57 protein-coding genes and 5 tRNA genes (2 of these 62 running past the window's edge) are annotated in these 57,671 nt (G+C 35.1%); 44 read left to right on the top strand and 18 right to left on the bottom strand.

Annotated elements, in window-relative coordinates; genetic code table 11:
* The 6 genes from isdE to HCJ45_RS07180 form a co-directional block, all read left to right on the top strand.
* Positions 1–85, top strand: the 3' end of a protein-coding gene (isdE, locus tag HCJ45_RS07155; RefSeq protein WP_187124345.1) for a heme ABC transporter substrate-binding protein IsdE. It extends 785 nt beyond the left edge of the window; the window shows 85 of its 870 coding nt (coding positions 786–870); its start codon lies beyond the left edge, outside the window; it ends in the stop codon at positions 83–85.
* Entirely contained in the window at positions 75–1,064 is a 990-nt protein-coding gene (locus tag HCJ45_RS07160; RefSeq protein WP_187124346.1) for a FecCD family ABC transporter permease, read from the top strand. The genes isdE and HCJ45_RS07160 overlap by 11 nt, the downstream gene beginning before the upstream one ends.
* Positions 1,045–1,824, top strand: coding sequence for an ABC transporter ATP-binding protein (locus HCJ45_RS07165; RefSeq protein ID WP_187124347.1), 780 nt, complete (start codon positions 1,045–1,047; stop codon positions 1,822–1,824). Before HCJ45_RS07160 ends, HCJ45_RS07165 begins: the two co-directional genes overlap by 20 nt.
* Positions 1,825–1,829: 5 nt before the next feature.
* A complete protein-coding gene (srtB, locus tag HCJ45_RS07170) occupies positions 1,830–2,570 on the top strand; it encodes a class B sortase (RefSeq protein WP_185381063.1) in 741 nt (246 codons plus the stop codon).
* A 64-nt stretch (positions 2,571–2,634) separates the two neighbouring features.
* The gene (locus HCJ45_RS07175; protein WP_185349423.1) at positions 2,635–3,111 is read left to right on the top strand and encodes a siphovirus Gp157 family protein; all 477 of its coding nucleotides are present in this window, start codon (positions 2,635–2,637) and stop codon (positions 3,109–3,111) included.
* A 394-nt stretch (positions 3,112–3,505) separates the two neighbouring features.
* The gene (locus tag HCJ45_RS07180) at positions 3,506–8,656 is read left to right on the top strand and encodes a SpaA isopeptide-forming pilin-related protein (RefSeq protein WP_187124348.1); all 5,151 of its coding nucleotides are present in this window, start codon (positions 3,506–3,508) and stop codon (positions 8,654–8,656) included.
* A 41-nt stretch (positions 8,657–8,697) separates the two neighbouring features.
* On the opposite strand, the gene HCJ45_RS07185 is transcribed toward HCJ45_RS07180, so the two are convergent.
* Positions 8,698–9,045 (bottom strand): magnetosome magnetite crystal formation protein family, encoded by a 348-nt coding sequence (locus tag HCJ45_RS07185; RefSeq protein WP_187124349.1) that lies wholly within the window; start codon positions 9,043–9,045, stop codon positions 8,698–8,700.
* Positions 9,046–9,150: 105 nt separating this feature from the next.
* Entirely contained in the window at positions 9,151–9,714 is a 564-nt protein-coding gene (locus HCJ45_RS07190) for a TetR/AcrR family transcriptional regulator (RefSeq protein ID WP_187124350.1), read from the bottom strand.
* Between the two features lie 183 nt (positions 9,715–9,897).
* Between HCJ45_RS07190 and HCJ45_RS07195 the strand changes: the two genes are divergently transcribed.
* From HCJ45_RS07195 to HCJ45_RS07215, 5 genes are all read left to right on the top strand, one after another.
* A complete protein-coding gene (locus tag HCJ45_RS07195; RefSeq protein WP_187124351.1) occupies positions 9,898–10,659 on the top strand; it encodes an SDR family oxidoreductase in 762 nt (253 codons plus the stop codon).
* Positions 10,660–10,965: 306 nt separating this feature from the next.
* Complete coding sequence (locus HCJ45_RS07200; RefSeq protein WP_187124352.1) at positions 10,966–12,336, top strand: sigma-54 interaction domain-containing protein; 1,371 nt, start codon at positions 10,966–10,968, stop codon at positions 12,334–12,336.
* 224 nt (positions 12,337–12,560) lie between these two features.
* On the top strand, positions 12,561–14,144 hold the full coding sequence (locus HCJ45_RS07205) for an acyl CoA:acetate/3-ketoacid CoA transferase (protein ID WP_187124353.1): 1,584 nt from the start codon (positions 12,561–12,563) through the stop codon (positions 14,142–14,144).
* Positions 14,141–15,364 carry an L-lactate MFS transporter gene (locus tag HCJ45_RS07210; protein WP_185381060.1) on the top strand — a complete coding sequence of 408 codons (1,224 nt, stop codon included), beginning with the start codon at positions 14,141–14,143 and terminating at the stop codon, positions 15,362–15,364. The genes HCJ45_RS07205 and HCJ45_RS07210 overlap by 4 nt, the downstream gene beginning before the upstream one ends.
* A gap of 21 nt (positions 15,365–15,385) precedes the next feature.
* On the top strand, positions 15,386–16,315 hold the full coding sequence (locus HCJ45_RS07215; RefSeq protein WP_187124354.1) for a DUF561 domain-containing protein: 930 nt from the start codon (positions 15,386–15,388) through the stop codon (positions 16,313–16,315).
* A 44-nt stretch (positions 16,316–16,359) separates the two neighbouring features.
* Here HCJ45_RS07215 and HCJ45_RS07220 read toward each other — a convergent pair whose 3' ends face one another.
* Positions 16,360–16,518 (bottom strand): hypothetical protein, encoded by a 159-nt coding sequence (locus HCJ45_RS07220; RefSeq protein ID WP_187124355.1) that lies wholly within the window; start codon positions 16,516–16,518, stop codon positions 16,360–16,362.
* A 15-nt stretch (positions 16,519–16,533) separates the two neighbouring features.
* Positions 16,534–16,923 carry a lactoylglutathione lyase gene (gloA, locus tag HCJ45_RS07225; protein WP_187124356.1) on the bottom strand — a complete coding sequence of 130 codons (390 nt, stop codon included), beginning with the start codon at positions 16,921–16,923 and terminating at the stop codon, positions 16,534–16,536.
* Positions 16,924–17,049: 126 nt separating this feature from the next.
* Between gloA and HCJ45_RS07230 the strand changes: the two genes are divergently transcribed.
* From HCJ45_RS07230 to HCJ45_RS07275, 10 genes are all read left to right on the top strand, one after another.
* The gene (locus tag HCJ45_RS07230; protein ID WP_187124357.1) at positions 17,050–17,667 is read left to right on the top strand and encodes an MBL fold metallo-hydrolase; all 618 of its coding nucleotides are present in this window, start codon (positions 17,050–17,052) and stop codon (positions 17,665–17,667) included.
* A 57-nt stretch (positions 17,668–17,724) separates the two neighbouring features.
* The gene (locus HCJ45_RS07235) at positions 17,725–18,396 is read left to right on the top strand and encodes a cyclic nucleotide-binding domain-containing protein (RefSeq protein ID WP_187124358.1); all 672 of its coding nucleotides are present in this window, start codon (positions 17,725–17,727) and stop codon (positions 18,394–18,396) included.
* Positions 18,397–18,608: 212 nt separating this feature from the next.
* Positions 18,609–19,304 (top strand): cyclic nucleotide-binding domain-containing protein, encoded by a 696-nt coding sequence (locus HCJ45_RS07240; RefSeq protein ID WP_187124359.1) that lies wholly within the window; start codon positions 18,609–18,611, stop codon positions 19,302–19,304.
* 70 nt (positions 19,305–19,374) lie between these two features.
* Positions 19,375–20,253, top strand: a complete 879-nt coding sequence (gene gadR / locus HCJ45_RS07245) for an acid resistance transcriptional regulator GadR (protein ID WP_187124360.1) — start codon at positions 19,375–19,377, stop codon at positions 20,251–20,253.
* Positions 20,254–20,326: 73 nt separating this feature from the next.
* Entirely contained in the window at positions 20,327–21,403 is a 1,077-nt protein-coding gene (locus tag HCJ45_RS07250) for a Gfo/Idh/MocA family protein (RefSeq protein WP_187124361.1), read from the top strand.
* Positions 21,404–21,418: 15 nt separating this feature from the next.
* Complete coding sequence (locus HCJ45_RS07255; protein WP_187124362.1) at positions 21,419–22,159, top strand: sugar phosphate isomerase/epimerase family protein; 741 nt, start codon at positions 21,419–21,421, stop codon at positions 22,157–22,159.
* Between the two features lies 1 nt (position 22,160).
* Complete coding sequence (locus tag HCJ45_RS07260; RefSeq protein ID WP_185348985.1) at positions 22,161–22,883, top strand: ThuA domain-containing protein; 723 nt, start codon at positions 22,161–22,163, stop codon at positions 22,881–22,883.
* A 2-nt stretch (positions 22,884–22,885) separates the two neighbouring features.
* The gene (locus tag HCJ45_RS07265) at positions 22,886–23,854 is read left to right on the top strand and encodes a sugar phosphate isomerase/epimerase family protein (RefSeq protein ID WP_185381056.1); all 969 of its coding nucleotides are present in this window, start codon (positions 22,886–22,888) and stop codon (positions 23,852–23,854) included.
* 22 nt (positions 23,855–23,876) lie between these two features.
* Entirely contained in the window at positions 23,877–24,926 is a 1,050-nt protein-coding gene (locus HCJ45_RS07270) for a Gfo/Idh/MocA family protein (RefSeq protein ID WP_187124363.1), read from the top strand.
* A gap of 89 nt (positions 24,927–25,015) precedes the next feature.
* Positions 25,016–25,201, top strand: coding sequence for a CsbD family protein (locus HCJ45_RS07275; protein WP_187124364.1), 186 nt, complete (start codon positions 25,016–25,018; stop codon positions 25,199–25,201).
* Positions 25,202–25,306: 105 nt separating this feature from the next.
* On the opposite strand, the gene HCJ45_RS07280 is transcribed toward HCJ45_RS07275, so the two are convergent.
* Complete coding sequence (locus HCJ45_RS07280) at positions 25,307–25,648, bottom strand: YxeA family protein (RefSeq protein WP_185349035.1); 342 nt, start codon at positions 25,646–25,648, stop codon at positions 25,307–25,309.
* A gap of 530 nt (positions 25,649–26,178) precedes the next feature.
* On the opposite strand from HCJ45_RS07280, the gene HCJ45_RS07285 reads away from it, so the two are divergent.
* The 5 genes from HCJ45_RS07285 (at position 26,179) to HCJ45_RS07305 (ending at position 30,732) form a co-directional block, all read left to right on the top strand.
* Complete coding sequence (locus tag HCJ45_RS07285) at positions 26,179–28,473, top strand: ribonucleoside-diphosphate reductase subunit alpha (protein ID WP_185348992.1); 2,295 nt, start codon at positions 26,179–26,181, stop codon at positions 28,471–28,473.
* A 54-nt stretch (positions 28,474–28,527) separates the two neighbouring features.
* Positions 28,528–29,577 (top strand): ribonucleotide-diphosphate reductase subunit beta, encoded by a 1,050-nt coding sequence (locus HCJ45_RS07290; protein WP_187124365.1) that lies wholly within the window; start codon positions 28,528–28,530, stop codon positions 29,575–29,577.
* The gene (locus HCJ45_RS07295) at positions 29,574–30,011 is read left to right on the top strand and encodes a flavodoxin (RefSeq protein ID WP_185348996.1); all 438 of its coding nucleotides are present in this window, start codon (positions 29,574–29,576) and stop codon (positions 30,009–30,011) included. The genes HCJ45_RS07290 and HCJ45_RS07295 overlap by 4 nt, the downstream gene beginning before the upstream one ends.
* On the top strand, positions 30,008–30,334 hold the full coding sequence (locus HCJ45_RS07300) for a thioredoxin family protein (RefSeq protein WP_185381391.1): 327 nt from the start codon (positions 30,008–30,010) through the stop codon (positions 30,332–30,334). Before HCJ45_RS07295 ends, HCJ45_RS07300 begins: the two co-directional genes overlap by 4 nt.
* A 101-nt stretch (positions 30,335–30,435) precedes the next feature.
* A complete protein-coding gene (locus HCJ45_RS07305) occupies positions 30,436–30,732 on the top strand; it encodes a nucleotide pyrophosphohydrolase (RefSeq protein ID WP_185349000.1) in 297 nt (98 codons plus the stop codon).
* Between the two features lie 55 nt (positions 30,733–30,787).
* Here the strand turns inward: HCJ45_RS07305 and HCJ45_RS07310 are convergent, their stop codons facing one another.
* The gene (locus HCJ45_RS07310; protein ID WP_187124366.1) at positions 30,788–30,964 is read right to left on the bottom strand and encodes a hypothetical protein; all 177 of its coding nucleotides are present in this window, start codon (positions 30,962–30,964) and stop codon (positions 30,788–30,790) included.
* 198 nt (positions 30,965–31,162) lie between these two features.
* On the opposite strand from HCJ45_RS07310, the gene HCJ45_RS07315 reads away from it, so the two are divergent.
* Positions 31,163–31,480, top strand: coding sequence for a nucleoside triphosphate pyrophosphohydrolase family protein (locus HCJ45_RS07315; protein WP_185349003.1), 318 nt, complete (start codon positions 31,163–31,165; stop codon positions 31,478–31,480).
* A gap of 47 nt (positions 31,481–31,527) precedes the next feature.
* On the opposite strand, the gene HCJ45_RS07320 is transcribed toward HCJ45_RS07315, so the two are convergent.
* A complete protein-coding gene (locus HCJ45_RS07320) occupies positions 31,528–32,169 on the bottom strand; it encodes a DUF1361 domain-containing protein (protein WP_187124367.1) in 642 nt (213 codons plus the stop codon).
* Between the two features lie 54 nt (positions 32,170–32,223).
* Complete coding sequence (locus HCJ45_RS07325; protein WP_185349007.1) at positions 32,224–33,231, bottom strand: YeiH family protein; 1,008 nt, start codon at positions 33,229–33,231, stop codon at positions 32,224–32,226.
* Between the two features lie 106 nt (positions 33,232–33,337).
* Between HCJ45_RS07325 and HCJ45_RS07330 the strand changes: the two genes are divergently transcribed.
* The 3 genes from HCJ45_RS07330 to HCJ45_RS07340 all read left to right on the top strand — a co-directional run bounded on the left by HCJ45_RS07330 (position 33,338) and on the right by HCJ45_RS07340 (position 36,111).
* The gene (locus HCJ45_RS07330; protein WP_187124368.1) at positions 33,338–34,192 is read left to right on the top strand and encodes a LysR substrate-binding domain-containing protein; all 855 of its coding nucleotides are present in this window, start codon (positions 33,338–33,340) and stop codon (positions 34,190–34,192) included.
* Positions 34,193–34,260: 68 nt separating this feature from the next.
* Positions 34,261–35,277 carry a PTS sugar transporter subunit IIC gene (locus tag HCJ45_RS07335; RefSeq protein WP_187124369.1) on the top strand — a complete coding sequence of 339 codons (1,017 nt, stop codon included), beginning with the start codon at positions 34,261–34,263 and terminating at the stop codon, positions 35,275–35,277.
* A 186-nt stretch (positions 35,278–35,463) separates the two neighbouring features.
* The gene (locus HCJ45_RS07340; protein WP_187124370.1) at positions 35,464–36,111 is read left to right on the top strand and encodes a GntR family transcriptional regulator; all 648 of its coding nucleotides are present in this window, start codon (positions 35,464–35,466) and stop codon (positions 36,109–36,111) included.
* Between the two features lie 597 nt (positions 36,112–36,708).
* Here the strand turns inward: HCJ45_RS07340 and HCJ45_RS07345 are convergent.
* The 3 genes from HCJ45_RS07345 to HCJ45_RS07355 are packed head-to-tail and all read right to left on the bottom strand — an operon-like array spanning position 36,709 to position 39,332.
* A complete protein-coding gene (locus HCJ45_RS07345; RefSeq protein ID WP_185349015.1) occupies positions 36,709–37,182 on the bottom strand; it encodes a GNAT family N-acetyltransferase in 474 nt (157 codons plus the stop codon).
* A gap of 18 nt (positions 37,183–37,200) precedes the next feature.
* The gene (locus HCJ45_RS07350; RefSeq protein ID WP_187124371.1) at positions 37,201–38,436 is read right to left on the bottom strand and encodes an ABC transporter permease; all 1,236 of its coding nucleotides are present in this window, start codon (positions 38,434–38,436) and stop codon (positions 37,201–37,203) included.
* The gene (locus HCJ45_RS07355; RefSeq protein WP_187124372.1) at positions 38,433–39,332 is read right to left on the bottom strand and encodes an ATP-binding cassette domain-containing protein; all 900 of its coding nucleotides are present in this window, start codon (positions 39,330–39,332) and stop codon (positions 38,433–38,435) included. The genes HCJ45_RS07350 and HCJ45_RS07355 overlap by 4 nt, the downstream gene beginning before the upstream one ends.
* A 205-nt stretch (positions 39,333–39,537) precedes the next feature.
* On the opposite strand from HCJ45_RS07355, the gene HCJ45_RS07360 reads away from it, so the two are divergent.
* From HCJ45_RS07360 to HCJ45_RS07385, 6 genes are read left to right on the top strand one after another with little or no spacing between them, the layout of a single operon-like run.
* A complete protein-coding gene (locus tag HCJ45_RS07360; protein WP_187124373.1) occupies positions 39,538–41,001 on the top strand; it encodes a BglG family transcription antiterminator in 1,464 nt (487 codons plus the stop codon).
* Between the two features lie 11 nt (positions 41,002–41,012).
* A complete protein-coding gene (locus HCJ45_RS07365; protein WP_187124374.1) occupies positions 41,013–41,486 on the top strand; it encodes a PTS sugar transporter subunit IIA in 474 nt (157 codons plus the stop codon).
* A 12-nt stretch (positions 41,487–41,498) separates the two neighbouring features.
* Positions 41,499–41,810, top strand: a complete 312-nt coding sequence (locus HCJ45_RS07370) for a PTS fructose transporter subunit IIB (protein ID WP_185349025.1) — start codon at positions 41,499–41,501, stop codon at positions 41,808–41,810.
* Positions 41,811–41,826: 16 nt separating this feature from the next.
* On the top strand, positions 41,827–42,921 hold the full coding sequence (locus tag HCJ45_RS07375) for a PTS fructose transporter subunit IIC (RefSeq protein WP_185349037.1): 1,095 nt from the start codon (positions 41,827–41,829) through the stop codon (positions 42,919–42,921).
* A 22-nt stretch (positions 42,922–42,943) separates the two neighbouring features.
* A complete protein-coding gene (locus HCJ45_RS07380) occupies positions 42,944–43,798 on the top strand; it encodes a ketose-bisphosphate aldolase (RefSeq protein ID WP_187124375.1) in 855 nt (284 codons plus the stop codon).
* Positions 43,799–43,812: 14 nt separating this feature from the next.
* A complete protein-coding gene (locus HCJ45_RS07385; RefSeq protein WP_187124376.1) occupies positions 43,813–44,712 on the top strand; it encodes a ketose-bisphosphate aldolase in 900 nt (299 codons plus the stop codon).
* Positions 44,713–44,753: 41 nt separating this feature from the next.
* On the opposite strand, the gene HCJ45_RS07390 is transcribed toward HCJ45_RS07385, so the two are convergent.
* Positions 44,754–45,455 carry a Crp/Fnr family transcriptional regulator gene (locus HCJ45_RS07390; protein WP_187124377.1) on the bottom strand — a complete coding sequence of 234 codons (702 nt, stop codon included), beginning with the start codon at positions 45,453–45,455 and terminating at the stop codon, positions 44,754–44,756.
* Positions 45,456–45,950: 495 nt separating this feature from the next.
* Here HCJ45_RS07390 and HCJ45_RS07395 point away from each other — a divergent pair, with 495 nt between their 5' ends.
* The gene (locus HCJ45_RS07395) at positions 45,951–46,637 is read left to right on the top strand and encodes a Crp/Fnr family transcriptional regulator (protein ID WP_187124378.1); all 687 of its coding nucleotides are present in this window, start codon (positions 45,951–45,953) and stop codon (positions 46,635–46,637) included.
* A 110-nt stretch (positions 46,638–46,747) separates the two neighbouring features.
* Here the strand turns inward: HCJ45_RS07395 and HCJ45_RS07400 are convergent.
* The 5 genes from HCJ45_RS07400 to HCJ45_RS07420 form a co-directional block, all read right to left on the bottom strand.
* Positions 46,748–46,820, bottom strand: a tRNA-Lys gene (locus HCJ45_RS07400).
* Positions 46,821–46,829: 9 nt separating this feature from the next.
* Positions 46,830–46,901, bottom strand: a tRNA-Gln gene (locus tag HCJ45_RS07405).
* A gap of 9 nt (positions 46,902–46,910) precedes the next feature.
* Positions 46,911–46,994: transfer RNA gene (locus HCJ45_RS07410), tRNA-Tyr, on the bottom strand.
* Between the two features lie 11 nt (positions 46,995–47,005).
* Positions 47,006–47,079 (bottom strand) — tRNA-Thr (locus HCJ45_RS07415).
* Positions 47,080–47,228: 149 nt separating this feature from the next.
* Positions 47,229–47,300 (bottom strand) — tRNA-Glu (locus HCJ45_RS07420).
* Positions 47,301–47,626: 326 nt separating this feature from the next.
* Here HCJ45_RS07420 and HCJ45_RS07425 point away from each other — a divergent pair.
* The 3 genes from HCJ45_RS07425 to HCJ45_RS07435 all read left to right on the top strand — a co-directional run bounded on the left by HCJ45_RS07425 (position 47,627) and on the right by HCJ45_RS07435 (position 51,383).
* Positions 47,627–49,450, top strand: a complete 1,824-nt coding sequence (locus HCJ45_RS07425) for an APC family permease (RefSeq protein ID WP_187124379.1) — start codon at positions 47,627–47,629, stop codon at positions 49,448–49,450.
* Between the two features lie 593 nt (positions 49,451–50,043).
* Positions 50,044–50,280, top strand: coding sequence for a hypothetical protein (locus HCJ45_RS07430; protein ID WP_185346057.1), 237 nt, complete (start codon positions 50,044–50,046; stop codon positions 50,278–50,280).
* 137 nt (positions 50,281–50,417) lie between these two features.
* Positions 50,418–51,383: a LacI family DNA-binding transcriptional regulator gene (locus tag HCJ45_RS07435; RefSeq protein ID WP_187124380.1), complete on the top strand. Its 966-nt coding sequence runs from the start codon at positions 50,418–50,420 to the stop codon at positions 51,381–51,383.
* 36 nt (positions 51,384–51,419) lie between these two features.
* On the opposite strand, the gene HCJ45_RS07440 is transcribed toward HCJ45_RS07435, so the two are convergent.
* Positions 51,420–52,055 (bottom strand): CPBP family intramembrane glutamic endopeptidase, encoded by a 636-nt coding sequence (locus tag HCJ45_RS07440; protein WP_187124381.1) that lies wholly within the window; start codon positions 52,053–52,055, stop codon positions 51,420–51,422.
* Between the two features lie 245 nt (positions 52,056–52,300).
* Here HCJ45_RS07440 and HCJ45_RS07445 point away from each other — a divergent pair, with 245 nt between their 5' ends.
* From HCJ45_RS07445 to HCJ45_RS07460, 4 genes are all read left to right on the top strand, one after another.
* Complete coding sequence (locus HCJ45_RS07445; RefSeq protein WP_187124382.1) at positions 52,301–54,076, top strand: glycoside hydrolase family 13 protein; 1,776 nt, start codon at positions 52,301–52,303, stop codon at positions 54,074–54,076.
* 212 nt (positions 54,077–54,288) lie between these two features.
* Positions 54,289–55,551 carry an extracellular solute-binding protein gene (locus tag HCJ45_RS07450; RefSeq protein WP_187124383.1) on the top strand — a complete coding sequence of 421 codons (1,263 nt, stop codon included), beginning with the start codon at positions 54,289–54,291 and terminating at the stop codon, positions 55,549–55,551.
* An 86-nt stretch (positions 55,552–55,637) separates the two neighbouring features.
* Positions 55,638–56,945 (top strand): sugar ABC transporter permease, encoded by a 1,308-nt coding sequence (locus HCJ45_RS07455; protein WP_187124384.1) that lies wholly within the window; start codon positions 55,638–55,640, stop codon positions 56,943–56,945.
* Positions 56,946–57,671: the 5' portion of a sugar ABC transporter permease gene (locus HCJ45_RS07460; protein WP_003722383.1), read on the top strand. 126 nt of this gene lie beyond the right edge of the window; 726 of the gene's 852 nt are visible here — the first part of the coding sequence; the start codon lies at positions 56,946–56,948; its stop codon lies beyond the right edge, outside the window. It begins immediately after the preceding gene.

The following is a 57,671-nucleotide window of genomic DNA, read 5'->3' on the forward strand; positions in this document are numbered from 1 at the left end:
AGATGAAAATTTATTTGGGATGACTGCTAGTTTGAATGCACCAGCTGCACTTCAAGAAATGGAAAAAATGCTATATGACAATTAAACAAAAAAGTTATTTTGGAATAGTGACTGTACTATTAATTGTGACGTTACTTTGGGCCATTCAAGCTGGAAGTTTATCTATGACTCTTCCAGTGTTTGTAAAAGGAATATTTACTGGTGGGAATGAGGCAATAGATGTAATTATTGATTTGCGATTTCCGCGAATTATTATCGCCTTACTTGCAGGAGCTGCTTTATCAGTTTCAGGGTTGTTGCTTCAAGCTGTGATGCGTAATCCGCTTGCTGATGCGGGAGTAATTGGGATTTCTGCAGGAGCAAAATTTTTTAGCTTTGTAGTTATTTTATTTTTACCGGAATTATATTTTTGGCTACCACTTTTTTCTTTTATTGGTGGAGCGTTTGCTTGTTTTTTAGTATTTTTATTTAGTTATCGTTCTGATTTTAATCCGCTTCGGTTTATTATTATTGGGATTGCGATTAATGCAGTATTTACAGGCTTGAGTGATGCACTTTCTTCGCAGGTGGCACTTATTTCTAGTAATTCCGCTAGTAGTGCAGCAAGTTTGGCAATGAAAAAATGGTCAGATGTAGAAACATTACTTATTTATGTGGCAGTTGGCCTTATTTGCGCATGGGTGCTTGCTAAATGGTGCAATGTTTTAGGACTTGAAAATAAGATGGCTCGAGGATTTGGCGTATCAGTAAATCGGACGAGAATCTTCCTTGCGCTTATTGCTGTTTTACTTGCTTCGATTACAACCGCAGTCGTGGGTGTTATTGCATTTGTTGGTTTACTCGTGCCACATATTGCTAGAAAGCTAGTTGGTGGGAATTATCAAATATTAGTTCCGTTTTCGATTTTATTCGGAGCGCTATTACTTTTGGTAGCTGATACAATGGGTAGAACATTATTTGAACAAATGGAAATTCCTGCTTCGGTAATTATGCTCATCATTGGCGGACCATTCTTAATCTTTTTAATGAGAAAGGGTGATTTTTATGGAAGTAAAGGGCGTTAGTTTTAGCTATAACTCTGCAGAACCTATTTTAAAAGATGTCTCATTTACTATCCAGAAAAATAAAATTAACACTATTGTTGGTCCAAATGGTAGCGGGAAATCGACCTTGTTAGAAATTCTCGCACGCCTACTTTCACCAGATGTGGGAGAAGTTTTATTAGAAGGAAAATCAATTTTTCAATGGAAAGCTAAAGACTTTGCGCAAAATGTTGCCATTGTACATCAAAATAATATTTTGCCAAGTGAAATAACAGTAAAAGAACTGCTTTATTTTGGAAGGCTTCCCTATAAAAATTGGCGAATGACTAGAAATGAGCAAGATGATTTAGCTGTTCAATCTGCATTAATTCAGACAGAGTTAATTAATAAGGCGGATAAATTTGTTGATAGTCTTTCAGGAGGTGAACGGCAACGAGTTTTTATTGCTACTGCATTAGTTCAGGAAACGCCCATTTTGTTATTAGATGAACCAACGACATTTCTTGATATGTACTACCAACTTGAAATTTTGGAGTTAATTCAACGTTTAAATAAAGAGGCGGGTTTGACCATTGTGATGGTGTTACATGATTTGAATCAAGCGTTAACTTATAGCGACCAATTAATTGTTATGAAAGATGGTGAGGTTATTGCAAAGGGACAACCAACAGCACTTTTAACAACAGAATTAATTGCGGAAACTTATGGTGTTTATGCTACTATTTTAAACGATGTAGAAACTGGTAAGTATATTGTTCCGAAAAGACGAAGGGAGTTTTAGTTTATATGAAAGCGAAATCGTTTTTAAGGAAAGGCATAACACTATTTGTTTTAGCAATTTTTCTTTTTTCAGGATGGAAAATTGGTTTAGAAATATATGAAAATAAACATAATCGTACTATTTTAGACGATGCAAAGGCGGTTTATACTTCACCGTTTACAACTACAACTGTAAACGGTGAAGTAAGAGAAGAGCTTAAGTCATTGCAAAAACTTAATAAAGATATGACTGGCTGGCTTACTTTAGCGGGAACAGAAATAGATTATCCGATTTTACAAAGTACCAATAATGAATATTATTTACAGCATAATTATAAAAATGAACAAGCAAGAGCAGGAAGTATTTTTAAAGACTATCGAAATACCAATGAATTTTTAGATAAAAATACGATCATTTATGGTCATAATATGAAAGATGGCTCGATGTTTGCTGATTTAAGAAAATACTTGGATAAAGAATTTTTAGCGAAACATCCAACTTTTTCTTATGAATCTGCACTGCAAAATTATCAAGTAGAAATTTTTGCAGTATATGAAACGACAACGGATTTTTATTATATCGAAACAGAATTTCCAAACAAACTTGATTTTGATCAATATTTGCAAAAAATAAAACAACAATCGCTCTATCAATTGAATGTGGAAGTAACGGAAAATGACCGAATTATTACACTTTCTACTTGTGATACTGCGAAAGATTATGAAAAAGGACGAATGGTTATTCAAGGGAAATTAATAGCAAAATGAGAAAGTGCCACAGCCTAACACGCTTTTTTTGGTGCTTTTTCTTCTTTTAGAAAGGAAGGATTTTATGAAATTATATGAGCTAGCAGAGAATTATATACGTGTGCAAGAACTTTTAGAAGAAAATAAAACCAAGGCGCTTGAGGATACACTTGATGCGATTACTGATGGTTTTCATGATAAAGCAGAAAATATTGCTAAAATAATTAAGGAACTGATGGCGGATGCTGAAATAGTCGGCATAGAAAGCAAACGATTACTAAAACGAAAACAAGCCTTGGAAAATAATGCTGTAAAGTTAAAAAACTATCTGCAAACAGAAATGGAACGATTAGAAATAAGAAAATTGAAAAGTTCGCTCTTTACAATCCAAATTCAAAAAAATCCAGCAAGTGTAGAGGTCACTAATAAAACTTTATTAGAACCATACTTTTTACTTCAAGAGCCAAAAATTGATAAAAAACGGATAGCCGAATTATTAAAAGCTGGAAATGAAGTGGATGGTGCTGTATTAATCGAAAGTGAATCCCTTCGAATACGTTAAAAATGGATGATATTTCATTCTAAAAGCTAATTTCGTCCACTAAATTGTCAAAAACAGCCTTATTTTGAGTAATTTACCTCCTTAGAGACAAAAAATGTTTATTTTAAACATATTTATTCAAACTAATATTTCATGCTTTTAACAATAATAATAATGAAGTGTTTATTAGTTTGATGGTTGGTATATAGCCGTTTTTATATATTTAAAAATGAATGGATCAAGTAAATAACCTGTTTAAATAGCTTATTTCTCTATATTAAAAACGATTTTTTGTTCACTGAAATGTCACAAACGACCGGTTTTTTGGTTCTTAAAGAACATTTTCGGCGATTGTCGCTTGATATAATTCAGTATGTTATATGAGGAAAAGTTTGTATTTAAGGAGGAAAGCACTGTGAAAAAAATTACTCAATGGAAAAAAATACTTATCGCAACAGTTATTGGATTACTTGTGTTTCAAAATGTTTCACCTGTTCTGGCAACGATGACAGAAGATGACGCAGCCCAAGCAAGTGTGAAAATAACTAAAGAAGATAAAGATACAAATGAAAAAGTGAATGGTTCCACTTTCGAAATTAAAAATAAAGCTACGGGAGAAACCAAAACACTTTCTATACAGACAGACGGGGTCGGTACAGAAGAATCACTTTCAGCTGGGGATTATGTTGTAAAGGAAAAAACAGCAGCGCCAGGTTATACGTTAGATGAAAAGGAGTATAACGTAACCCTAACTGATAAAGAAGAAGTAGTAACATCTATTTCTGCCAAAGAAACAACAGCAACAAAAGAAGAACAGACAACAACAAAAGAAGAACAAATGACTGCACCAGAGAAGAAAGCAGTTGCAAACAATAATTTAAAAGCAGCGATAACAGATAATATTTTTGAAGAAGTAACGCTAAAAGATGGAAATGGAGCTGAAATTAAAACTTCTGATCGAATACAAAATGGTAGTGGTGTTGTTTTAGACATGCATTTTGGATTTACCGGGAAAAATTATAAAGCGGGGGATACATATACTACTGTATTACCAGATGCCTTTAACTTTGGGAGTAAAAATCTAAGTGGAGACTTTTTACCATCGACAGAAGCGGAGTGGACATTGGATGTAACTACACGTGAATTAACGATTACCTTTTTAAAAGATGGTATTCAAGAAGGGAATTATGATATTAGTATTAGTACTGCTTTTAAAGTATTTACGGCATCAGAAGAAACTGTACAAGATGTTGTCTTTAAAACAGCAGGAAAAGATACTGTTTACCAAATTGAGGTAGTTCCTGTAGTTACGTATCCAACAACGGTTAGTCTGAATGCAAGTCCGGGAGTAGTTAACCCAACTAAAATAAGCGTTGATGCAAAATTTAATTTAACTAAAGAAGTAGACGCAAAAGGTGAGTTAAAACTAACTGATTTCTCATCTGGCGGAACAACGACAATCGATCAAACTAGCATAAAGGTGTATTCTAGTGATGTTAGTGCTGGTGGAACGTTTATTGGAACGAAAAAGCAACTAACAGAAGGTACCGATTATACATTAACTTATGCATCAACCGGATTAACTATCACTCTAAATGGTGGGCTTGCCGGTAAAGGGTATCAAGTAACTTATGATCGCACAATTAACCAACCAAATTCGTCACTATCTTATGTTTCCACACAAGCGCAAACTATTGGAGATTCTGGTGTTCTCTCTACTCGTTCTGCTTATGTATACTTAACAATGACCAACTATAAGCACATAGAGAAAAGAGCAACGTACAACGGTTCTACTCAAAGTATTGACTGGTCAATCAATTTTAACTACGACCAAGATGAAATCTCTCCTTCCACAGTACTTACAGATGTTTTAGCAGATAACGATGTAGAGTATGTGGCTGATTCACTTAAAATAAAAAAAGTGACATTTAACACAAGCACGGGGGCACCTATTATAGGGACGGCTGATGCGTCATCAGATTGGACAACATCAGCAATTTCGGCAAATGGTAACTTTAATTTAACCTATAAAGACACAAATACAAATGCGTATCAAATTACCTATTCTACTAAAATAAAAGACTTTAGTGATCGTAAAATTAAAAATGAAATAACAGACGAAAATGGTGTATCTGCGGATGCTACTATTGCTATTCAACCTGATTTACTGAAAAAAGAAGCGGGAAGTATTGATTACTTTAATAATACGATGTCATGGAAAATCACCGCTAATGCAGATAGAATCAATATGTCTAATCTAAATATTACAGATGAATTTTCGACAGGTGTAAAAAGCTTAGCAAGTTATAACGTATTTGCCTATACAGATAATACTGACCGTGTACTACTAACGGAAGGTGTAGATTATACAATTAATAAAGACACCACACCAAAAGGTTTTTATATTCAACTTATTGGAGATTATAAAGTAACTAATAAAAAAATTGTTGTGGACTTCGTAACAAATATAGATTTAAATGATGTAACTAAAACTATCGATAATAAGGCATCTATTTCTTACTATGATGGAGGTATTATCAAGTATGTAGATGAAGTTAGTGCATCCATGGTTCCAGACTCAAGTATCATGAAAAATGGTGAAAAATATGGGTCTTATAATTCAACAACCGGAAATATTGATTGGATTGTTTCTCTAAACACAATGTCAAAAGCATATGATAATTTGATTTTTGATGATGATATACCAACAGGATTATCTTATGTGGAAGGATCATTGCAATATCGTAATGTCGCTTCAAATTCGGAACTATTAAATATAGCTATTCCTTTAAAGTCAACAGGAACGCTAGCTGTATCTGGAGACAAAAACTATCCAACTAAAGTAGAAACAACAAGTAAAAAACTGCATTTAGAGTTCGATAATTTGGATACATCACGTGTATTTGTTAAATATAGTACTAAACCAGATGATAATTGGTATTTCTATAAATATGTAACAAATACAGCAAAAGTTTCCGATAACGGTACAGATGAGAAAACTTACTCTTACCAAACCTATGCAAGTCATGTGTATAGCGCTATTTTAAAGTCTGGGAGTATTGATCCTGCTTTTGAAAATAAAGTTAACTGGACTGTAGAGCTTACAAATATTGATCCAAGTCGTCCGGTAGAAAACCCAACTATTATCGACACGCTAACAACTGGAGCTACAGGCGCACAAATTTTGAAAAGTAGTTTTAAAGTAGTAAATAGTACAACAGGTGACACTATTGATCCTAAATATTATGATATTACCTACACAGATGCTAATTTCACGATCCAATTTAAGGATTATAAAGCAACAGCGCCAATTAAAGTAACGTATAGCACAGTTAGTTTAATGTCAGGAATCATTACCAATCAGGCAACTGCTGCAGCAAATGATTATGGTTCGCTACCAGCCATGTATAAATCAGCAACTAAATCTGTTGCTCCTGCATTTACGATTGGTAGCGGTAGTGGAATGGCAACAGTTGGTTCACTAGAAGTTACAAAAGTAGACCAAGCGGATAACACGAAAAAATTAGCAGGTGCCAAATTCCAATTGTATACACTTGATGGTGAAACAGCGGGACAAGAAGGAACAACTAATTCAGAAGGGAAAATTTTGTTTGATGGACTTCAATCTGGAAAGTATAAATTAGTTGAAACGGAAGCGCCAGTTGGCTACATCATTAGTGATGAATATAAAAACGGAAAAGAAGTAACGGTTGGAGCAGATGGTTCAGTCACAAGTTATGTAGTCGAAAATGCTCAAACAACAGGAAGCGTCGTTTTAACGAAAGAAGATAGCGTTTCAGAAGCTAAATTAGCGGGAGCGGAATTTGAGCTACAACAGGCGGACGGAACAAAAGTGAAAGATGGTCTAATTTCTGACGCAGATGGTAAAATCGAAGTAGCTGACCTTGCCCCTGGTGATTATCAATTTGTAGAAACAAAAGCACCAACTGGCTACAAACTAGACGCGACACCAGTTACCTTTACAATTGAATTTAATCAAACCACACCTGTAAATGTAACAAAAGAAAATACCGCAAAAACAGGAAGTGTCGTTTTAACGAAAGAAGATAGTGTTTCAGAAGCTAAATTAGCCGGAGCAGAATTTGAGCTACAACAGGCGGATGGAACAAAAGTGAAAGATGGTCTAATTTCTGACGCAGATGGTAAAATCGAAGTAGCTGACCTTGCCCCTGGTGATTATCAATTTGTTGAAACAAAAGCACCAACTGGTTATAAACTAGACGCGACACCAGTTACCTTTACAATTGAGTTTAATCAAACCACACCTGTAAATGTAACAAAAGAAAATACCGCAAAAACAGGAAGTGTCATTTTAACGAAAGAAGATAGTGTTTCAGAAGCTAAATTAGCCGGAGCGGAATTTGAATTACAACAAGCGGATGGAACAAAAGTGAAAGATGGTCTAATTTCAGACGCAGATGGCAAAATCGAAGTAGCTGACCTTGCCCCTGGTGATTATCAATTTGTAGAAACAAAAGCACCAACTGGTTACAAACTAGACACGACACCAGTTACCTTTACAATTGAATTTAATCAAACCACACCTGTAAATGTAACAAAAGAAAATACCGCAAAAACAGGAAGTGTGGTTTTAACAAAAGAAGATAGCGTTTCAGAAGCTAAATTAGCCGGAGCGGAATTTGAATTACAACAGGCGGATGGGACAAAAGTGAAAGATGGTCTAATTTCAGACGCAGATGGCAAAATCGAAGTAGCTGACCTTGCCCCTGGCGACTATCAATTTGTAGAAACAAAAGCACCAACTGGCTACAAACTAGACGCGACACCAGTTACCTTCACAATTGAATTTAATCAACAGGAAGCAGTACAAGTAACGAAAACAAATACAATGACTACTGGTACGGTTATTTTAACTAAAACAGATAGTCAAATAAAAGCCCCACTTGCTGATGCAACATTTAAATTAGTAGCTGGAGACAATACAGTTCTAGAAAATCTAACAACTGATAAAGATGGTAAAATCGAAGTAGCAGATTTAGCTCCTGGAGATTACCAATTAATCGAGACAAAAGCACCAAAAGGCTATGAACTCGATACTGTTCCAGTCAATGTTTCTATCGCCTTTAATCAACAAGTTCCATTGCAAGTAACGAAAACAAATACGAAAAAAATAGTTAGTGGAACAATCACTGTGGAATTTATTGATACCAAAGGAAATAAATTGGCAGAACAAGAAATTCATACAGGTGTTATTGGAAAGAAATATCAAATAGAGGCAAAAGTAATTAAGAATTACAAACTTGTAAAAGATGCTGCCAATAAAATAGGTGCATACAAAGAAACACCGCAAAAAATCACGTTCGTTTATGATATTGAGAAACAACCAATCAAAGTAGACCCAGTTGATCCAGCTAAACCAGTAAACCCAGAAAAACCAATGAATAAACCTACTGCGAAAGTGGAAAAAACTGAGAATCTTCCTTCCACAGGAGATGAATTTCCTTATGAAATCATTTTCACTGGATTGGTTGTAAGTGTACTCGCATTATTCTTACTAAGAAGAACAAACAAAACGTATAGATAAAATGGAAAAGCTATCCTAAATTTTTTAGGATAGCTTTTTTATTAGATCCAAACATCTTCTTCTGTTTTTGTTACCAACATCTGGATGCCGCGAACAATATTAAAAATAAATAAACCAAGTGTTGCGATTATTGTTATAAAGAATAAGCCAGCAGTAACCATCAAGGATAGATTGGTTAAAATGCCTATGTTAGTAAATGAAGTAATAAAAATACTAGAGAAACATATTACCGCTGCAATAGTTGGGATAATATGTGTTAATAAAGCAACTTTGGCATGGTGAGCTACTTCATCCGTTTTAGTAAAAATCCAAATTAATGCAGGGACAATAATGGGAGCAAAAAAGATACTAAAATAACTTAATGCATTTAAAATTCGATGATCATTCATAATTAACACACCTTTCTTTGATGTTTTTATTGTAACAAGTGGTAAGGTTTATAGCCCTCGATTCAAGTGACAAAGCTAAAAGAGAATATAACAATTATGTAAGGATCAAATAATTTGCTCTTTAGCTTGGATGATGAGGAGCAGTTGTTCAGACATGTATTTAGGTGAATGCTTAAAACCTTCTTCTGCCCAAAAAACAATCATTCCAAAAATTGCATGTGCTTGGTACGTTGCCAGAAGTAAAGGCTCGGCGTTAGTAGTAGTTATAAAACTGTTAGACTCATCTAAAACTAATTCGCGAATTACTTCGCAAATTTGATTTTGAAAACGATAGCTGATAGAAGAATTAATAACTTGTTTATAAAAAGCTTGATGATTATAAACATGATCAAAGATTTTTATCATTGATGGGGTAAGCGTTTGGATAGAGAAATGGTTGGTTTGCAAATAGGGATCACGATAAGCATTTTTTAAATCAGCTAAGACATCTTGAATAATATTATCCAGTAAATCCTCTTTTTCATGGTAATGCTTGTAAAAAGTACCTCGATTAACATCTGCTTCTTGAACAATATCTGTAATAGTAATTTGTTTAAAAGTCTTATGATTGAGAAGGGTGAGGAGAGCTTGGTTGAGTGCTTGTTTCGTTTTTTTTACGCGTCTATCCATACATTTTGAACCCCCAACGTAAGATTTTTTTCTATTACTATACATATAACGTAAAAGTGTTGTTTAATCAACAAAAGTGGCTTCTTTTACATATTGAAAGCGTTTAACTTCGGGATTATAATGAAAGCGAGAAGGATGCTAGTTTTCCTTTTTAGCGCAATAAAAATGAAGGAGGAAATAACAATGGGGAAATTGAATGGGAAAGTCGCAGTAGTAACAGGGGCAGCTTCAGGAATGGGGCAACAGATTGCACTCCTTTTTGCAAAAGAAGGTGCGAAAGTGGTTGTTGCAGATTTAAACTTAGAAGCAGCCCAAAAAACAGTGGATTTAATTGAAAATGAGAAAAGTTCTGCGTTGGCAGTTGTAGCCAATGTAACAAGCGAAGAAGATGTACAAAATATGATTAATCAAGCTGTTGAGAAATATGGAACATTAGATATTTTGGTTAATAATGCTGGGATTATGGATAATTTTGTTCCAGCTGGAGAATTAACAGATGAACTTTGGGATAAAGTTTTTGCAATTAATACTACTGGTGTAATGCGTGCAACTCGTAAAGCATTACACATCTTTGAAGAGAAAGGGCAAGGGATTATCGTAAATATTGCATCAGCAGGAGGTCTATTTGGCTCACGAGCTGGTGCTGCATATACTGCTTCTAAACATGCTGTAGTTGGTTTTACAAAAAATGTAGGGTTCCAATATGCAAATAAAAATATTCGTTGTAATGCTATTGCGCCAGGAGCAGTCAATACTAATATCGGAACTACTATCTATGCACCAGACCAATTTGGACAAGAGCGAGCAATGATTGGAATGGGGACAAATCCGCGTGCTGGTGATGCATCTGAAATTGCCAAAGTTGCTTTATTTTTAGCTTCCGATGATTCAAGTTTTGTGAATGGGACAGTTATTACTGCGGACGCTGGTTGGACTGCTTACTAAAAAGTAGAAATCCACACTAGAAACTATTTTCTAGTGTGGATTTTTTGATAAATGATATAACTTGTTTTTGCAACGTCTATTTTAGAGGTTGCTTTTTTATGAAGTTAGTTATAAACAAACTATAAAAAAGTTTGGCTGTTTTTGAATTAAAAGAGGTCTAATTGTGTCGATAGCTGTCATAAAACAGTGCTACTAACTAACTTTGTCGCAAAAAAACGAGTACATCAAATAAGCTAGTTATGTTATAATAGATTGTGTAATGATGAGCAAATAACTAGGAAACTAGTCCAAAAGGATGAGCTATTAATGTTTGACTTAATGGATAACTTGCTGGGAGTACAGTCATTTGGAGAATTAAATAGAGATATGCCAACAACGCTTTTTGTAACAGATGCAGATGGAAATATTTTAATTTCTAATAAGTTCACTGCGCTTACTGTTGGAATGTCATTGGAAGAATTACTTCGTTGCAATGTAAAAGACCTAGTACAAGACGGTGTATATAATGATTCCGTCACACTTGAAGCAATTCGCACGAAGCAAAAGAAAACCAAAGTAATTAATACTAACAAAGGCTTTAGCATCCGTTCTACCTCGACACCGATTCTCTACCCAGATGGGACGGTGCATTTAGTTGTAACAATGTCAGATGAAACACAACCAGATAGTTTTAAAACATGGCGTGGTGAAGCGCTCTCGGATAATGAAGAATCCCTTCTTTTGGAAGAATATAAAGAGCAAGAAGGAACAGTTGTGGTAGCAGAAAGTGTTGCGATGAAACAAATTGTTCGTGTTTGCAATCAAATAGCCCCATTTGATAGTAAGATACTATTATATGGTGAATCTGGTACTGGTAAGGAAGTCTTGTCACGCTATATTCATGAGAAAAGCGAACAATCAGCTGGTCCGTTTATTTCTATTAACTGTGCGGCGATTCCGGAAGCGTTATTTGAGTCTGAATTATTTGGTCACGAAAAAGGTTCATTTACAGGAGCGGATATTGAAAAACCCGGAATGCTTGAACTTGCAGATGGAGGTACGCTATTTTTAGATGAAATTTCAGAGATGCCATTAGAACTCCAAGCAAAAATGTTACGAGTTCTTGAAACCGGAGAAGTGAGAAGGCTTGGTTCTACCAAAGAAACTAAGCGCCATTTCCGTCTTATCTCAGCTACAAACCGTAATTTAGGTGAAATGGTAGAGAATGGAACTTTTCGGCGGGACTTATATTATCGGATTAATGTCGTACCTGTCCACATTCCAGCTCTTAGAGAACGACCACAAGATATTATTGGATTAGCACGACAGTTTATTCTAAAATTCAATCAAAAATATCAAAAAGACTTTCAATTAAGTGGTGATAAAACAAAAGAGCTATTATCTTACGAATGGCCGGGTAATGTTCGAGAACTTAGGAATCAAATTGAACGATTAGTCGTTATGTCTGGTGCAAAAGAAGTTGAAATAGAGTCAATGGACGATTTTGCTCTGGATTTATATTTTAAAGAGCAAACGAAGAACGAATCGCTATCCTTAAAAGATTATTTGCAAGATGTTGAAAAGCACTTTATTATGCGAGTATTGGAAGAAAGTGATGGAAATGTCACAAAAGCAGCTAATGTATTAGGCATTCACCGTTCTGTATTATATCGGAAACTAAAATTTCTTGATCAATAGGAAAGTTTCATCTGTAAAAGGATGGGACTTTTTTTGTTGTTATTTAACGACGATTCATTTTATATCAATTAAAACTTTGTCGCTTTTTTGCGACGACGAGATAAACAGATAAATTAAAATGCTGTTAACTAGCCATTTATCATTTTGGCATGAAAGTTGCTTTATAAGAAAATGTGATTCATTACAAATTTATGTGAATACTTGAACAAGAAGGAGTGAAGAATTTGTCAAAAGTAATAAAAGCAAGTGAAGCAGCAAAATTAATAAAAGATGGGGATACAGTAGCATTAAGCGGTTTCGGTTTATCTTGTGTCAATGAAGAAATGGCTATTGCAGTCGAAAAACGCTTTTTAGAAGAAGGGGCACCGCGCAATTTAACCGTAATGCATGCAAGTGCCTTAGGAGATCGCCGGGAAAAAGGCATGAGCCACTGGGGTCATGAAGGATTGATTAAACGCTGGATTGGTGGTATTGCGCTTGCTTCTCCAAAAATGGCAAAATTAATTGAGGAAGACAAATGTGAAGCTTACAATTTACCTCAAGGGGTTATCACGCAGCTTTATCGTGAAATCGCAGCAAAACGACCAGGTGTTATTACAAAAATCGGAATGGGGACATTTGTGGATCCGCGCATTGAAGGAGCGAAAATGTCAGCAAGTTCCAAAGATGATTTAGTTGAGGTACTTACTATTCACGGAGAAGAATGGTTATACTATCCAAGTTTCCCTATTCAAGTTGCGCTTATTCGTGGAACAGTTGCAGACGAATTTGGTAATTTAACATTGGAAAAAGAAGGGTTACATATGGAAGTGCTACCAATTGCTCAGGCAGTTCGAAACTCTGGCGGAATTGTAATCGCACAAGTGGAATCAGTTGCTAAAAAAGGTTCCTTAAATCCAAAAGATGTTCGTGTACCGGGTATTTTAGTGGATCATGTGATTATTTCCAAACCGGAAAATCATTTCCAGACTGAAAATACACAATATAATCCAGCTTTTTCTGGTCATATTAAAGTGCCACTTGGAGATATTGCACCACTGGAACTGGATGATCGTAAAGTAATTGCTAGACGTTCTGCGGCAGAACTTGAACCACAAACTATTCTTAATTTAGGTGTAGGGATTCCAGTAAATGTATCTACAGTAGCAGCTGAAGAAGGTGTTAGTGATCAATTGATATTAACTACTGAAGCAGGATCTGTTGGTGGAGTTCCAGCTGGACTAGCAGATTTTGGACATGCATACAATAGTGAAGCAATAGTCGATCATCACTCCCAATTTGATTTCTATGATGGTGGAGGGCTTGATTTATCAGTGCTTGGATTAGCTCAAACGGATGAATCTGGGAATGTTAATGTAAGTAAATTTGGCACGAGAGTAGCTGGCTGTGGTGGTTTTATTAATATCTCCCAATCAGCGAAGAAACTAATTTTTGCTGGGACATTTACAGCTGGAGGACTAAAAACTCGTGTGAGTGACGGGAAATTAGAGATTTTACAAGAAGGTAAGGCTAAAAAGTTTATTAAACAAGTTCAGCAAATCACATTTAGTGGGGAATATGCTTCAACGACAGGTCAAACAATTTTGTATGTAACAGAAAGAGCTGTATTCCGCTTAGAAAATGGCAAAATGGTTCTAATTGAAATTGCGCCAGGTATTGACTTAGAAAAAGATGTTCTTGGACAAATGGAGTTTGAACCGATTATTGCAACGGACTTAAAAATAATGGATAGTGGTATTTTTAACGAAAAATGGGGCGGTTTAAAAACAATCATTGAAAAACAAACAGGAGAGGAAGTAAAAGTATGACAAAAGAAATAAATCGTTGGGGAGTTTTAATTGGTTCTGTTGGGGTGCTTCTATGTACAGGCGCTGTATATGCTTTTAGTGTATTTGCAGGTCCGCTTAGTGCAGCTCATGGATGGACGATACCACAAGTGATGATGGCATTTACGATTAATGCAGCAATTGGTCCGATACCTACTATATTAGGTGGTATTTTAACAGATAAAGGAAAAGCAAAATGGGCTATTTTGATAGGTGGAATATTATTTGGATTAGGTTTTGCTTTAACTGGTTTTGCAACTTCTACCACGATGCTTTATTTATCTTATGGTGTACTAGCAGGATTGGGACAGGGATTTGCATATTCTGGATGTCTTAGTAATACCATTCGTCTTTTCCCGGATAAGCGTGGTCTTGCTTCTGGACTTATTACTGCCGGCATGGGTGGGGCAACTATTATCGCAGCGCCAATTGCTAACCATTTAATTGAAACATATAGTGTAATGACAGCATTCAAAATTATGGGGGCAGTTTATATCGCTGTAGTTATTGTTTGTAGTTTTCTTATTCGAGTTGCTCCAGCTGGCTATGCGCCAAAAGGTTGGACTCCACCAGCAGGAAATTCAGCTGGAATGGTAAATGTTCCTTGGACTGGAATGATTCGTACAGTTACTTTTTACTTAATTTTGTTAATGCTCGGTATCGGCGCGTTCTCAGGATTAATGATAGCTTCTAATGCTTCTTTAATTGGTCAAAATATGTTTGGATTAACAGCGGCATCAGCAGCAGCGTACGTAAGTATTTATTCATTAAGCAATTGTTTAGGACGTGTTGTTTGGGGTGCTGTTTCGGACCGCTTAGGAAGATCTAATACGTTAATGATTATTTATACAGTAATTGCATTATCATTACTAGCACTTGCTACACTTCAATCGGTTGCAGGTTTCGTAATTGGAATTATTGGTCTTGGCTTATGCTTTGGTGGAACAATGGGTGTCTTCCCATCCATCGTTATGGAAAACTATGGTCCAAAAAATCAAGGTGTCAATTACGGAATTGTCTTTATTGGTTATTCTACGGCTGCTTTCTTTGCACCAAAAATGGCTGCGCAAATTGCTGGTCAAAATGGTGGCGACTTTACGCAAGCATTTTATATTGCAATTGCACTCGCAGCAGTAGGACTATTCATTAATATTGTTTATAAATTACGTGAGAAAAAACAACCTGCTAAAGAATTAGCGTAAAAATAGAGAGGAGAAAAGAAAATGAATTTAACAACAATGCTAGAAATTAAATATCCAATTTTACAAGGGGCAATGGCTCAAATTGCTACTTATGAATTAGCTTCAGCTGTATCAAATGCGGGAGGTCTAGGAATTATCGCATCTGGTGGTATGTCCGCTGATGCGTTACGGGAACAAATTCGATTATGTAAAGAAAAAACATCAAAGCCATTTGCAGTAAATATTATGCTAATGATGCCTAATTGCCCAGAACTTGTTGATGTAATTATTGAGGAAGGTGTTCGTGTTGTTACAACAGGTGCCGGCACGCCAAAACCTTTTATGCCGAAACTAAAAGCAGCGGGTATTAAAGTAATTGTTGTAATTCCATCAGTAAAAATCGCAAAAAAAATGGAAGAAATTGGTGTAGATGCAGTCGTAGCAGAAGGCACGGAAGCAGGCGGACATGTTGGTGAAACGACAACAATGGCATTGGTTCGTCAAGTGGTGGAAGCAGTGAATATTCCTGTTATTGCAGCAGGCGGAATTGCTGATGGACACGGAATGGCAGCCGTTTATGCGCTAGGTGCAAGTGGTGTGCAAATTGGTACACTTTTCCTTGTTGCAGAAGAATGCCCGGTACCAGCAAGCTTTAAACAAGCTGTTCTTGACGCGAGTGATACGGATACAACCGTGACAGGTCGACGCAATGGTGCTCCAGTTAGAAGTATTAAAAACCCAATGATTAAAAAATATGTGGAGCTAGAAAATGAAAATGCTTCTAGAGATAAATTAGAGGAACTCACACTTGGTTCGCTTAGAAAAGCAGTTCATGAAGGCGATGTAGAAAATGGTTCTGTGATGGCCGGTCAAATTTGTGGAATGTTAACAGAGATTCGCTCAACAAAAGATATTATCGAAAGCTTGATGGAAGAATCTAAAAAAGTAGCAAGTAATTTAGTTATTCAATAAAATAAAAGCCAGAAAATCAGTTAAACATGATTTTCTGGCTTTTTTTATTTGCGTCGATACATTTTAGTTAAATCAAGCATCAAATAAATCAGCAATAATGCTGTGATAATTACCGCAATTAGATTGGCAATATCATTATGGAAAAGAAAACTAAGTCCATTAATTGCTAGTGCGATGACAATAATAATTAAATATTTTACCATTAAAAATCTCCAGTTCTATAGTGCGCCATCTTGAATAATTTCTGTTTTATAACCATCTGGGTCTGTTAAAAAATAATAAAATGGATCTTCACCAGGAAGTCCTTTTAAGTCAGTCACTGTGTAGCCAGCTTCTTGATGTTCTTTTAGTAAGGCGCGGACATTTGGCACCCCTACAGCAAGATGACCGTAACCATTTCCTAAATCATAAGCGTCTTGTTGGTCATAATTATATGTTAATTCTAATTCAAAGCCACCCTCTTCAAAAGCCATATAAACAAGTGTGAATTCAAAATCCGGAAAATCTTTTCGGCGGACTTCCTTTAAACCTAGTGCTTTTTCATAAAAAGTAATTGATTCAGTCAAGTTTTTCACTCGAATACAAGTATGTAACATTTTAGCAGTCATTTGCTCTTCCTCCTTTTAAATTTCTTTCTCCATTGTAGTATATCAGAGGAATGAATTCAAATAAGGTATATTGAAGTAACACGGTAATTTCGGTATAATGAGTGTGTGCAGAAAGGTGGAAATAAGATGACGGAAATTAAACGAATTATGACTGGCGAAATCCAAGAAAATTGTTATATTATTTATCAAGATAATGTTGCTTTAATAATTGACCCGGGCGCAGAAGCTAGTAAAATTAAAGCAGAAATTGCAAAACTTCAAGTAACACCAATAGCGGTTTTGTTAACGCATTGTCATTATGATCATATTGGTGCCTTGGAAGAAATAAGGGCGGCTTATTCCATTCCGGTTTATGTTAGTCCAAAAGAACAAGCATGGCTTTCCAACCCAGAATTAAATCTATCTGCTCATATCGCTGGAAAACAAATCATTGCTGAGCCGGCAGAATATGAATTTAAACTTGGGGAATATAATATAGAAGACTTTCACTTTAAAGTGGTACCAACACCAGGTCATTCTATTGGGAGTTTAAGTTTTATTTTTGACGACTTTGTTATTGTGGGTGACGCTTTATTTAGAGGGAGTATCGGACGTACTGACTTGCATACAGGTGACTTTGATACTTTAATTAATAGCATTAAAAAAGAATTATTCGTTCTCCCAGATGACTTGTTAGCTTATTCAGGACACGGAGAAGTAACAACTATTGGTCATGAAAAAGAAACAAACCCATACTTCAATTAAAAAATGGCAGAAGCGTTATTCTGTCATTTTTTTGCAAATAAATGAGAGGTGTTAAAAATGCGTTCAGATGAAGAAATTTTCAAAGAAGCAACAACAAAATCATTGTTACAGCTACTTAAAAAGAGTGAGGACTTTTATAAATATTGTTATCAAGAAATAATTCCCAAAGGACAAGAAATTAAATTAAACGACTCCAAAAATTTCAAAATTTATTTAGTTGAGAGTGGTTATTTTGCATACTGCCTCCAAAATGATAATGGGGATTCTGGAATTATTAGCTTTGTTGGGGATGAAGTCGCAGTTAATTTAGTACCACTTATTAAAGAAGAACCAGAAGACTCTATTTTGCGTACTTTGACTAAAGTACATTGCTGGGTACTTGATTCTGATTTTGTTGAACGTATTTTGGACGAAACCAATCAGAAATCACTATATTTACTAGCGAATTTACTTTATACGAGAAAAGTTTATTTTAAAGCGAGTAAGCGAACTTTTATGAAAAAAGAAGCACGGATTCGGGCTTGTTTGAAAGAGATGGGTTTATACCTAGGGCGAGTGACCAAAGAGAAAGAATATATTTTGCCTGAGGAAATTAATAATTTTATTTTAGCTCAATATGCAAATACAACCCGAGAGTACACTAATATGACTGTCTTAAAATTACGCAAAGCAGGAATACTAGATGATAGCCATAAGCCATGGGTAATTAAAAAAATAGATGATTTATAAAGTAGGAAAATCTCCCAATTAAAGTAATAAACACCTAAAGAAATTGTCACAAAAAATACTTATTTATCTAAATTTAACCTATAAATTTATATTTTTTCCATAAATTGGTAGGAAAATCCTTTTTTCTTGATTGAAATGTTAGATGAATTTATAAATGACGACTCTAAGGTAATTTTTATTTATGATATTATACTTTAGAGGAGGAATTTATTTTGAATACATTAGAAAAAAGGCAACATGAAATTTTAGTTAATCCACTTCATTTTTGTAAGAAGTCTAGTGATTTTGCAAAGCACAGTATGAGTATTAAACTTTCAAAAAATGAATTGTTTGATGTAGACTTTGTAACAGATATTTATTTTGTTGAAATAGGAATCATTATGAAAGGGACACAAATTGATGATAATATAGGTTATAATCAATTATTAAAACATGGCGATATGTGTAATTTTTCATCGTTTATTTCTCCTGAGTTAAAACGCGGGATGGGTGCTAAACTATTATCCCCAAGCACCAGTGTTATTACAGCAGTTGATAGAGATTTTTTCGTTTTTATGGTTGACAAACATGTTAGTAGTGAAGAGTTTATGTTGTATCAATCAAAAAAAGAAATTATAATGTTGCAACGTCGCTGTTTGCTTAATACGCTTAAAGTGAAAGATCGTGTTAAACATGTTATCGCCGCAGTTGGCTACGAATATGGAATTTCTAATGGAACGAATATACAAATTCCATCAGAATTATCAACGACATTTTTATCTAAGTTTATGGGAATAACAAGAGAATACCTATGTCTCACTATGAGCGAATTAAAAAAAGAAGGATATTTACTTAATACGAAAATTCCCATCGTTATAAACGTTGAAAAATTATTTAACGAAATTCCTTATGATTCTTTGATTTTATAAACTTTAAGAGGATAGTCTAACGGCTGTCTTCTTTTTTATGCTAAAATAAAGAAAAAAGAGGAGATTTATAATGAGTGATTACTTGGAAATTCCTGAATTAAATAAAGCTTTTCCGTTTCGGTCATTCATCAATGAAGGTGAGGTTCTTGTTTATCCGCACTGGCACAAAGAAATCGAGATTATTTATGCACTCAAAGGTAGCTTGAATTTAGGAATTAATGATATGCCAATTCAGCTAAAAGAAGGTGAAATTCAAGTTATTAATGGAGGAGATGTACACTATTTTTTAGCTTCTCCAAATAGTGAACGAATTGTTATTCAGTTTGATTTAAGTTTATTTCAAGAAGAGATGCAAATGGATATTGCAGGAAAAACCCTTCGTGAAATGTTGGCGGAAATGGCTCATTTGAGTAGAGAGTGGCCAGAAGAAGTGATAACAAAAATGCAATCGTTAATTATGGAAATACATACGGAATCTAACACTAATAAGCCAGGGAAACACTATATTTTGAAAGCAGATTTGCTATCTATCATTGTACTTATTTACCGTGAAATTCCACAAATAAAAACACAGCCTGATAGCGTGATTTCTGAGCAAGCTGTTCTTAAATCACAAGAAACCTTACATAAATTAGAGCAGATTTTCTCTTATGTGGAAAAACATTATCAAGGCCCTATTAGTTTGCAAGAAATGGCTGATCATACTGGGTTTAGTACCTATTATTTTACAAAATTTTTCAAAAGAAATACCGGAATGACTTTTGTTACTTTTTTAAATGATTACCGTTTGAATAAAGCCAAGTGGATGTTATTAAATGAGGCATTTCCAGTAACAGAAGTGGCAGAACTAGCGGGATTTAGTAGTGTTAAGACATTCCATCATGCCTTTAAACGAGCGATGGGAGTAGCGCCATTAAAATATAGAAAAGCAATATACGGGAATAATTAGGCAATAAAACAGGAAGAAATACCTTCAGTAGTTTTGTATGATGTAACTATCAAAACTATTGGAGGTTTTTTATATGTCATTGAAAGTTGGAATTATTGGTTGTGGAGGCATTGCAAACGGGAAACATATGCCAAGTTTATTAAAAGCTGAGAAAGCAGAAATGGTTGCTTTTTGCGATATCGTATTAGAAAAAGCCGAAGCAGCAGCCGAAGTTTTTGGCGGAACAAATGCAAGCGTATACACAAATTATCAAGACTTACTCCAAGATAAATCCATTGATGTAATTCATGTTTGTACACCAAATATTTCTCATGCGGAAATTTCGATTGCTGCATTGGAAGCAGGTAAACATGTAATGTGTGAAAAACCAATGGCAAAAACAACAGAAGAAGCGAGAAATATGATTAAAGCAGCAGAGCGCACTGGCAAAAAACTAACCATTGGCTATCAAAATAGATTCCGTAAAGACTCAAACTACCTACATCAGATTTGCGAAAATAAGGAACTTGGCGATATTTATTATGCGAAAGCCAAAGCAATTCGTCGTCGTGCAGTACCAACATGGGGCGTTTTCTTAGATGAAGAAGCACAAGGCGGCGGACCTCTTATTGATATTGGTACCCATGCACTTGATTTAACACTTTGGATGATGGACAATTACAAACCAAAATATGTTGTAGGAAATAGTTATCATAAACTTTCTGAAAAAGAAAATGCTGCGAATGCTTGGGGTTCATGGGATCCAAAAAAATTCACAGTAGAAGACTCTGCATTTGGCTTTATTACTATGGAAAATGGGGCAACTATTGTGTTAGAAGCAAGTTGGGCGTTAAACACACTAGATGTAGGTGAAGCAAGGACATCTCTTAGCGGAACAGAAGGCGGCGCAGATATGGAAGATGGCTTGCGGATAAATGGAGAAGCGTATAGTCAAATGTATGAAAAGAAAATTCAATTGGATGCGGATGGTGTAGATTTTTATGATGGTGAAGGAGATGATCCAGCATTAATTGAAGCTGAGCAATGGTTGGATGCTATCTTAAATAATACTGAACCAGTCGTAAAACCAGCTCAAGCACTTGTAGTAACACAAATTTTAGAAGCAATTTATGAATCAGCTAAAACCGGAAAACCAGTTTATTTTAATTAAGGGGGAAGTACCTTTATGAAAGCAAAAATAGCTTTACAGTTGTGGAGTGTAAAAGAAGCTTGTGAAGATGATTTTTTTGGAACACTTGAAAAAGTGGCTGAAATGGGATATGACGGTGTGGAGTTTGCTGGCTATTACGGGAAATCTGCAAGTGAAATTAAAGCAAAATTAGCAGCACTTGGACTAGAAGTGGCAGGTTCGCATATTAGTAAAGAAAAGCTTGAAACAGATTTAGAAAATGTGATCCTATTTGAACAAGAATTAGGTAATCAACATATTATTTGTCCGTATGCAGACTTTGAAACGAAAAAAGAATGGCTTGAATTTAGTAGTGAACTTCGCAAAATTACTCAAAATATCCAACAAGTTGGAATGCGATTTGGCTATCATAATCATGCTCATGAATTAGAACAATGGGATAATGACATCATTTTAGAACAGTTACTGGAAAATACACCTGAAATGTTTGCGGAATTAGACACTTATTGGTTAGAGTATGCAGGAGTTGGAGTTATTCCTTTTATTAAAAAATATTCTAACCGGGTGCCGCTAATTCATATTAAAGATAAATCGAGAACGAACAAAGAAAGTACTATTATCGGTGAAGGTATTCTTGATATTTCTGGCTACGTGAAGACGGCTCTTGACTCCGGGACAAAATGGCTAATTATCGAGCAAGAAGCATTTGAGGAAGATCCACTAACAAGTGTTTCCAAAGGGTATACGTATTTAGCGAATTTATTGGAGGAGAAGTAATATGACTCGTGTGACAGTATGGAATGAATTTTTACATGAAAAAGAGGATGACTCAGTGCTTGCAATCTATCCAGATGGAATTCATGGACAAATTGCTAGTTTTCTAGAAAAAGCTGGATTTGATGCGAAGACAGCTACCCTAGAAGAACCAGAACATGGTCTTACAGAAGAAGTATTAGCGCATACCGATGTCTTGATTTGGTGGGGGCACATGGGTCATGATCGTGTAGAAGATAAGATTGTTGATCGTGTGCAAAAGCGTGTTTTAGAAGGGATGGGCCTTGTTGTACTACATTCCGGGCATATGTCCAAAATCTTTATGCGATTAATGGGTACCAGCTGTGATTTAAAATGGCGGGAAGCAAATGAAAGAGAGCGACTCTGGGTAGTTGACCCAACACATCCAATTGCTCAAGGAATTAACGAGTTTATCGAATTAGATGAAGAAGAAATGTATGGTGAGCATTTTGATATTCCAACACCGGATGAATTAATTTTCTTAGGTTGGTTCGAAGGCGGCGAAGTTTTCCGAAGTGGCATTACGTACAAAAGAGGAAATGGGCGGATTTTTTACTTCCAACCAGGACATGAATCCTACCCAACCTATCACCATCCGGAAATCCAACAAGTAATTATTAACGGAGTCCAGTGGTGCGCAGAAGGTAGAAAAACATATCCGGCATATGGAAATCATCAACCACTTGAAAAAATAGGGAGGAAATAAAAATGAAATTAGGCGTTTTTACACCATTATTTGCTAATTTATCATTAGAAGAAATGTTAGATAAAGTAAAAGCAGCAGGACTTGATGCAGTGGAAATTGGGACGGGTGGAAATCCGGGAAACCATCACTGTCCAACAGATGAACTTTTGGAAAGCGAAACCGCTCGCAAGGAATATTTAGAAAAATTTACTAGTCGAGGATTAACTATTAGTGCCTTTAGTTGTCATGATAATCCGATTTCACCAAATAAAGAAGAAGCAGCTGCGTCGGATGAAATTTTGCGTAAATCAATTAAATTAGCTTCTTTAATGAATGTTCCGGTTGTTAATACATTTTCTGGAACAGCTGGAGATAGTGAAGATGCCAAAGCGCCAAATTGGCCGGTTATTCCATGGCCGACTGTTTATAGCGATATTAAAACTTGGCAATGGGAAACAAAACTAATTCCTTATTGGAAAGAAATTGGCGAACTAGCAGCGGCTTCTGGCGTTAAAATTGGTATTGAATTACATGGCGGATTCTTATGCCATACACCATATACCATTTTAAAACTACGTGAAGAAACAAATGATGCTATTGGAGTTAATTTAGATCCTAGTCATTTATGGTGGCAAGGAATTGATCCAGTTGGCGCTATTAAAATTTTAGGAAAAGCCGGAGCAATCCATCATTTCCACGCAAAAGATACGTATTTAGATCAAGATAACATTAATATGTATGGTTTAACTGATATGCAACCGTATGGCGATGTTCAAACGAGAAGTTGGACATTCCGTTCAGTTGGTTGTGGTCATAGTTTAACTGAATGGTCAGATATTATGAGTGCACTGAGAACATATGGCTACGATTACGTAGTTAGCATTGAACATGAAGACCCATTGATGTCCATTGATGAAGGATTTGATCGTGCCGTTACAAATTTACAATCTATTTTAATTAAAGATAAACCACTAGATATGTGGTGGGCTTAACGATAAGAAAGGATGTCTTAGAATGAAAAAATATCAATTAGTAATTGTTGGTTACGGCGGAATGGGAAGCTACCATGTAACTCTTGCATCTGCAGCTGATAATTTAGAAGTTCATGGTGTATTCGACATTCTCAAAGAAAAACGGGAAGCTGCCGCGCAAAAAGGTTTAAAAATCTATGAGAGTTATGAAGCTGTTTTAGTAGATGAAAATGTGGATGCTGTCCTTATTGCAACACCAAATGATAGTCATAAAGAACTGGCTATTCGCGCACTCGAAGCAGGAAAACATGTCGTTTGCGAAAAACCCGTTACGATGATAAGTGAAGATTTATTAGCAATTATGGATGTATCAAAAAAAGTAAATAAACATTTTATGGTCCATCAAAATAGGCGTTGGGATGAAGACTTTCTTATTATCAAAGAGATGTTTGAACAAAAAACGATTGGTGAAATGTTCCACTTAGAATCGCGGGTACACGGGGCAAATGGTATTCCTGGGGATTGGCGTCATTTAAAAGCACATGGCGGCGGAATGGTTCTTGATTGGGGTGTTCATTTACTTGATCAATTATTATTCTTAGTTGATAGTAATGTGAAATCCGTCTCTGCTAATTTAAGCTATGCGCTTGGTGATGAAGTCGATGATGGTTTTGTATCTTTTATTACTTTTGAAAATGGAATTACTGCACAAATTGAAGTGGGAACGACTAATTTCATAAAATTACCACGTTGGTATGTCAAAGGAACAGAGGGAACTGGAATTATCCATGATTGGGATTTAAGTGGTAGTATCGTTAAACCGACTGCACTTGCTAAATTATCGGAACCCACCCCAATACAAGCAGGACAAGGTCTAACAAAAACAATGGCACCTCCAAGCGAAGAAGCAACCGAGACTTTACCATTAATTGCTCCTGGCCAATTAGCTATGAGTTTTTATGATAATTTTGTTCAAGTATTAAATAATGAGAGCGAACCAATCGTCCAAAATGAACAAGTTTATCAAGTTTTAAAATTAATTGAAGCTATTTTCCAAGCTGCCGAATCAAATAAAACCGTCCATTCCATTTAAAAGATGTTTTAGCTTTTGGCTTTGTGGAAAACAATACTATGAAGATGTTTTCTTCTATTGAATACAATCTAATTAGGAGGGTTATTTCAATGAGTGAAGACAATGGTATCAAAGACAAAGCAAAAGGACTTAAAGACAAACTGGTAGGCGACGCAAAAGATCAATATGGTAAAGCAACAGATGACAAAGGAAAACAAGTCGAAGGTAAGGCACAAAAAGCTAAAGGTGAAGTAGAAGACAAAGCCGGCGATGCTAAAAAGAAATTATCTGAGTAAGTACAGATAAAGCGGATGTGAAGTAAAATTCACATCCGCTTTTTAATAACTGATATGCAAAAACGTTTTGCTATCCTTAAAAAGAGCGTTAGTACAAGCTGTTTTTTATTTTTCGGCTAAGTAATTCATTTTATTTGGCATATTTTTGATTTTTTTATAATTAACTACCATTTTATTTTCGCTGATTAATAATTTGAACTGCGAATCTTTTGTTAACTGCTTTTCAGAGTAAAATGTTAGTTTCTTTTGTTTTCCTGTATCATCATAAACATTCGTTGCATACTTATAACCTTTGAATTGATTTATTTTAACTGGTTTTCCAGTTGTAGCTACTTTGAGGTAGTAGGGTTTGACAGCTGCATCTGAAGGTATAGCATATTCCCAAACAGCGCAGATAGCTAGAAGAATAGTAGCTAATATAATGGATATCTTTTTTTTAGTAAACATCATTCTTCACCTGCTTTCTTATATTACATTTAGTTTACAATGAAAAAATAACTTTATCCTGTTCATTAACTAACAAAATCTACTCTCAACCTTACATTTTTGTCAGAAAGGTTTAAGAAAGTAACTTATAAGATTGTGAAGATAAAAAAAGTGAAATTGGAGCTACTAAATATAGGTCAAAAGAAAAAAATAACCACTATAAGTAGTAGCTTTTTAAAATTAGAAATGTGCGAAAAAACACATGATAAAGTAATGAAAAATTTTTTTATTTGCTAAAAACCTTGTTGTTATCATCTTTTTCGAGTTTTCATCATTAAAACCAAAGCACAATATCTTGCATTCACAATCAAAAAGTTATACTATATATAGTATCGAAAGCGAAATATTGCTTCATCGCCTTTTAACTTTTATTGAGGGGAATTTGCTCCTTTAAAAGTTAATTTTTTTGCTCCACAGAATAGGCTTACTTGTTCACAGGACGAATAAAAGCGCAAAAATGAATCAGATATTTTTACAACGAGGAAAAAAGGATGAAATGGGGATTGCAAATGACAACTTACATAGTAAAAGACGGGGGAAACAGAAAGCTACCTTTTGACAAAAGCCGATTGGATGGCTATTTAGAGAAAATCCATGAAGAATTTCCAAAACTTGATTTAGAAGATTACAAACGGAAAGTTTTTAATTTTGTAGAGAAAAAAGAAGATTATGCAGCAGATGAATTAGTGGATTACTTAATTCGAGAAGCGGAAGCACGTACAGATATCCATATTCCTGAATGGGAACATTTTGCAGCACGTCTTTATTTAAATAAATTATATAAAAAAGCAAGTAAAAATCGTTTTTATAATGATGATGATAAATATGGTTCTTATGTAGGGCTTCAAGAAAGTCTGGGAGAACGCGGTATTTATTCCGGAAATATCTTAAAGAACTATTCTAAAGAAGAATTAATTGAAGCAGGAAAATTAATTGATCCTGAAAAAGATAAATTATTTACTTACAATGGTTTATATTTGTTAGCTACTCGTTATTTAGCAACGGATTCTGAACGTAATGTCTATGAATTGCCACAAGAACGTTGGCTGACAATTGCGCTTTACTTAATGCAAAATGAACCAAAAGAAAAACGTATGAATTTAGTTGGAGAAGCTTACTGGGCTTTAAGCAATCTTTATATGACTGTTGCAACACCAACACTTGCAAATGCAGGAAAAGTTGGCGGACAATTATCTAGTTGCTTTATTGATACAGTGGATGATAGTTTACAAGGAATTTATGATAGTAATACAGATGTTGCTAGAGTTTCTAAGCACGGCGGTGGAGTTGGCGCATATCTTGGTTATGTTCGTTCAACAGGAGCAGCTATTCGTGGTGTAAAAGGCGCAAGTGGTGGCGTTATTCCATGGATTAAACAGCTAAACAATACCGCAGTCAGTGTCGATCAACTGGGACAACGTAAAGGAGCAATTGCTGTATATCTAGACGTTTTCCATAAGGACATTGAATCTTTCCTAGATTTACGCTTAAACAACGGCGACCAACGTTTACGCGCACATGATGTATTTACTGCAGTTTGTATTCCAGATATTTTTATGGAAGCAGTAGAGCGTCGCGGAGAATGGTATTTATTCGATCCACATGAAGTAAAAGCGAAAAAAGGCTGGTACTTACAAGACTTCTATGATGAATCAAAAGGAGAAGGTACTTTCCGCGAAAAATACGATGAATTAGTTGCTGACGAAACAATCAGCAAAAAAATTGTTAAAGCAATTGATATTATGAAACGTGTAATGATGAGTCAGCTAGAAACCGGAAATCCATTTATGTTTTATCGTGATGAAGTAAACCGGATGAACCCAAATAAACATGAAGGTATGGTATACTCCAGCAATTTATGTACCGAAATCATGCAAAATATGAGCCCGACAAAAATGATTCAAGAAATTATTTCAGGTGATCAAATTGTTATCACAAAACAAGCCGGAGATTTTGTTGTATGTAACTTATCTTCTGTTAACTTAGGTCGTGCAGTGGTGGCGGAAGAAGAAGGTACTTTAGAACGCTTGATTGAAGTAGAAGTACGGATGTTAGATAATGTTATCGACTTAAATGAACTACCAGTACCACAAGCGACAATTACCAACCAAAAATATCGTTCGATTGGACTTGGAACATTTGGATGGCATCATCTATTAGCACTAAAAAACATCGCTTGGGATTCCGAAGAGGCAGAAAAATATGCTGATGAATTATATGAACAAATTAATTACTTAGCTATTCGCGCTAGTAACAAACTAGCTCAAGAAAAAGGTGCCTATAAAGTCTTCAAAGGAAGCGACTGGAACACAGGAGAATACTTTGCACGTCGTAATTATAATTCACCTGAATGGCAAGAATTAGCAAAAGAAGTAGCAGAAAAAGGTTTGCGAAATGCGTATCTTGTAGCTGTAGCACCAAATATGAGTACGGCACAAATTGCTGGTTCAACTGCATCTATCGACCCGATTTATAGTGCATTCTACTATGAAGAGAAAAAAGACTACCGTCGTCCAGTTATTGCACCAGACTTAAATCTAAGCACATACCCATACTATGAAAAAGGTGCTTACAAAGTAGACCAATTTGCAAGTGTTCGTCAAAATGGTCGTCGTCAACGTCACGTAGACCAATCATTAAGCTTTAACTTCTATGTACCAAGTGGTATCAAAGCAAGTAAACTACTTGAACTTCATATGACAGCTTGGAATGAAGGGCTAAAAACGACATACTATGTTCGCTCAAATGATATTGATGTGGAAGAGTGCGAATGGTGCTCTAGCTGATAAATCTCTAAAACATGTAGAAATAACATAAAATAAAAGGGAGGGCTTGCCAAAATGGCTGACCAAAAAGAACAACTTACACGTATTAAAATTTTAGAACCTTTATTTCCTAATCGTTCTACTTCCATTATAAACGGAGAAACTAGTGGGATTTTGAATTGGAATGATATCCCTTATCCATCTTTCTACCGTGCTTATAAAGAACTTTCTACTAACTACTGGATTCCAGATGAAGTAGATATGAAAAGTGATGCAAAGCAATATCCCGCTCTATCAGAACAAGAAAAATATGCGTTTGATGCGATTATTGGCTTGCTCGCAACACTAGATTCTCCGCAAACACGTTTTATCTATAATATTGCGGAATATATTACTGATCCAGCTGTCCATGCAAATGCAGCAATTATCGCTCAACAAGAAGTAATCCATAATGAAAGTTACTCTTATGTACTTGCTTCTATCACAAATTTACAAGAACAAAATCGCGTATTTGAACTTGCGAGAACACATCCAACAATTATTAAACGTAACGAACCAATCATGGAAGCATACGATGACTTTATGAATAATAAAACAGGGGAAACACTTGTAAAAGCATTAATTCAATCTTCTATTTTAGAAGGAATTAATTTCTATAGTGGTTTTGCATACTTCTACAACCTTGTTCGTCAAAATAAAATGACTGGAACTGGGAAAATCATTAGCTTTATCAATCGTGATGAACTAGCACATTCCAAGTTTATTTCAGAAGTAATCCGGGCAATCCTTGGCGAAAACCCAGAATTACAAACAGAAGAGCTAGTGGAATATACACACAAAGCTTTCCGTCACGCTGTAGAACTGGAAACAGAATGGTCTGAAGAAGTTTTACAAGGTATTGAAGGTATTGATGTGGAAGAAATGGTTGACTACGTGAAATACCGTGCCAACAAAATGTTAGGAATGCTTGGTATTCCAGAACTTTATCCAGGACATAGTGATAATACAATGACATGGATTAAAGCTTATGCAGATAATTTTACAGAAACAAAAACCGACTTTTTTGAAATGCGCAATTCAAGCTATAAAAAAACGAATTTGGATAACGGATTCGACGATCTATGAGAATTCTGTTAGCCTATGATTCTTTAAGTGGTAATACAAAAATGGTGGCTGATGAAATTGAAGCGATTTTACAAAGCGAAGGACATGATGTTGTGTCCTTTCGCGTATCGCCTCTAGCCGAGTATCCGCTTGAAGAAGATTTTGACTTGTACGTGTTGGGGGCATGGACAGTCGACTACGGAAGAACGCCGCCAGATATGAAAGATTTTATCGCGGAATTAGCCGTTAAGCCCAAGAATGTAGCCATTTTTGGCACTGGGGAAACACAATGGGGTATGGATTTTTATTGCGGAGCCGTTGACCGAATGGCAAAATACTTTGGAACAAATTATCCAACTTTAAAAATAGAACAAATGCCACACACTGAACAAGATGTGGCTGATATAAATAATTGGGTCAAGGAAATTTTAACAATAAGGAGTGGAATTAAATGACAAGTATTGAAATTAAATCAGCTGAAGAGTTTGCAGCTCATATTAATGGAGAAGAATTAGTATATGTAGATTATTGGAAAGACAATTGTCCTAATTGTAAAATGCTTGACCTTTCTTTTGCTGAATTCAAAAATTCTGAAATCGCGAATAAAGTGAAAGTATTAAAAGTAAAATTAGAAGAAATGGGTGAAAATTTCTTTTTTGATCGTGATGTACAACAAACACCTACACTAGTATTATACAAAGGCGGCGAAGAAATCCACCGTTTAAATGGATTTATTCCTCCAAATAAAATTGAAGAAGCTATTTCTCTTAATGCATAATCACAATAAGTGACAGGTCCTATCTATAGGGATTTGTCGCTTATTTTTGCGCTTTATTGCGCAATTATTCACAAATTTGTTTTATGTAAGGAGCTAAAATTTTGAAAGAATTACAAGATGAAATCACTATGTTTCTGAAAGAACGTAATTGGTTAGATCAGTATAATCATCCAAAAGATCTTGCGTTATCATTATCACTAGAAGCAGCAGAATTGCTCGAATGCTTTCAATGGAAAACCGATGAAATAGCAGTGAAGGAAAATCGGGAAGAAATACTGAAAGAAGTGGCAGACGTGATGATTTATGCTTTGCAAATTGCGGAGAGTTTAGGAGCAGATGCAGAGGAAATTATTCAGTTAAAATTAGCCGAAAATCGTACAAGAACTTGGTCAAAGTAAATTTAAAAGCAAAAAATAAAGCTACTTTACCTTCAAAGATAAAGTAGCTTATTAGTTAGAAAGAATAGGAACGTTTACGGCGTTTTTTGGAACGAATCATTGTAAAAATTCCTGTGATTATTAGAATAAGGGAAATAATACAAACACCAAAGCCGATAAGTCCGGATATGCTAAAGGAAACACCAAAGCCAATCAGACCAACAAGAAATATTACTAAGCCAGCTAATTTCATATATAAACTCCTTTCAGAAATCTTATCTCTATTATAAAGGAATTAACAGGAAAAAATAAGACTTTAAAAATAAAAAAATTTTAAAGATGAAAGTTATTGATAGAGCATAGGTTCGCATAAAAAGAAAATAGTCAAGACTGCAAACGAAAAAAATTATCTGTTATAGTAAGATAGGAAGAGAAGCAAGGAGGAAAACATATGGATTTTAAAGAATATCAAATTTTAGCAAACAGGACTGCAGCAACACATGAACAGGCACTGACGAATTACGGACTTGGGATTGCAGGAGAGGCCGGTGAAGTTGCCGATTTGATTAAAAAATATGCTTTTCACGGACATGATTTGAATAAAGAAGCTTTAACAAAAGAACTTGGCGATGTACTTTGGTATGTATCACAAATTGCGAAGTGGGCGGATATTAGTATGGAGACAGTGGCAGAACTAAATATTGAAAAATTAAAACGACGCTATCCACAAGGCTTTTCCACAGAGCGAAGTAAACTCCATATCGATTAAAAAAAACGTTTGTATGTAAGAAGAATTTTCCTACAATACAAACGTTTTTAATTTTTTAGTGAGCTAGAAAATCTACTAAATAGTATAAAAATGACATATTGAATAATAGAGAAATAGAATACAAAATTCCAGAATGGCCAGTGGAAAACACCAAACATAATTTGCAGTGATTCAATGGGTTGAGTAAGTAAATGGATAGAGTGCAACCGCGAAAATCGGCCAATATAAATAGCATAACTAGATAATAATATTAAGCTAATTAAAAGTAGTTGATAGCTAAGGCTACTAGTCCAGTTGAACCGTCTTCTAATTTCAGCAAGCATTTTTGCAAATGACCAAAATCCAATAAATAGACCAAAGAAAACACCAACGATAATATAAGTGAAATGGCGCCATAACCAAGGAGCAGTGGATATAATTCCATCTGCACTATAAATTTCTAATCGTTGTAAATGTAACAAATCAGTTAAAAGATAAGGGGAATTCGGAAAAAATACCAGCCAAACAAGTGCAAGTGGCCAAAAAATCCACCAAACACGAGGTTTTTTTGTAAGAAATACAGCTATTTCAAAAGGGATATAAGCAAGCCCAACGTTTAATATCAAAAACGTATAAGTATCTGCTGTAAAATACAGTATAAGAAAATAACTAACTAAAAAAGCTCGGCAAATCCATATTGCTTTTTTCATGAATGCTCACCTCGTGCTAGCTATTGTATCATAAATGGAGTTCCTGGGTGAAACTTAACTTGCTAAATGAAACAAAAGTACTAAAGATAAACCAAATGCAGAAAGTAAAATAGAACCAACCAATGCAGCGGCAAAAGGTTTAGCGCCCATTTTTCCAAAAGAAGGCAGGTGGACGTTTAAACCAAGTCCTCCCATAGCCATAGCAATTAAGAAATAAGCACAGACAACAAGGAAATCAGTTACAGTTGATGGAATGATACCAAAACTATTAATGGCACTTGTTGCTAAAAAACCAAAAATAAACCAAGGTACCGGAAGTTCTGCCCAAGAAAAACGATTTTTTGTACCAACATTAACCATCTTTGCAACAACAAAACAAACTGGAACAAGTAATGCCACACGAGTCAGTTTTACAATAACTGCCATATCAACCGCTGAAGTACCACCAGGATCTGCTGCAGCGATAACATGGGCTATTTCATGAAGTGTAGCACCTGCAAAAATCCCATAACCATTAGGACCAAGCGGTAAAATTGGGTAGATAAGTGTGTAAATGATAGTGAAAATAGTTCCTAGTAAAGCAATAATCGTTGCAGCGACTGCCGTTTGATTATTATCTGCTTTTACTTGAGGAGAAATAGCCACAACCGCTGCTGCCCCGCAAATCCCAGTTCCACAAGCAACTAAAATAGCTAGTTTTTTATCTACTCCAAATAATTTAGCTAAAAAATAAACGATGGTAATCCCAAAACTAAGGCATAGCGCTGCAATAAGAAATACACGCCATCCAGCATGGTAAATATCCACTAAATTCAATCGGAAACCAAGTAAAATGATTCCAGCCCGAAGAATAACTTTATTGGAAAATTGAATACCCGTAAACCATTTTTCTGGTATTGGAATGAGAGCACGAATAATAATCCCGATTAAAATAGCTGTTACAAGTTGTCCAAGAATCATTAAAAATGGCAATTTAGCTAGAAAATACGATAGTCCAGCGATACAAAAAGTGAGTGCTATACCATACCAAAAGGTTTTCAGGCGAAATAATGATGGATTCATACTGTTCCTCCTTTCTTTTATGCTTTTACTTTACCATTTCCTTTTTTATTAGTAAAATTTATATTAATTATATTATTGATAAGTAAAATTTATGGAGGTGTTGAATATGGATGAGGCGCTAAGAACCTATATTAGAGTGGTAGAATTAAAGAGTTTTACGAAAGCATCTGAGGAATTACATATATCTCAACCAGCAGTGTCTTTGCAGTTAAAGAAATTAGAAGAGCGGTACGATACGGAATTAATTTATCGACAAGCTAAAAAATTTGTTTTAACGGCAACGGGAGAAATGCTATACCACCGTGCGAAACAATTAGAAGGTTTATATAGACAGGTTGAGGATGAAATCAGTTTATACCATCATCATTTAAAAGGGAGATTGCGAATTGGCGCTAGTTTTACTGTTGGGGAATATTACTTACCAGCGATGATTGCTAAATTCCATGCAAAATACCCAGATATAACATTAGAATTAATTATTGAAAACACTGCAAAAATTGCTGATAAAGTAGAAATACTCCAAGTGGATATTGGAATAATAGAAGGACAAATAAATAAAAAAGACCTTGAAATAAGTGCGTTTTTAGATGATGAAATGTGTATTGTTGGCCCAGCAACTGGGGAAATGGAAGCAATTCAAAAAGGCACAACATGGATTGCTCGAGAAGAAGGTTCAGGAACACGGGAATATTTAGATCATATTATTAGTACAAACGGCTGGAATATAGCAGAGCGAGTTGTAGCGTGGAGCAATATGGCCGTTAAACAAATGGTTCTTGAAGGGCTAGGATATACCATTATCTCCAAAAGTGTGGTAGAAGCTGAAATAAGGCAAGGGAAATTACGTACTTTTAATGAAGATAAAACAATGATGCGCAAACTTTCTGTACTTAAAAACAAACAAACTTTGGAAAATCGAATTGCAGAAACATTTTTAGCTTTTTTACGGGAGAATCAGTAAATAAAACTAGCTTTTTAGAGGCGTTGTGATTACAATAAAAAAGAATACATTTTAGAAAGGGAGAGGCAATGAAAGATTATTTTATAGATCGTTCCTATAAAGCGTCTATGGGAATAGCAAATGCCGTTCTTGTAACGCTTGGTATTGGGCTTCTGTTACAAACTATCGGCCAGATGACTGGAATCTCATTTCTGGTGACGATTGGTGCGATTGGAAAAACGATGTTAATTCCTGGCATAGGCGTGGGTATTGCAATGTGCTTGTATGCTAATACACTTGTAACGATAAGTGCGGCTGCATCTGCTGTAATTGGTGGAGGAGCTATAGCAACATTGTCTGGTGGTGGCGTTGCAATTACTAGCGGAGAACCAGTTGGAGCTATTTTAGCTGTAATTGTAGCTGTTTGGACTGGGAAACGCATTACAGGGAAGACTAAGTTTGATATGATTTTGATTCCAGGCGTATCACTTCTCGCTGGTGGACTAAGTGGTATTTTATTTGCGAAGATAATGGCGCCGATTTTAGATTCTGTTAGTCTAGGAATTAGCACTTTAATTGGTGGTTCCCCGCTGATTTCATCCATGGTGATCGCTTTTGTTTTTGGATTACTTATTCTAAGCCCAGCATCATCTGCGGCTCTCGCAATTGCACTTCAATTAGACCCAACAGCAAGTGCAGCGGCATTAATTGGTTGTTCCGTTCAATTTGTATCTTTTGCAGTGTTAAGCTATCGAGACAATAACTGGGGAGCATTTTTTGCACAACTTATATGTACACCAAAACTACAAACACCAAATATTATTAGAAAGCCGAGTCTTATGTTAGTACCATTATTAACAACAATAGTCGCCGGACCGCTTGGAGTGATGGTTTTCCATATTCAAGCATCTAGTGAAGTAGCTGGACTCGGATTATGTGCGTTTGTTGCACCACTTTATTTAATAGCAAATTATGGATTCAGCACATTAGCTGCTTTTATTTTGGTTGCAGTTGTCTTGCCAGGTGTTATTGCACTTATTGTCAGACCAATATTAATCAAAAAAGAACGATTGAAAACAGGAGATTTAACTATTGAATTACAGTAAATAAAACGGAAAAGTAGGACAATTTAGTTCTGCTTTTTTGTTACAATAAAAGACTAAATTAGCTGTTTGAAAATGTGTCATTGTAACAAAATGTACATAATTTTTTTCTGAAATATCATATCAAAAAGTATTCTTTTCGTGTAAAATATATCCTTGTAAGCAATAAATATTAAAGAGGTTTAAATTATGGAAAAAAGTGGATTTGTTGCAGATCCAATTTATGGAGAAATCAAGAATGAAATAATGACTAACACTTTGGAAAATGGCGAAAAAGTGAATATAGACGACATTATGAAACGATTTCAAGTCAGCAAACACGTGGCTTTTGGTGCTCTTCATTGTTTACATAAAAGTGGTATGATATGTGAGGAAAACGGAGGCAAAAGTTTTTCAGTAACTACTAAAAATGAAACAGAGCATCGCGAGAAATCTCGATTAAAGTTAGCTTTTTTTCATCTTAACTATGCTGTACAGAAATTACAAGATAAGGATGTAGAAATTTGTGCCACCTGTCTTCGTAGGGAATTAATCTATATAAAACTAGCTGTAGCTGATCAAGATGCAGATGTGTTTATAAGTCATGTCAAAAATTTTTATGCTTGTATGATTCACTACACAGAAATGCCTACGATGGAGAGAAATATTGATACTTTCACAGTACTCCTGCAAAAAATGAAAGAAAATAATGAGAAGCTGTTTTTCGACGAATTTAAAATGGATATTACCAAATCATTAGAAGAATTAGTTACTCATTTAGAGGCAAAAGAGTTTGAAGCATGTCACTTAGTAATCCAAAAATTTTACGATAAAAATATTTCAATTTTATTTTCGTAATCGAAAAACCCTGTATGACAACTTTCGTCACACAGGGTTTTTCTTTTCGGATGAGCTTGTCTTGCCACTCATCTGATGGGCCGGACCATGTCTGGATGTTTCTGAACAAACATACAACATTCGGAAAACGGTGAGGCATTTTCGAACAAGTAGACCATTTTTTTAACTCTTCCTTCTCAAGATATTCAACTTACGAATAAATGAGCGTCCGAACTTGTTCAAATAGTGGCCATTAATGAAACGATACTTTATTCGCTTATTTACCAACGTAGTGAGGCTAAAAATATTGATAAATGGGCGACGTAACGAAATTCCGTTCTCCTGCAACCAAGTTAGTTAAGTCCTTGACGCGGCGTATACTCCTCGCCTTCCTCCTGTAAGCTAACTTTAGCTGCTGACACTAAAATCCTTCACCAGACGTTTTGCCGGCATATGACAAAGCTGAGAAAAAAATCAGCTTGTACACCAAGTTTTTGTCATTAGCATCACCTTTTTTGTTCGTTGTATTCTATATATAGCCGTTATTCAAAATTGTAAACGCTTTATATAAAAAATGATTATAAAGTCATAGGTTAAGAAATGAAATAGGGTCTTTAGTCAGAGAAAATAAGCCATTAAAATATCATCGACAAAATTACCTTCAATAATAAATTCTTTTTCAAGCCGTCCTTCTTGTTTAAAACCATTCTTTTCATAAAAACGGATGGCGCGTTGATTAATAGATAACACACGCAAGGAAATTTTGAGATAGCCATTTTCACGAGCAATCTCTTTCATTTTATCCATTAGTAATTGTCCAATGCCTTCGCGTTGATAATCAGGATGCACAGCAATATCAAGTTCTACTACATGTTTATTGGAAGGAAGTGGAATAGGCGATTTATAACCAAGAATTCCAATTACTTTATCCTCTTTAACAACAACCACTTTGGAACCAGGAGGGCTTTTAAGTAAAAATTCTGCTTCGCTGTCAAAATGAACGTTCCCAGGAGTTGTTCCAGGAGTCCATACTAAATGTTCTAATTCTATCATAGATGCTGCATCTTCACGAACGGATAATCTAATTTGCATAATATATACCAACTTTCTTTATTTTCTTTTTGCGTAAGATAGAGAGGTTTTCCAAGTTTTCCATAAGCCATCATTGGAGTAGAGTAATACATTTCCTTGGTAAAGGCGCACAGTAAGGAAGAAAGCCCCGACTACACTTAATGTAAGAATCGCTAGTGAACTAAAGATACCAAGTGTGGAAACGGATAAGAGGTCCATCCGGGCTAGCATCATCATTGGTGAAAACGTTGGGATATAGGAACCGATAATTACTAGTAAATTATCAGGTGCATTAGCTGCTGCGATAGAACCCCAGTAGCCAATAATTGCTAGAATCGTCATTGGATATATGAACTGCGCAACGGTTTCTACATTTGGTACCATTGAGCCAATCATTGCTGCAATTAAAATATATAAAAGCAATCCTAAAATGACAAAAAGTAGATTTAATACAAGATAATAAGCAGGAAAAACAGCTAATTGATCGAGTATATTTTGAACCATATCTGTATTTTTACCAGCAATCAAGACAATTGCTCCACAAACGACATAAAAACCAATTTGAGTTAAGAGCATTAGAATAATAGCGGTTAATTTAGCAAATAAATGTGTTGTTGCCGAGACGCTAGATAAAATAACTTCCATAATTCGTGTACCTTTTTCAGTAGCTATTTCAGAGGCAACAATATTTGCGTAACTCATAACGAAAATAAAGATAACGAGCGTTAAAATTAATACAGCAGCACTCATTACATCTTTTTCATGGTTTGTTAATTGATTACTTGCTTCTAAATCATTGGTAACTGAAACGGGAGAAGTGATCTGATTTAGTTGATTGTTTGTAATTTTATATTTAGCTGCTTTTTCGGCAACTTTGGTAGCAGTAAGATCATCTGTTAATCGTGTAATGGTATCTTGTCCAGCAGTTTCTTCTGTGGTATAAACGGCACTTACTGTGTCATTTTTTTCGGTTATTGTAACAAAACCATCAATATCTCCCTTTTTTAGAGATTTTTGAGCTGTTTCTTTATCTGTGATGGCTGATTTCACTTTAAAATGAGTATCATCTTTGGTTAGTGCTTTTTCGTAAATAGGGTTAGCTGTTAAAACGGCAATCGTAGTAATATCACTAGTAGAATCAAAATATTCCACCATTTTTGGTATCCCAGCAATTAGTATGGCAATTAAAACTGGAAATAAAAGGGAAATCAAAAATGATTTTGTTTTTACCCGACGTTTATAAACTTGCTTGGTGATTACGCCAAATTTACTCATTTGAATTCACCAGCTTTCCACTTAAAGATTTCTTCTAATGTAGGGGCTTGAAGGCTAAATGTTTGAATGAACCCATCTTTTGTAACATATTCAAAAATTTTCTCTGCATCGGATTCCTTTTCAATTTCTAGTTGGAAAACGCCGTCACGTTGGGTTTCAATATGAAGTACTCCTGGTAGTGCCGCAAGTTGTTCTTTTGTATGGTGCGATTCAATGAAAATACGTTTACGACCAAACGCGGACTTAACTGATTCAGTAGTTCCTTGAAGAACCGTACTGCCTTTTTTTAACATTAAAAGAGAGTCACATAGCTCCTCTACGTTTTCCATACGATGGCTAGAGAAGATAATAGCTGCTCCAGAAGCCCGTAAATCGAAAACAAACTTTTTCAAAATTTCTGCATTTACAGGGTCAAGACCACTAAAAGGCTCATCTAAAATAACTAGCTTCGGTTGATGGATAATGGTACTTAGCAGCTGGATTTTTTGTTGATTTCCTTTGGATAATGTCTTAATTAAATCTGTCTTTTTACCAACAATTTCAGCACGTTCCAGCCAATCATCTATCTCACTTTTTATTTTTTGTTTAGGGTAACCTTTTAATTCCGCAAAAAATATTAGTTGCTCCTCAATAGTGACATTAGGATATAAACCACGTTCTTCCGGCAAATAACCGACAATATTAGGGTCAATTTTGCTTACTTCTTGACCATTCCAAGTGATTTTTCCAGAAGTTGCTTCTAAAAAATGCAAAATAAGTCGGAAAGTAGTTGTTTTGCCGGCGCCATTTTGTCCAATAAGTCCAAGTATTTTTCCTTCTTCCACTCGAAAAGACAAGTCATTCACAGCTGTTTTATCAGCAAATTTTTTTGTTACATTATGTAATTCTAGCGTCACATGAACACCCCTTTCTAATTTCTTTCCACCACTTATTATACGTTGTTAAGTTACTATTGTCTTCCTAAAAGTAGCTTAAATTTGCTTCGGGTGAAAATGATTTTTTTCACAAACTCTGCTAAAAAATTGTCTAGTGTAGTGGACATAACTTGTTGTAACCGTTTTCTTTTATTTGTGTATAATAGACCGTAGAGGAGGTGATGAAATGCTTCTAACTAAAACGGAGCGAGCATTAATTAACTTGTTCTTAACGAAAAATGACTTTTTAACAGCTAATCAACTAGCGGAAATTTTAGATGTTTCTTCTAAAACGATTTATCGCAGAATCAAAAATATTAATAACGCAACAGGTAAGAAAGACATCTTGATTTCGGAAAAAGGACGTGGTTTTAAACTTGATTATAAGTCCTATATTCAAGCAAAGTTAGAGACTTCAGAAGATATTTTTGGCTATACACCTACTGAAAGAAGAGAAAAAATATTACTTCAAATATTATTTAAATCACCTAAGTATTTAAATATCCATCATTTATATGAAGGTTATTATGTCGGTTACAACTCCATTAAAAATGATTTTGCGCTGTTAAACCAATCGATCACAAAGTATCATTTAACCATTGAAAAAAAGCAAAAAGAAATACGTGTGGTTGGAACAGAAGAAAATATTCGAATAGCAATTAATGAGGTAATTAACAATTTGGATTTATCTAGCTACGATGATTTGAAAACGGATTATAGTGATTTAAATAAAGCGGATGTGCAATTTATCGTGCAACAAATGGAAATTATCGAAAATAAACTAGCTATAAGTATCCCTTATCCATATGATATTAATATTTTCTCGCATCTTTATATTTTGATTAATCGTTTTCGACAAGGTGAGGTGGAAGAATTTGGTGAAAGTAGTGAAAGCGAAACGTATGTTATTACAAATGAGACACTCCACATAATTGCAGTTGAAGCGATTGAGGCGATTGAACAATATTTGAAAATGAAACTACCAGAACGCGAGACTTTTAATTTTCTCCAATATTTAATTTCTTCACGTTTTAATCATGAAATTGAACTATTTCCTAACAATGTACTACCGATAGTGGAGGAAATGACCGATTTTTATATTAATGAAGTGGCCGCAAAAATTAATATTCCTATCAATAAAAAGCAGCTGAAAATTGAACTTTTAAGTCATATGAAGCCAATGGTAAACCGAATGAACCACCAGATAAATATTAAAAATAATTTATTAAGTGATATTAAATTGGAGTATGGAAATCTATTTGAAATCATTAAAGATACGGCTAGAGACGTTGCTAAAACTTTTAACCTCCAAACCATATCTGATGATGAAATTGGCTATATAACCATCTACTTTGCCAAACATATGGAACAATCACCTTTAATAAAACGAATTCTTATCATGTGTTCAAGCGGGATTGGCACATCTGAATTATTAAAAGTAAAAGTGCAAAAAGCATTTCCTGATGTAGAAATAGTGGACGTTTTATCATCTACAAGATTCAAAAATAATATACAAGACTATCGGAATATTGATTTTATTCTAACAACAATTAAAACAGATAACAATGAAGAGATTCCTTCACTACTAGTAAGCGCAATGTTTACAGAGAAAGATAAGTTGATGGTGAAAAAATTAATGGAAAGTTTATAGGAGGGGAATATATGGATATTCAAGAGTTAGATATTAGCAAAGTCATTAATCCAGCACTTGTAAATCTAGAATTACAAGCAACAACCAAATTAGAAGTAATTGAAGAACTAACTGATTTACTAGTTAAAGCTGGCGCGGTTGCAGATAAAAAAGCTTTTATAGCAGACGTGTTATACCGGGAAGAAGAAGGGAAAACTGGCCTAGGTGAAGGGGTGGCTATTCCACATGGTAAATCTGCTAGTGTAACTAATACTTCCATTGCGGTAGGACGAACGCAAAATCCGATAGAATGGGAATCTTTAGACGATAAACCAGTTAATATTATTATTCTTTTCGCAGTCAAAAATTCAGATGCTACGACAACCCATATAAAATTACTTCAAAAAGTAGCGATTTTACTTGCAGATGATGAGGTGATAGGACAATTTCAAACTGTACAGACAAAAGAAGCATTCATTAAATTGTTAGCTAAAAACCAGATTTAGGAGGAGTTTAGGATGAATATTATTGGAATTGCAGCATGTACATCAGGAATTGCACATACCTATATTGCCAAAGAAAAACTAACGAAAGCTGGAATTGCCCTTGGACATAACATTCATATTGAGACACAAGGAACAATTGGTATTGAAGATGAACTCTCAGCAGAACAATTAAAAAATGCGGATGTAGTAATTATTGCAGCAGACATTAAAGTTAGCGGAAAGGATCGTTTTAAAGGGAAAAAAGTAGTCGAAATTCCAACTGATTTAGCTATTAAAGCACCAAAACAAATTATTACAAAAATAGATAATGAAATAAATAACTAGGGAGTGGACCGGTATGATGAAAAAACTGCAAATCAAAAAACATGCTCTTACAGCGATTTCGTATATGTTACCGTTAGTTGTTGCCTCAGGGTTACTTATTGCCATTGGAAATTTAACAAGTGGACAGGTGATTTTAGATTATAAAGCACCTTACTCTATCCCTGATGCCCTTGTATCGCTAGGTGTTCTTGGGATGGGCTTACTTGCACCAGTCATTGCGGCTGCGATTGCTTATTCGATAGCTGACAGGCCGGGTATTGCTCCAGGACTACTGATGGGGGTTATTGCCAATTCTATCGGAGCAGGCTTTTTGGGAGGAATGCTTGGTGGTTATCTAGTTGGTTACTTTGTACTTATCCTAGTGAAATATTTGAAAGTACCAAAATGGGCGCAAGGTTTAATGCCTATGATGATTATTCCACTTATAAGTAGTTTGGTTATAGGGCTTCTAATGTATTTTGTTATTGGTGTTCCTATTGTGTGGGCAACAGATGCGATGACAAATTTCTTACAAGGAATGCAAGGCAGTATGAGGTTTGTTTTTGGCGCAGTACTAGGTGGAATGGCTGCATTTGACTTTGGTGGTCCAGTAAATAAAGTAGCTTCATTATTCGCCGATGGGTTGCTACTTGAAGGTGTAAAGGAGCCAGAAGCGGTGAAAATTCTTGCGTCAATGGTTCCACCGTTTGGAGTAACGCTTTCATGGGTTGTTTCTAAACTTATCAAAAAGAAAAAATACACTAAATCAGAAGAAGATAATATTAAAATTGCCTTTCCAATGGGGATTTGTATGATAACAGAAGGCGTAATTCCCATCGCGGCAGTTGATCCAATTCGAGTAATTGTTTCTTGTACATTAGGTGCTGCTGTAGGTGGAGGTCTTAGTATGACATGGGGAATTGGCTCACCCGTTCCATCAGGAGGCATGTTTATCGTACCTGCAATGAATGAGCCATTACTATTTTGTTTAGCATTACTGATTGGAACTTGTGTCACAGCTGCAATGCTACTAATTTTAAAACGAGAACCAACCAAAGAAGAGGAGATAATTGCAGATCAAGGTTTAGAAGAGGAAGAAGAAGTCGATTTGTCTGGAATTAAAATTTCGTAGAGTTAGGAAGGAGATACAGACAGTGTATGTTTCAATGAAAGGAATGCTGCACCGTGCCAATCAAGGGAAGTATGCAGTCATGGCGATTAATTGTTTTAATTTAGAAACCGCAAAAGCAGTAATTGATGCAGCGCAAGAACTTAGAGCGCCAATTATTATTGATTTATTGCAAGAACATTTAGAAACACACTTGGGAAGTCGATTTTTAACAAAACCGATTATCAAAATGGCAGAAGAAGCAAGCGTTGAAGTAGCTATTAATTTAGATCATGGACAAGATGTAGCCATTGTAAAGCAGTGCTTAGCTGATGGGTTCTCTAGTGTGATGATGGATGCATCCAGTCATCCATATGAGGAAAATGTAGCGATTACAAAAGAAATGGTCCAATTTGCAGAAGTTTATAATGCAAGTGTAGAAGCAGAAGTTGGCAATATCGGAGCAGTGACAGGGGATAATTACACAAATCAAGCAATGTATACAGAACCGAAAATTGCTATTGATTTTGCAAAACGAACTGGCATTGATGCACTGGCGATCTCATATGGATCTTCTCATGGGGACTATCCAGCTGGCTTCACACCAGCCTTTCAATTCGATATTGTTCAAGAAATTAAAGCTGCTACGAAAATGCCACTAGTTCTACATGGTGGCTCTGGATGTGGCGCTGAAAACATTACCACTTCAATTCAGCTTGGAATTAATAAAATCAATGTAGGTTCTGACTTTATGAAAGCTCAAGCAACCAAAATCAAAGAATTACAACAAGAAACGCCAGGGGTTAGTTTTGTTGATTTAATTCATGAAACAATCCAAGCCGGCAAAGAAGCGGTTAAATATTATATTCTATTATCCGGATCTAACGGAAAATCACTTTAAAAGGAGAATGAAAAATGTTAGTTAATATGAAGCAATTATTAGAAGTAGCCAAGGAAAACAAGTTTGCGGTAGGGGCATTTAATGTCGCTGATAGTAATTTTTTACGTGTAGTAGTAGAAGAAGCAGAAAAGAACAATGCACCGGCAATTATTGCTGTCCATCCAACTGAGCTAGATTTCACAAAAGATGATTTTTTTGAATATGTACTTGCAAGAATTAAAAATAGCCCTGTACCATTTGTACTTCATTTAGATCATGGTGATAATATGGGCGATGTGATGCGAGCTGTCCGTTGCGGTTTTAGTTCAGTCATGATTGATGGATCCCTGTTACCATTTGAAGAAAATATTCGTGTGACAAAAGAAGTTGTTGATGTCTGCCATAAACTTGGCATATCTGTAGAAGGAGAACTTGGTACGATTGGGAAAACAGGAAACAGCATTGAGGGTGGTGTAAGCGAGATTATTTATACAAAACCTGAAGAAGCGGAGGAATATATTAGTCGAACTGGGGTGGATACTTTAGCAGTAGCTATTGGAACAGCACACGGTATTTATCCTAAAGACAAGGAGCCAAAACTACGCTTAGATATACTCCAAGAAATTAAAGACTTAGTAAACATTCCCTTAGTACTACACGGAGGTTCTGCTAATCCAGATACAGAAATTGAAGCAGCTGTTAAGATAGGAATTCAAAAGGTAAATATCTCTAGTGATTATAAATATGCTTTTTATAAGAAATGTCGAGAAATTTTGAGCACAACGGAACTTTGGGATGCTAACGCCATTTACCCAGAATGCATTGAAGCAGCAAAAGCAGTGGTGAAAAATAAAATGGAACTTTTTCATTCTGTAAATCAAGTTGAAAAGTATCAACAAAGTAATATACCAGTTTGGCGTAGCGATTTAATTTAATACTAAAAAACGAAGAGTGCTCCTTTTGCACTCTTCGTTTTTTATAAGTAAGCTTGTAAATTTTCAATATTAATAAGTTTTTTAATCCTTTGAACATCATTAATTCTCCAAGGCTTTTTTTGTGAGTCTAAAATGCCTTCCTCACGTAATTCCATAAGCACCTTAGAAGTATAGCTTTTAGATGTATTTGCATGGCTGGCAAGCTCTTGGTAAGTAAGAAATTCTGGTAACTCCATGACATTTGCAGAAATTTGTAACCCGAAATCCATCATCGTATTTAATGAAAAATAGATACTATCTCGTGCACTTAATTTTTCTTGAATAGCAATTATATATAACTTTCTACGTGTCTCTGCAAGTTGGTGAAGCATTAAATAATTTCTGGGATCCTCAAGCTCCATCATTTTTTTGAAAAACTGAAAATCAATCCGCCACCAAATAACATCAGTTAAAGCGACTAACTTTGTATGTTTTGGAATATCTTCAGAGTATACAGGAAGATGGGGAAAAGAGCCATGTTGCAAAATAAAAACGAAATTCTGTTTATCAATACCTTCAAAAATTAATTTCATAAAGCCATCTACTATTATGTAAATATATTTTCTTCGTTTATCTGAGGTTATAGTGGTACCTTCTTCCAAACGCTCTTGAATACAGTGTTTATTAAAACTAGGATCTTTTTTTAATAATTTAAGCATATTTGCTGGTGAAGCAAATTGATCTAATGTTTCTTTTAAATACATATAATCTCTCCCCTTCGTAGTTTTAATCTTCCCGAAACCACTGCAAATAAAACGTTTCTTTCTATTTTATTCTTCTAGATGAATGATTTTAAGTTAATTATAATCGGAAAAGAACACTTTTAAATTCCAACAAAATGTCACAAATAATTCATAATTCAGCTAAAGTGAGCAGGAATTTAAGTAAAACTAACATTTTAGCATAGAAATAAAATGAATTTTCCCTTCAAAAGACACTTTCAAAATATGGATAAAATATGAAGAACCGCACTCTGACCTATAATATAGATAGATTAAAAAAACAAACCAACCTTTAAAGGAACATTGGGAAAATAAATGTGACAAAAAAGTCAAAAAAACACCAATAAAGCGGGAAATTTAGCTTTTTTACTGGGTTCCTTTTAAAACTATTTGATAGTATCATCACTTGTAAGAACACTCATTACATCAATGACATATATTTTTAACAATCAAAAAGTAGAAATGAGATGGGGAATTATGCAATCAATGTTTGAAAATTTATATAGCAAAAAAGTCTTAGAAGAGGAATTTGGCTTTCAACGTTTTTTGCAAACTTTAATTGATAATAAAATTTCTTATAACAAAATAAAAATACCTAATAATAGCATTTTATTATCCGAAGATACAATTAATTCCAAGGTTTATTTTATTGAAAAAGGGATAGTATCATTGGAAAAAGAAGGCAATGTAGTTAGTTTTTTAGGAGCAAATCAAATTGCGGGTTTAAACGATTATTTTATGGCTGAAGCTAATCTATATACAACTAGAGTAATAGATACTGTCACTGCATACGAATTTAATAAGGAAGATATTATTTGTTCCATAATTGGGATGCAAGAAGGATGGCTTTATCTATACCTTAATAATCGAAATCATGAAAACGTGCTTATTGAAAAATGTAATCTCATGCGTGGAAATGGCGAAAGTAGATTAAAAGATTCCTTAGAACAATTAGGAGAGTTTTTTGGAAGTGAACAAGAAGGAATGATAATAATTCCAAAATGTTTCACTAGAAAAATAATCGCAAATTATTCTAATCTATCAGTGAGATCTGTTACTCACCTTTGCGGAAAGTTAATAGAGTCTGGATTTTTAGCAGAAGATTCCAAGTCTTTTATTTTATTGAAAAAATCCGACGATACTTGGAAGGAATTACAAGCCTAAAATAGCAGTTATTATATCAGAAAAGCGAGTTAGAAGTTAGTTAAAATAACTTCTAACTCTTTTTTTACATCAAAAAAAGCGAGAAAATTTTTTCTCGCTTTCATTAAGTATGAGCCGTGCTGGGTTCGAACCAGCGACCCTCTGATTAAAAGTCAGATGCTCTACCAACTGAGCTAACGGCTCTAAATATGACTGGGCTAGCTGGATTCGAACCAGCGCATGACGGAATCAAAATCCGTTGCCTTACCGCTTGGCTATAGCCCAATAATAAAATGGTGGAGGGGAGTGGATTCGAACCACCGAACCCGAAGGAGCGGATTTACAGTCCGCCGCGTTTAGCCACTTCGCTACCCCTCCGTTATAAAAGATGCCGACTGCAGGAATTGAACCCGCAACCTACTGATTACGATTCAGTTGCTCTACCAGATTGAGCTAAGTCGGCAAAGAATTGCTCTCACTGCTGGCAAATCGAAATCTAATTAATCCTTCAAAACAGATACTAATATATAATATAACATTTTTGTTATTTTTACCAGCTTTTTTTTCAAAAAAACAAAAATATTTTTTGCTGGTTAATTAAAAATAAAAAAGTGACCCGTACGGGAATCGAACCCGTGTTACCGCCGTGAAAGGGCGGTGTCTTAACCGCTTGACCAACGGGCCATCACATAAATGTTTTTTACCGCTAGAAACTATTATATAAAAAAAGGGTAGCATTTGTAAATACCTAAATTAATTTCTTTTTTTTCTGAAAATAATCACACGGAAAAAGAGTGAAATACAAACTTAATGGGTATGTGTATCTATAGAAGTTTCCAGATAAAAAATAAAATGAAAAACATAGCGTTAGTAACAGATTCAAACGGAATAGAAAGCTATATTAATAAAATAAAATAGATTAATGTTACAATCTAAAATTAGCTGTGCTATAATGTGTCTGGTTAATTGGAATTTAGGTTGAAAATCAAATAAAAAAGGTAGGGAATATAATGGCTTCACCGCTAAAAAGACTATTAATCGGCCGCCCTCTGAAAACTTCAGAAGCTGGAGACCAAAAATTAGGGAAATTAAAGGCTTTAGCTGTTCTATCATCCGATGCACTTTCTTCTATAGCATATGGGACAGAACAGATTTTACTGGTACTTGTAACTGTTAGTGCTGCGGCTATGTGGTATTCGTTACCTATAGCGCTTTGTGTTCTTGTTCTTCTGTTTGCGCTTAATTTATCGTATAAACAAATTATTTACTCGTATCCGCAAGGTGGAGGCGCCTATATTGTTTCTAGGGAGAATTTAGGGAATAATGCAGGTTTAATTGCCGGCGGATCATTGCTTGTCGATTATATGCTTACTGTAGCTGTAAGTGTTTCATCTGGAACGGATGCAATCATTTCAGCTGTGCCCTCCCTTTATCCATTTGCTGTACCAATTGCTGTAATATTAGTTGTTATAGTAACGATTATTAATTTGCGAGGCATTACAGAATCAGCTAGCTTGCTCGCAATTCCAGTATACTTATTTGTTTTCTCTATAATTGCACTTATCTTTACTGGTTTATTTAAAGTATTAACTGGAATGGATGCTAGTCATGAAACAGCTGCTGTAGGGACACATGTACAGGGCGTAACGATTTTCTTGCTACTAAGAGCATTTGCATCAGGGTCAGCATCTTTGACGGGGATAGAGGCTATTTCTAATGCAGTTCCATTGTTTAAAGAACCTCGACCAAAAAATGCAGCTAAAACGTTAACACTAATGGCTGGATTACTCGGTTTTTTCTTTGTCGGAATAACTGTTCTTGCTTTTGTATATGGGACTGTTCCAGAGTTAAAAGTAACCGTGTTATCACAAATTGCAGAAAATGTATTTGGTAGAAACTTTATGTTTTATTTTGTTCAAGCGACAACTGCACTTATTTTAGTTTTAGCGGCTAATACAGGTTTCTCAGCCTTCCCACTTCTAGCTTATAATTTAGCAAAAGATAAATTTATGCCAAGAATGTATTTAGCAAGAGGAGACAGATTAGGCTATTCAAATGGAATTATTACATTAGCGATTGGCTCGATATTACTTATTATATTATTTAAAGGAAAAACAGAGCTACTTATTCCACTATACTCAGTCGGTGTATTTATTCCATTTACGCTATCGCAAACAGGAATGATTGTAAAATGGTGGAAACAGCGTCCCAAAGGCTGGAAAAAGTCATTATCGGCAAACTTACTTGGTGCATCAATATCATTTACAGTATTAATTGTCTTATTCTTAACGCGTATAGAGTCTGTTTGGCCGGTATTTATTTTCATGCCAATTATGATTTATGTGTTCCACCGTACAAGGCATCACTATCGTAAAGTAGGACCACAACTGAGAATTGATGAAACAATGGACTTGCCTGATTTTAAAGGAAATGCCGTTATTATCTGTGTATCTGATACCACCAAAGTTGTAGAAGGGGCATTGCAATATGCTAAATCTATTGGTGATACAGTCATAGCTGTCCACATTTCTATTGATAAAAAACAGGAAAAGGAATTTGTTGAAAGATGGAATAGGGTACATCCTGAAGTACGAATTGCCAATCTGTTTTCACCGTATCGCTCTATTTCAGATCCATTAATGAAATTTATTGATACCGCGAAACAAAAAGCAGATCAAGACAATTACTCACTTACGGTATTAATACCGCAATTTATCCCTAGAAAAGGTTGGCAAAATCTTCTTCATAACCAAACAAGTCTATTGATTCGTACAAGACTTCTAATGAAAAGAGATGTCGTTGTTTCGACTTACCCTTATCATTTAAAAGAATAGCAAGAGAAAAACGGAAGAGCACTTCGGGGGAAGAGGGATGCTCTTCCGTTTTTTATAATGGAACAACGTAAGTGTAACTAGATTTAATTTATTTGTAAAAAGAGGAAAACGCCATTTTAAAAGCAAATATAGCTGGAAAATCTTATTTTTCTTAAAGCAAAATCGGAATATAAGGAAAAAATTTAAAAGAAAATCAATATTTCAATGAAAAATTATTTTTTTTAATAATTGGTTGATTTTTTTTACTTAGCAAAAAGAATAAAGACGAATTGTATACGATATTAGTAAAACAATCCTTTTCTTGTGTAAATAGAAAAGTTAATTTTAATACTTATATACTGAAATGAATAAATATTAGTTAGATACAAATTAGGGAAAAGGACTTAATTAATATTACAAAGTGGTAACAAATTTTTCTTTTTGATGAATTCAAAATGAGTGTATTTGGAATATAAAAACAAATGGCTTTATATAGCCATTTGTGCAATTTAGTAGTTAATTTAAAAATCCTCTGAAGCCTTGAAAAAAGCCAGTTTTCGCGTTATAATTTCAATAGTTGATGGAGTAATTATGTTAGTAAAGGAGCGCTTTGTATGCAAGAACAAGATATTAGGTATTATGTACTACCTACTATAATCGTTTTTATATTGGGAATTGCTGCAATGAATGCAACTAGTTTTCCGTTTGTTAGTTTTCTGACAACTACGCTCGTCGCTACGGTGATTGGAACTATCATTGGTGGGGCGCATCAATTACTTAGAATGCTTATTAAAGCTTATCAACATTCAAAAGCGAGAAGAGTTTCACAAAAAAAGTGGCAAACACTATAAAGTGAACTATTACATAATAAAATTTAACCAAGCATTTTCGCATTTTTTGTGAGAATGCTTTTTTGTTGGTTAATAGATATTTTTTTTTATGGAAAAGATGGTACAATAAGGAAGATTATGAATGGAGGAGGTTGGAGATGGCAACTTTAGCAGATGTTGCAAAACGGGCGAATGTCTCCAAAATGACAGTTTCACGGGTTATTAATCATCCAGACCAAGTTTCAGATGAACTGAAAATGCTTGTTTATAGTGCAATGGAAGCGTTAGAGTATGTACCGAATTATGCGGCTCGAGCGCTTGTTCAAAATAGGACACAAGTAATTAAATTTTTAATTTTAGAAGAAATTGATACGGTAGAACCATATTATATGAATTTATTAACTGGGATTAGTAGAGAGCTTGATAAATATTATTATTCGCTGCAACTTGTTACACAACGATCTAGAAATATTGGCGCTTACGATGGTTTAATCGTTACTGGGATACGTGATAAAGATTATGAGATGGGTATTTTAGATATTGATAAACCAGTTATTTTCTATGGTGAAAATAAACGTGGCTATGATTCGATTGATGTGGACAATAAGAAAGGAACAGCGCTTGCCACAGAACATATGGTTGAAATCGGCTTTACACGAATTGTATTTTTAGGAATTGACTTATTGGATGAGCAATTTATGAAATCACGTTTAGAAGGTTATGAAGAAGTAATGAAAAAACACCATTTGCAACCAGAAAGCTATTTTATTGCTAATAGTTCAAGTGTTTCAGAAGAGAAAGCATTTGAATTATTACGTTATAATTCAGAAAAAATTGCCATTGTCTGTGCATCAGATCGAATTGCGATTGGCGTCGTTCGTGCAGCAGCAGCTTTTGGACGTCGTTTTGGTGAAAATGTTGCTGTAACGGGATTTGATGGGGTATTTTTAGATAGAATTTCATCTCCCAAGATTACGACTGTTCGTTCTCCTGTTGTAGAAATGGGGGAGGAACTTGCAAAGATGTTACTTGCTAAAATTAATGATCATGGAAAGCCTCAAGGAAACCTATTATTTACTCCCGAATTACTGATACGAGCCTCTACAACTGGAAAAGAAGAGTGATAAAAACGCTAGGAATCTTTATTCCTAGCGTCTTTTTTATTGGATTAAAATTGGTAAAAATGCTAATAAATCAAAAATAAAGTGAACAATAAATGTAACCCAAATGGAGTTCGTTTTCTTAAATAAGTAATTTAAAATAAGTCTGGCTGGTACTAATGTAATGATACATTGCAGAAAATTAAAATCATAGGAAGTTAAGTGCCAGGTTGCAAAAAGGAAGGAAGTGAGCAAGGAAGCTTGCCAAAATTTCCAGTTCCATTTTTTCCAAGCAGCGAACAGCAAGCTGATAGAGATCAATTCTTCGCCAAGTATCATAAATGGAATAGTGGTGAAGACATAAGACCATGTAAGAACGCTGTTGATGCTATTTTCAATAGTAGCACCTGCAAAATAAGCCCAAAGATAATTAAATATGGAACTGATAATAAATATTGCAGGAGCACCAATAAGTATCCATTTGAAACTAAAATGTTTAAACCAATCTAAAAATGTTGCTTTCAATATGATAAAAGCAACAATTCCCATACATAAAGCATTAAAAATAGCACCTATGAATGTTAACATTTCAATATTGGAAATGATGTGTGGCAAAAGAAGAAAAAGAATACCAATAATGATTGCGCTGAAAAATAACCAATAACCTTGTTTTTTATCGCTTAAAGTATTTTCCATTGTATCCTCCTTTTAGACCATGTTAAAGAGCTTTGATTAGTCCATGAGTTATTATAGCTCTTTACTTTAAATCAGTAAAGTTACTAACTTGTCACTTAGCACACGGAGAGAAATGCTGACTTTCTTCTATACTAAAATGTAATGTCTAAAATCTTGTTACCGTTAACGAGCAGGAAAAGGTTGCAAACGCTTTAATGGAAATGCTAATTTGAAATAGAACGATAGGTGATATAGGAGGAGAAAAAATGGAAAAAGCAGGGATTTATCATCAACCAGCGAGTAGCTATGCTTATAGTTATGACGCTAAAACACTACATATTCGGATTAGAACGAAACGCATGGATATTAGCGAGGTTACTTTAATTGCTGCCGACCCTTACTTATGGAAAGATGAAAAATGGCAAAGTGAATCGTTTTTAATGCGTAAAATTGCAGAAACCGAAGAACATGATTATTGGTTTATTGCAATAACACCCGAACATCGACGTCTTCAATATGGCTTTTTATTAAAAGATACAGAAGGAATGACAACATTTTATGGCGGACGCGGCTTTTTTGAACCAACAGAAGCGAATTTAGCGACGATGGATTATTATTTTAAATTTCCATTTATCCATGCAGCAGATACATTTAAAGCTCCTGAATGGGTTGGAAATACGATTTGGTATCAAATTTTTCCAGAGCGTTTTGCAAATGGAAATCCGGCTATTTCACCAGAAAATGTATTACCTTGGGGAAGTAAGGATCCAAGTACAACAGATTTTTTTGGTGGAGACTTGGAAGGAATTATCCAACATTTAGATTATTTAGTGGAACTTGGTATTAATGGCGTGTATTTAACTCCTGTGTTTGAGGCGCCAACAAACCATAAGTATGACACCATTGATTATAAAAAAATTGACCCGCATTTCGGCGATAAAGAAACCTTTAGAAAACTCGTTCAAGAAGCACATAAGCGGGGCATTCGAATAATGTTAGACGCGGTATTTAATCACATTGGTGACACTTCAGCTGCATGGCAAGATGTTATGGAAAAAGAAGAAAAATCGGCGTATCGTGATTGGTTCCATATTCATAGCTTCCCCGTTCGACAAAATGAAAATGGGAATATTGAAGGAGAACCAACGCTTTCTTATGATACCTTTGCTTTTACAACACATATGCCGAAATTAAATACAGCCAACCCAGAAGTTCAAAAGTACCTGTTAGATATTGCAACATACTGGATTCGCGAATTTGATATTGATGGTTGGCGTTTAGATGTTGCTAATGAGGTGGATCATGCTTTTTGGAAAGAATTTAAAAAAGCAGTCCAAGCTGAGAAAGAAGATATTTATATTTTGGGAGAAATTTGGCATGACTCATGGATTTGGTTACTCGGAGATGAATTCCATGCGGTAATGAACTATCCATTTACGCAAACGATTATTGAAAACTTTATTGAAGAGAAAATCACACCTGAGCAAATGGTTTCTGGTATTAATGAACAATATATGCGCTATCCGAATCAAGTTAATGAAGTCATGTTTAATATGCTCGATAGCCATGATACAGCACGCATTTTAACACGTGCTAATAATGACGAAGATAAAGTAAAACAAGCACTTGCTTTTATGTTCGCACACACTGGTTCTCCGTGTATTTATTATGGAACTGAGATAGGGATGGACGGTGGAAATGATCCGGGTTGCCGTAAATGTATGGAATGGGATGAAGCAAAACAAAATCAATCTATGTTAGCATTTACGAAAAAATTGATTGCGCTTAGAAAAGAAAACCAAGCGATTATCACATCTGGCGAGTTAACATGGTTGGATGCAAGCAGCAAAACGGGTATTACCGCATTTACGAAAGGATTAAATAGAGAAAAACTGCATTTTCTTTTCAATCAAGCAACAGAAGCAAAAGATTTCACAATTTCATTTGGAAATAGTGCGATTGATATTTGGAACAATCAAATAGTATCGGAAAATCTTACTATCCCTGCAAAAGGATTTCTTGTTATCAAAGAAAACAGTTAAAGCATACGCGTAAAGGAATTTTTCACATGTTTACCAGAAAAATGTTGTTATCGGTAACATGTGAAATCTTCTTGTAAACGCTTTCGATGTCAGCATATAATAAAAGCATAGGTTAACCTAATTCACAAACTTTAAAAAGATTTGAAAAAAGATGGGGACTTAATGAGCAGACAAAAAAGAGCGGCTTTTTTCATAAAGAGGAGGAAAAGTAGATGAAGCGTTTTAAAAAAGTGGGGATTGTTTCAGCGGTTTTAGTAATGGCTTTAAGCTTGGCAGCATGTGGTGGCGGAAAAGATTCTAGTAAAGCGGGCGCATCTGATGGGGAGAAAACACTTACAGTTTCTGTTGATGCAGGATACAAAGACTATATTAATAAAATCAAAGGTGATTTCGAAAGTGATAATAACGTAAAAGTTAAAGTAGTTGAAAAAGACATGTTTGAAACACTTGAAGCCCTGCCACTTGATGGACCAGCTGGTACTGCACCAGACGTAATGATGTCAGCTTTTGATAGAATTGGTAGCCTCGGACAACAAGGCCACTTGGCAGAAGTAAAACTAGAGAATAAAGCTGATTATGATGAAAAAGATCAAAAACAGGTGACTATTGACGATAAAATTTATGGCGCTCCAGCAATTATTGAAACATTAGTTCTTTACTATAATAAAGATTTACTTGATAAAGCACCGGAAACATTTAAAGATTTAGAAACAATCGCGAAAGATCCACGTTTTGCCTTCACTTCTGAAAAAGGAAAAAATACTGGTTTCTTAGCAAAATGGACTGACTTTTACTTCTCTTATGGACTTCTTGCAGGATATGGCGGTTACGTTTTTGGTGATGAAGGTACAAATCCAAAAGATATTGGTCTAAATAATAAAGGGGCTGTTGAAGGAATTACCTATGCAACAAGTTGGTTCCAAGATGTATGGCCAAAAGGAATGCAAGATAATAAAAGTGCAGATGACTTCATTCAAGACCAATTTGTTAAAGGGAAAACAGCCGCAATTTTAGGTGGACCATGGTCGGCAGCTAACTATAAAGAAGCGAAAATTAATTATGGTGTAGCAAAAATCCCAACACTAAACAATGGTAAAGAATATGCGCCATTTGCTGGTGGTAAAGGTTGGGTAGTAAGCAATTATTCTAAAAACAAAGATGTAGCACAAAAATGGTTAGACTATGTAACAAACCAACAAAGTCAAGAAACTTTATATGATATGACAAATGAAGTACCTGCTAATTTAAAAGCACGTGATACAGCGAAATCTAAAAATGATGAATTAACTAATGCAGTTATCGAACAATATAAAAATGCACAACCAATGCCAAATATTCCTGAAATGTCGGAAGTTTGGACTGGGGCTGAAAATCTAATGTTTGATGCAGCATCAGGTTCAAAAACTCCACAAGAATCAGCGGATGATGCGGTGAAAGTAATAGAAGATAATGTAACACAAAAATATACGAAATAATACCGAATCGGCGGGGCATGGATGAGCGCGCCCGCCGATTTTAACATTTAGTCAGTGAATCTATATCTAGAATTGAGGGTAACAAAATGAAACTAGAACAAAAACAAATTAAAAATGTTCGCAGGGCGACTTTGTTATCAATCATTCCTGGGCTTGGTCAATTTTATAATAAACAAAATTTTAAAGGGATTGTTTTCTTTGCACTATTTGCTTTGTTTATCATAGAATTCTTTACAATTGGCTTAAATGCACTTATTGGCCTGATCACACTTGGATCTGTTCCTGGTGTTGACCACTCCTTGTTTTTAATGATTGAAGGTACTTTGCAATTAATTGTGACATTACTATTTATAGGCTTTTGGTTTATAAATATTTTTGATGCAAGACGTGTGGCTATGCAGTGGAACCTGGGCGAAACTGTTAACCAATCAGCACTTGCGATTATAAAAAATATGCTTGATAAAGGTTTTCCTTATTTACTTACATTACCCGCATACCTTGTTATGACGTTTGTTATTATTTTCCCAGTACTCGTAACACTTTTTATGGCGTTTACCAACTATGACTTTTATCATATTCCACCAGCTAATTTAATTGACTGGGTTGGTTTTAAGAACTTTTTTAATATCTTTTTCCTAAGTTCGTATCGTGACACATTCCTAAGTGTTTTCTCATGGACACTCGTTTGGACTATTTGTGCCACTTCTCTCCAAATTGTGGTTGGGGTATTTACAGCCATTATGGCGAACCAAAGCTTTATTAAAGGGAAGCGATTATTCGGAGTTATTTTCTTGCTTCCATGGGCGGTACCAGCATTTATCACTATTATGAGTTTCTCTAATATGTTTAATGACAGTATTGGCGCGATTAATACACAAGTAATTCCACTACTTAATCATTTACCGTTTGTTGATATGAACGCAATAGCTTGGAAAACGGATCCATTTTGGACGAAAGTAGCGCTGATTAGCATTCAAGGCTGGCTTGGTTTCCCGTATATTTATGTTATGGTAACGGGAGTTTTACAAGCCATTCCAGGTGAACTTTATGAAGCAGCGAGAATTGACGGGGCGAGCGCAATTCAGCGTTTCCGTAAAATTACCTTGCCGATGATTTTATTTGTAACGGCACCAGTATTTATTACACAATATACATTTAATTTTAATAATTTTTCGATTATATACTTATTTAATGAAGGTGGTCCCGGAAGTGTCGGAGCAGGCGCTGGATCAACGGATATCTTGATTTCATGGATTTATAAATTAACAACAGGTACTTCGCCACAATATGCTGTAGCAGCTGCTGTAACGCTACTTATTTCAATTATCGTTATTACTGTTTCGATGATTGCCTTTAAGAAAACGAATGCCTTTGGGAACGAGGAGATGATGTAAATGAGAGATTTTATGAAAGATCAACGGACGACGAAGTTTTTAACACAGTTTTTTACGTATTTATTTTTGACCGTGTTAACGATTATTATTTTGTATCCGATTCTAATTACAGCATCGTCTGCCTTTAAACCAGGTAATATCGCAGCATTTACATTAGAGTGGTCGGATAGTTGGACACTAAATAATTTTACTCGGTTATTTAATGAAACATTATATTTGGATTGGTACAAAAATACACTTATTATCGCTGTCGTAACAATGATTATGCAAGTAACGATTGTGACGCTTGCCGGTTATACATATAGCCGATACCGTTTTAAAGGACGTAAAAACAGCTTGATTTTCTTCCTGATTATTCAAATGGTACCTACAATGGCGGCACTTACAGCTTTCTATGTTTTGGCAATGCTTTTAGGCGCGCTTGACCAGTATTGGTTCCTGACATTGATTTATATTGGTGGCGGAATCCCAATGAATACTTGGCTGATGAAAGGTTATTTTGATACTGTACCTCGTGATTTAGATGAATCGGCAAAACTTGACGGAGCAGGACATTTCCGGATTTTTGCTCAGATTATTTTACCACTTGTTAGGCCGATGATTGCCGTGCAAGCATTATGGGCGTTTATGGGACCATTTGGCGATTTCTTACTTGCTAAATTCTTACTCAGAACACCAGAAAACTTAACTATTGCGGTTGGACTTCAAACATTTATTGCCAATCCA

Source organism: Listeria immobilis, from assembly GCF_014322845.1.
GTDB lineage: Bacteria > Bacillota > Bacilli > Lactobacillales > Listeriaceae > Listeria > Listeria immobilis.

What these genes read in the sequence shown, in the direction of transcription:
- HCJ45_RS07395 (WP_187124378.1), top strand. Translation starts at nt 45,951, where the DNA reads ATGCAATCAATGTTTGAAAATTTATATAGCAAAAAAGTCTTAGAAGAG.
- HCJ45_RS07390 (WP_187124377.1), bottom strand. Translation starts at nt 45,455, where the DNA reads ATGTATTTAAAAGAAACATTAGATCAATTTGCTTCACCAGCAAATATG.
- HCJ45_RS07275 (WP_187124364.1), top strand. Translation starts at nt 25,016, where the DNA reads ATGAGTGAAGACAATGGTATCAAAGACAAAGCAAAAGGACTTAAAGAC.
- HCJ45_RS07345 (WP_185349015.1), bottom strand. Translation starts at nt 37,182, where the DNA reads ATGCAAATTAGATTATCCGTTCGTGAAGATGCAGCATCTATGATAGAA.
- HCJ45_RS07280 (WP_185349035.1), bottom strand. Translation starts at nt 25,648, where the DNA reads ATGTTTACTAAAAAAAAGATATCCATTATATTAGCTACTATTCTTCTA.
- HCJ45_RS07255 (WP_187124362.1), top strand. Translation starts at nt 21,419, where the DNA reads ATGAAAGCAAAAATAGCTTTACAGTTGTGGAGTGTAAAAGAAGCTTGT.
- HCJ45_RS07440 (WP_187124381.1), bottom strand. Translation starts at nt 52,055, where the DNA reads ATGGAAAATACTTTAAGCGATAAAAAACAAGGTTATTGGTTATTTTTC.
- HCJ45_RS07320 (WP_187124367.1), bottom strand. Translation starts at nt 32,169, where the DNA reads ATGAAAAAAGCAATATGGATTTGCCGAGCTTTTTTAGTTAGTTATTTT.
- HCJ45_RS07455 (WP_187124384.1), top strand. Translation starts at nt 55,638, where the DNA reads ATGAAACTAGAACAAAAACAAATTAAAAATGTTCGCAGGGCGACTTTG.
- HCJ45_RS07335 (WP_187124369.1), top strand. Translation starts at nt 34,261, where the DNA reads ATGAAAGATTATTTTATAGATCGTTCCTATAAAGCGTCTATGGGAATA.
- HCJ45_RS07290 (WP_187124365.1), top strand. Translation starts at nt 28,528, where the DNA reads ATGGCTGACCAAAAAGAACAACTTACACGTATTAAAATTTTAGAACCT.
- HCJ45_RS07340 (WP_187124370.1), top strand. Translation starts at nt 35,464, where the DNA reads ATGGAAAAAAGTGGATTTGTTGCAGATCCAATTTATGGAGAAATCAAG.
- HCJ45_RS07230 (WP_187124357.1), top strand. Translation starts at nt 17,050, where the DNA reads ATGACGGAAATTAAACGAATTATGACTGGCGAAATCCAAGAAAATTGT.
- HCJ45_RS07215 (WP_187124354.1), top strand. Translation starts at nt 15,386, where the DNA reads ATGAATTTAACAACAATGCTAGAAATTAAATATCCAATTTTACAAGGG.
- HCJ45_RS07200 (WP_187124352.1), top strand. Translation starts at nt 10,966, where the DNA reads ATGTTTGACTTAATGGATAACTTGCTGGGAGTACAGTCATTTGGAGAA.
- HCJ45_RS07330 (WP_187124368.1), top strand. Translation starts at nt 33,338, where the DNA reads ATGGATGAGGCGCTAAGAACCTATATTAGAGTGGTAGAATTAAAGAGT.
- HCJ45_RS07365 (WP_187124374.1), top strand. Translation starts at nt 41,013, where the DNA reads ATGGATATTCAAGAGTTAGATATTAGCAAAGTCATTAATCCAGCACTT.
- HCJ45_RS07325 (WP_185349007.1), bottom strand. Translation starts at nt 33,231, where the DNA reads ATGAATCCATCATTATTTCGCCTGAAAACCTTTTGGTATGGTATAGCA.
- HCJ45_RS07270 (WP_187124363.1), top strand. Translation starts at nt 23,877, where the DNA reads ATGAAAAAATATCAATTAGTAATTGTTGGTTACGGCGGAATGGGAAGC.
- gloA (WP_187124356.1), bottom strand. Translation starts at nt 16,923, where the DNA reads ATGACTGCTAAAATGTTACATACTTGTATTCGAGTGAAAAACTTGACT.
- HCJ45_RS07265 (WP_185381056.1), top strand. Translation starts at nt 22,886, where the DNA reads ATGAAATTAGGCGTTTTTACACCATTATTTGCTAATTTATCATTAGAA.
- HCJ45_RS07425 (WP_187124379.1), top strand. Translation starts at nt 47,627, where the DNA reads ATGGCTTCACCGCTAAAAAGACTATTAATCGGCCGCCCTCTGAAAACT.
- HCJ45_RS07250 (WP_187124361.1), top strand. Translation starts at nt 20,327, where the DNA reads ATGTCATTGAAAGTTGGAATTATTGGTTGTGGAGGCATTGCAAACGGG.
- HCJ45_RS07190 (WP_187124350.1), bottom strand. Translation starts at nt 9,714, where the DNA reads ATGGATAGACGCGTAAAAAAAACGAAACAAGCACTCAACCAAGCTCTC.
- HCJ45_RS07165 (WP_187124347.1), top strand. Translation starts at nt 1,045, where the DNA reads ATGGAAGTAAAGGGCGTTAGTTTTAGCTATAACTCTGCAGAACCTATT.
- HCJ45_RS07310 (WP_187124366.1), bottom strand. Translation starts at nt 30,964, where the DNA reads ATGAAATTAGCTGGCTTAGTAATATTTCTTGTTGGTCTGATTGGCTTT.
- HCJ45_RS07375 (WP_185349037.1), top strand. Translation starts at nt 41,827, where the DNA reads ATGAAAAAACTGCAAATCAAAAAACATGCTCTTACAGCGATTTCGTAT.
- HCJ45_RS07210 (WP_185381060.1), top strand. Translation starts at nt 14,141, where the DNA reads ATGACAAAAGAAATAAATCGTTGGGGAGTTTTAATTGGTTCTGTTGGG.
- srtB (WP_185381063.1), top strand. Translation starts at nt 1,830, where the DNA reads ATGAAAGCGAAATCGTTTTTAAGGAAAGGCATAACACTATTTGTTTTA.
- gadR (WP_187124360.1), top strand. Translation starts at nt 19,375, where the DNA reads ATGAGTGATTACTTGGAAATTCCTGAATTAAATAAAGCTTTTCCGTTT.
- HCJ45_RS07175 (WP_185349423.1), top strand. Translation starts at nt 2,635, where the DNA reads ATGAAATTATATGAGCTAGCAGAGAATTATATACGTGTGCAAGAACTT.
- HCJ45_RS07385 (WP_187124376.1), top strand. Translation starts at nt 43,813, where the DNA reads ATGTTAGTTAATATGAAGCAATTATTAGAAGTAGCCAAGGAAAACAAG.
- HCJ45_RS07445 (WP_187124382.1), top strand. Translation starts at nt 52,301, where the DNA reads ATGGAAAAAGCAGGGATTTATCATCAACCAGCGAGTAGCTATGCTTAT.
- HCJ45_RS07315 (WP_185349003.1), top strand. Translation starts at nt 31,163, where the DNA reads ATGGATTTTAAAGAATATCAAATTTTAGCAAACAGGACTGCAGCAACA.
- HCJ45_RS07450 (WP_187124383.1), top strand. Translation starts at nt 54,289, where the DNA reads ATGAAGCGTTTTAAAAAAGTGGGGATTGTTTCAGCGGTTTTAGTAATG.
- HCJ45_RS07160 (WP_187124346.1), top strand. Translation starts at nt 75, where the DNA reads ATGACAATTAAACAAAAAAGTTATTTTGGAATAGTGACTGTACTATTA.
- HCJ45_RS07260 (WP_185348985.1), top strand. Translation starts at nt 22,161, where the DNA reads ATGACTCGTGTGACAGTATGGAATGAATTTTTACATGAAAAAGAGGAT.
- HCJ45_RS07370 (WP_185349025.1), top strand. Translation starts at nt 41,499, where the DNA reads ATGAATATTATTGGAATTGCAGCATGTACATCAGGAATTGCACATACC.
- HCJ45_RS07195 (WP_187124351.1), top strand. Translation starts at nt 9,898, where the DNA reads ATGGGGAAATTGAATGGGAAAGTCGCAGTAGTAACAGGGGCAGCTTCA.
- HCJ45_RS07435 (WP_187124380.1), top strand. Translation starts at nt 50,418, where the DNA reads ATGGCAACTTTAGCAGATGTTGCAAAACGGGCGAATGTCTCCAAAATG.
- HCJ45_RS07300 (WP_185381391.1), top strand. Translation starts at nt 30,008, where the DNA reads ATGACAAGTATTGAAATTAAATCAGCTGAAGAGTTTGCAGCTCATATT.
- HCJ45_RS07350 (WP_187124371.1), bottom strand. Translation starts at nt 38,436, where the DNA reads ATGAGTAAATTTGGCGTAATCACCAAGCAAGTTTATAAACGTCGGGTA.
- HCJ45_RS07285 (WP_185348992.1), top strand. Translation starts at nt 26,179, where the DNA reads ATGAAATGGGGATTGCAAATGACAACTTACATAGTAAAAGACGGGGGA.
- HCJ45_RS07360 (WP_187124373.1), top strand. Translation starts at nt 39,538, where the DNA reads ATGCTTCTAACTAAAACGGAGCGAGCATTAATTAACTTGTTCTTAACG.
- HCJ45_RS07185 (WP_187124349.1), bottom strand. Translation starts at nt 9,045, where the DNA reads ATGAATGATCATCGAATTTTAAATGCATTAAGTTATTTTAGTATCTTT.
- HCJ45_RS07430 (WP_185346057.1), top strand. Translation starts at nt 50,044, where the DNA reads ATGCAAGAACAAGATATTAGGTATTATGTACTACCTACTATAATCGTT.
- HCJ45_RS07295 (WP_185348996.1), top strand. Translation starts at nt 29,574, where the DNA reads ATGAGAATTCTGTTAGCCTATGATTCTTTAAGTGGTAATACAAAAATG.
- HCJ45_RS07220 (WP_187124355.1), bottom strand. Translation starts at nt 16,518, where the DNA reads ATGGTAAAATATTTAATTATTATTGTCATCGCACTAGCAATTAATGGA.
- HCJ45_RS07235 (WP_187124358.1), top strand. Translation starts at nt 17,725, where the DNA reads ATGCGTTCAGATGAAGAAATTTTCAAAGAAGCAACAACAAAATCATTG.